The following is a 57,671-nucleotide window of genomic DNA, read 5'->3' on the forward strand; positions in this document are numbered from 1 at the left end:
CGAAAGTGGTGCAGATGTGACCACTGGGTCGCCGGAGATCCGTGGGATCCGAGTATCGCGACACGCCGGTCCGAGGAGGGTGCTTGTAGCGCCGGATGGAGCCCACCTAACTTCGTCGCGTCGACCCAGTTGACATAACACTAAGTCTGTACTTGAGGATGAGGGTCGAGGTCGGGAGCCCCACATGACACCTCCGCACAACTACCTCGCGGTCATCAAGGTCGTCGGCATCGGCGGCGGCGGTGTGAACGCGGTCAACCGGATGATCGAGGTCGGTCTGAAGGGGGTGGAGTTCATCGCCATCAACACCGACGCCCAGGCGCTGTTGATGAGCGACGCCGACGTCAAGCTCGACGTCGGCCGGGAGCTCACCCGCGGCCTCGGCGCCGGCGCCCAGCCCGACGTCGGCCGACAGGCAGCCGAGGACCACCGCGAGGAGATCGAGGAGGTGCTCAAGGGCGCCGACATGGTCTTCGTGACCGCCGGTGAGGGCGGTGGCACCGGTACCGGCGGCGCGCCGGTCGTGGCCTCGATCGCCCGCAAGCTCGGCGCGCTGACCATCGGCGTGGTCACCCGCCCGTTCTCCTTCGAGGGCAAGCGGCGTGCCGTGCAGGCCGAGTCGGGCATCGAGGAGCTGCGCAACGAGTGCGACACGCTCATCGTGATCCCCAACGACCGGCTGCTGCAGCTCGGTGACCGCAACGTCAGCGTGATGGACGCCTTCCGCACCGCCGACCAGGTGCTGCTCTCCGGTGTCCAGGGCATCACCGACCTGATCACCACCCCGGGCCTGATCAACCTCGACTTCGCCGACGTCAAGTCGGTCATGTCCGGTGCGGGCTCCGCGCTCATGGGCATCGGCAGCGCCCGCGGCGACAACCGCGCGCTGCTCGCCGCCGAGCAGGCGATCGCCAGCCCGCTGCTGGAGGCCTCGATGGAGGGCGCCCACGGCGTGCTGCTGTCGATCTCCGGCGGGTCGGACCTGGGCCTGTTCGAGATCAACGAGGCCGCCTCGCTGGTGTCCGACGCGGCCCACGCCGACGCCAACATCATCTTCGGTGCGGTCATCGACGACGCCCTCGGCGACGAGGTGCGCGTGACCGTCATCGCCGCGGGCTTCGACGGCGGCCGCCCGTCGTCGCGCAAGGACGCCGCGGTCGCCGCCGTGCCGGCCGCCGGGCCCACGACCGCCCCGGGCCGCCTGCCCTCGCCGCCGGTGGCCCCGGCGCCGTCCGCGGGCCTGCCGCGGGCGACGGGGGAGCGGCTGGTGGGCGCCGTGCCGCCCGCTCCGGTCGCGCCCGCCCCGGCGGCCCGCCCGACGCCGCCCGGCGGGGGGATCACCGTCCCGCCGCTGCCGCCGGTGACCAACGGTGCCGCCGGTGCCGCCGGACGCCGCCCCCTCGGCAACGAGGACTTCGAGGAGGAGCTCGACATCCCGGAGTTCCTCCGCCAGTGATGGAGGACCCCCCTGCCCCCCACGGCTCGCAGGCTCGCCGCGGGCCTCTGCAGGAGGGCCGTTCCAGCAGGTCGGCCGCCTCTCCGGTGGTGCGCCCCCGACGGGTGGTCACCGACCGGAGGGGCGGCCGCTCGCGTCCGCCCTACGACACGTTCGACCTGGGGGCCCACGTCGGCGACGACCCCGCCGACGTCGCCGCCAACCGCGAGCGCCTCGCCCGCGAGCTCGGGGTGGCCGGTGACCGGCTGGTCTGGATGGACCAGGTGCACGGCACCGGCGTCGCCGTCGTCGAGGGCCCGGCCGAGGCACCGCTGCCGGCCACCGACGCCCTGGTCACCCGCACCCCCGGCCTGGTGCTGTGCGTGCTCGTCGCCGACTGCGTGCCCGTGCTGCTCGCCGACCCCGTCGCCGGCGTGGTCGCCGCCGTCCACGCCGGCCGCGAGGGCGTGCGGCAGGGCGTGGTCCCCGCGACGCTGGCCGCCATGGCCCGGCTGGGCAGCCGCCCCGCCGACACCACCGCGCTCCTCGGCCCGGCGGTCTGCGGCTCCTGCTACGAGGTGCCGCGCGCGATGCAGGCCGAGGTGGCCCGCGTCGCCCCGGCGGCCGCCGTGCGCACCCGGAAGGGCACGCCCGGCCTGGACCTGCGGGCCGGGCTGGCCGAGCTGATGACCCGGGCGGGCCTGGCGCAGGTGGTCCACGACCCGCGCTGCACCGTCGAGGACCGGCGGCTCTACAGCCACCGCCGCGACGGCGTCACCGGCCGCCAGGCCGGCGTGACCTGGCTCGGGTGAGCCGACTCGCCCCCTGCGTGCGCATCCACGGAAGTGCGCGGCCGCCATCGGGGACGATCGGCGCATGACCTCCCCGGCCGACCGCCTGCGGGCCGTCCGCGACCGCATCGCCGCGGCGGCCCGGGCCGCCGGCCGCGACCCGGGGTCGGTGACCCTGCTCGCGATCAGCAAGACCGTGCCGGCCGACGACGTCCGCGCCCTGGCCGCGCTGGGCCAGACGGCGTTCGGCGAGAACCGCGCCCAGGAGCTCACCGCCAAGGTCGCCGCGCTCGCCGACCTGCCGCTCGAGTGGCACTTCGTCGGCCAGCTGCAGCGCAACAAGGCGGCGGCGGTGGCCCGCACCGGCGCCGTCGTCCACTCCCTCGACCGGGCGCCCCTGGCCCGCGCCCTGGCCCGCGCGGGGGAGGATCGTGGCCGCGCCGTCGACGTCTTCGTGCAGGTCGACCTGGGCGGCGCGGCGGGGGAGCTGGCCGAGCGCGGCGGCGCCGCGCCCGACGACGTCCCCCGGCTGGCCGAGGAGGTCGCCGCCCTCCCGGGCCTGCGGCTGCGCGGGCTGATGGCCGTCGCCCCGCGGGACGAGCCGCCGGGCCCGGCCTTCGCCCGGCTGGCCGCCCTCGCCGAGCGCCTGCGCGCCGACCACCCCGCCGCCACCGAGCTGTCGGCCGGCATGAGCGGCGACCTCGAGGAGGCCGTCGCAGCCGGCGCCACGATCGTGCGTGTCGGAACCGCGCTCTTCGGCTCCCGGCCCCTAACCTCGCCCCGAGTCACACGAGTCACAGGGGTCCCACCCGGGTCCCCGGAGGAGGTCTGATGGCCGGGGCCATGCGGAAGATGGGCATCTACCTCGGACTCGTCGAGGACGACGACGCGCGCGCCTACGGGCGCTACGACGCCCGCCCGGCCGACCACCCCGACCGGTACGACGACGGCCGCTACGACGACCGCTACGACGAGGGGCGCTACGACGACCGCCGGGCCGGCCGGTACGAGGGCCGCTACGACGAGCGCTCCGCCGACCGCTACTCCTCCGACGGGCGCGGGGAGGCCGGCTACGGCGGCTACGACTCCCTGACCGGCGACCCCGCCTACGACGACCGCTACGACCGCCGTTACGACGACGAGCGCTTCGACGAGCGCGCCGAGCCGCGTGCGGCCGAGCCGCGGGGCCACGAGTCGCGCGGTGCCGAACCGCGCGGCCACGAGCCCGCGGGCGAGGCCGAGCCGGCCCTGCCGCGCCGCGGCGCCACCCGGCTGGGGCTGGCCACGCCGGTGGCCTCCTCGGGTCCGGTGTCGGCCTCCGCCGAGTCCCGGGTGCCGGGCCCGTCCGGTGCCGCCGGACCGCGGCTGGGCGCCGTCGGCGGCCCGGGCGGCGGCGCGAGCGGTGGCACGGTCGGCGGAGGCGCCGTCGGCGGCTCCGCCCCGGCGGCCGCCGCCGGCCTGGCCGCCCGCGAGCCGGTCGCCGCGGCGGAGCCCGCTCCCGCTCCCGCGAAGCAGCCCTACCGGATCACCACGATGAGCCCCAAGACCTACAACGAGGCGCGGGCCATCGGGGAGGCCTTCCGCGAGGGCAGCCCGGTCATCATGAACCTCACCGAGCTCGACCACGCCGACGCGCGGAGGCTCGTGGACTTCGCAGCAGGACTGATCTTCGGCCTGCGCGGTAGCATCGAGCCCGTCACGGCCAAGGTGTTCCTGCTCAGCCCGAGGGACGTCGACGTGACGGCCGAGGACAAGGCCCGGATCCGCGAAGGCGGGTTCTTCGCCCAGTCCTGAGGTCGTCGGCCGGGGCGCTGGAGCGCAGGCGAACACGGCACCCGCGGGTGCCCCGGGACGAGCGAGGACAGTGGCTCTCTTCTGGCAGATCGTGTCGTCGGTCCTGCTCGTCTTCCTCATCCTGCTGTTCGCGCGTTTCGTCGTGGACTGGGTGATGGTCCTGGCGCGCAGCTGGCGCCCGTCGGGCTTCGTGGCCGCGGGCCTCGAGGTCGTCTACGCGACCACCGACCCCCCGCTGAAGGCCATCCGCAAGGTGATCCCGCCGCTGAACCTGGGGTCGATCCGTCTCGACCTCGCGTTCATGGTCTTATTGATCGCCGTGTACATCCTGCGGAGCATCACGTCTGGTCTCGCCCTCACCGCGTGACCACCGCTCACGCGGTCCGCGCGTGATCGACCCGACCCCGTCCCCGCCGTCCGACCCGAGGTGAGCCCCTTGCCACTCACGCCAGCCGACGTGCACAACGTCGTCTTCAAGAAGCCGCCGATCGGGAAGCGTGGCTACGACGAGGACGAGGTCGACGCGTTCCTCGACGTGGTGGAGGCCGAGCTCGCTCGGCTGATCGAGGAGAACAACGAGCTGCGCTCCGGCTCGAGCACCGGCCGGGTCCCCGCCCAGCAGGCCGCCCCGGAGCCGCCGCCCGCGCCGGCGCCGCCGCCGCAGCCGGTCGCCCGCGAGGACGACACCACCCGCGCCTCGCGGATGCTGGCGCTGGCCTCGGAGACCGCCGACCGCTACGTGAACGAGGCCAAGGCGCAGGCCGACCAGATGGTCTCCAGCGCCAAGGCGACCAGCGACCGGCTGCTGACCGACGCCCGCGCCAAGAGCGAGCAGATGGTCAACGAGGCCAAGCTGCGCGCCGACTCCATGGTCAACGACGCCCGCACCCGCGCCGACACGATGGAGCGCGAGGCCCGGGCCAAGGCCGCTGCCCTCGACCAGGACGCCGAGCGGCGGCACCGCGAGGTCATGGGCGGCCTGGAGGAGAAGCGCGCCAACCTCGAGCGCAAGATCGAGGAGCTGCGCACCTTCGAGCGCGAGTACCGCACGCGGTTCCGCTCCTACCTCGAGTCGCACCTGCGCGACCTCGACAGCCGCGGCTCGGCGGAGCCGTCGTCGGCCAGCCGGCAGACGCAGCACGCGACCGCCTGAGGGCGTACGCGGCCCTCGCCGCCCTGACGACCGGTCCCCGTCCCGCCACCCGGCGGGGCGGGGACCGCTGCGTCGGCTCCCCGTGACGCACCAGCGGCGTTCGCCGTGGCTGGCAGCGGTCGCCGGTGCGGCCGTCGGGCTGCTCGGTGGCCTGGTGGGGCTGGGTGGCGCCGAGTTCCGGCTGCCGCTGTTGCTGGGCCTGTTCGCGTTCGCGGCCCTGCCGGGCGTCATCGTCAACAAGGCGCTGAGCCTGACGGTGGTCGTCGCGGCCATCCCGAGCCGGCTGGGCGCGGTCCCGGTCGACCAGCTGGCCGCGCACGGGATCGTCGCCGCGAGCCTGCTGGCGGGCAGCCTGCCGGGGGCGTGGACGGGAGCGGCCTGGGCCACGCGGATGCGCGCCGCCACCCTGTACCGGGTCCTGGCGCTCCTGCTCGTCGCCATCGCAGCGGTGTTCGCCGCCCACCACCTGGGCCGGCTGCCGCACCCGCACCTGCCGGCCGCCGCCCAGGCCGGCGCCGGTGTCGTCGCCGGGTTCGGCATCGGCGTGGTCGCCGCGCTGATGGGCGTGGCCGGCGGCGAGCTGCTGGTGCCGGTCATCACGGTGCTGTTCGCCGTCGACGTCAAGGTCGCCGGCAGCCTGTCGCTGCTGGTGTCGCTGCCGACGATGCTGGTCGGGTTCGCCCGGTACAGCCGGTCCCAGGCGTTCGCCGTGCTGCGGGACGACGGCCGGTTCGTCGCGGCGATGGCGGCCGGCTCGGTGGCCGGAGCGGTGGCCGGTGGACTGCTGCTCGGCGTCGTGCCGACGGCGGTCCTGGCGCCCGCGGTGGTCGTGCTGCTGCTCGCCAGCGCGGTCGAGGTCTGGCGGCACGCCCGTCCCCCGGGCGCGCGGGTCCCGAGAACGGAACCGGCCCCCTGAGCCCTCCGGGGAGGGCTCAGGGGGCCGGACGCGTCCGAGCGGTGGGGCCTCAGCCCTTGACGCTGCCGGCGAGCAGGCCCCGGACGAAGTAGCGCTGCAGGCTCAGGAACACCAGCAGCGGCAGCACGATGGACACGAAGGCACCGGCGGCCAGCAGGTACCAGTCCGACCCCCGGGTGCCGGCCAGCTCCGCCACCCGCACGGTCAGCGGGACGACGTCGGGGGCCCCGCCGGCGAAGGTCAGCGCCACCAGCAGGTCGTTCCACACCCACAGGAACTGGAAGACGCCGAACGCGGCGATCGCCGGGGTGAGCAGCGGCAGCAGCACCTGGAAGAAGATCTTCACGTGGCCGGCGCCGTCCATGCGGGCGGCCTCCACCAGCGAGGCCGGGATCTCCTTCATGAAGTTGTGCAGCAGGAAGATCGCCAGCGGCAGCGCGAAGATCGAGTGCGACAGCCAGATGGTCCAGAAGGACCCGTTGAGGCCGGTGTCGACGTACAGGCTGAGCAGCGGGATGAGCGTGACCTGGATGGGGACCACCTGCAGCGCGAAGACCGCGATGAACAGGATGTTGCGGCCCGGGAACTTGATCCAGGCGAACGCGTAGGCCGCCAGCAGCGCCAGGCTGATCGGGATGATCACCGCCGGCAGGGTGATGACGAGCGAGTTGAGGAACAGCGTGGCGAAGTTCGTCCCGCCGTAGAGGACCTCGTTGTAGTTGTCGAGGGTGAACTGCGGGTCGGTGAAGAACGTCCACCAGCCCGACCGGCGGATGTCGAGCTCCGGCCGGAAGGAGGTGATGAGCAGGCCGAGCGTCGGGATGGTCCACAGCACCGCGATGACCAGCGCGATGATCGATGCGGCGGGGGAGCTGAGCCGGTTCTTGGCGGCCACCGCGCGGCGCTCGGTGCGGGTGAGCCGGCGCTCGTCCGGGGGGACGGGCGCCATGACCGGGGTGGTCGTGGTCATCGGATCTCCTCCGCGAGGCGCAGCTGACGGACGTTGTAGGCGATGATCGGGATGACCAGCACGAACAGCAGGACCGCCAGTGCCGCGCCGAGCCCGAAGTTGAACTGCCGGAAGGACTGGGCGTAGAACTCGTTGGCCACGACGCTGGTGTTGAAGTTGCCGCCGGTCATCGTCCGCACGATGTCGAAGACCTTCAGCGTCACGATCGCCACCGTCGTCAGCACGACGACCAGGGCCGGGCGGATGCTGGGCACGGTGACGTAGCGGAACATCTGGATCCCGCTGACGCCGTCGAGCCGGGCGGCCTCGACGATGTCGTCGGGGATGGCCTTGATGGCCGCCGACAGCACGGTCATGGCGAAGCCCGCCTGGATCCAGATCATGACCACGATCAGGTACACCGTGTTGGCCGGGGCGTTGAGCAGGAACTGCTGGGGCTCCAGCCCGAACAGCACCAGGATCTGGTTGAGCAGGCCGATCTGGTTCACCCCGGGCTGGTCGGGGCGGTACTCGTAGACGAACTTCCAGATGACGCCGGCACCGACCATGGAGATCGCCATGGGGAGGAACACCAGCGCCTTGGCCAGCGACTCGAACCGGGTGCGGTCGACGAGGTAGGCGTAGACCAGGCCGAGACCGGTGGTCACCAGCGGGACCAGGACCACCCACAGCAGCGTGTTGAGCAGGACGGTCTGGAAGTTGTCCTCGGTGAACACCGTCGCGTAGTTGTCCAGCCCGACGAACTCCGAGCCGTCCCGGTTGTAGAACGACCCACGGACGGTCTCGAGGGCCGGGTAGACGAGACCGACCGCCAGCAGCAGCAGCGTCGGTCCGACGAAGCCGGCCGCCACCACCCAGTTGGGCACCCGCTTGGGCCGGTCGACCGCGAACAGGATCACTCCCATCACGGCCGCGAACAGGAGGATGGCGAACACCATCAGGGCGATCTTGTGCCCCGTGGTGGTCGCGTCCAGGAACCACTGCACCGCAGACGACCTCTCCTCGGCAACGGAACGCCGGGGGGACCGGCGCGGCGCTGTGGGCGCGGCGGTCCCCCCGGCCTCCGGGGGTGGTGGGACGGGCGGTCCCGGTCAGCCGGGGAGGCCGACCGGGACCGTGGTGGTCAGGACGTCGGCCAGGCGTTCTCGACGTCGGTGAGGACCTGCTGGGTCGGCTTGTCGGTCGCGATCCAGTTGGTCAGCTCGGTCCACAGGGCACCGGCGCCGACCTCACCCGGCATCAGGTCCGACCCGTCGAACCGGAAGGTCGCGTTCGGGTCCTGGAACTGCTCGGCCGCGAGCTGGTCGATCGGCGAGGTCAGGTTCTCGACGTCGAGACCGGTGTTGGCGCTGACCCAGCCCGGGCCGGAGACCTGGGCCTTGATGTTGGCCCACTCCGGGGAGGAGAGGTAGGTCTGGAACGCCTGGGTGGCCGGCTCGTCGTTGAACGCCGCGGTGAACTCGCCACCGCCGAGGACCGGGGCGGTGTCACCCTCGATGGGCGGCAGCGGGAAGGCGAAGATGTCGCCCTCCTCGGAGATGTCGGTGCCCTCCGGCCAGTTGGCCTGGTAGAAGGACGCCTGGCGGTGCATGAAGCAGCTGCCGTCGAGGATGGGCAGGCCCGCGTCGGTGAACTCGGTCGTCGCGATCGACTGCACCTCGCCCAGACCGCCGTTGACGTAGTCGGCGTTCTTCAGGATGCCGCCGACGGTGTCGAGCGCCTCGGCGATCTGCGGGTCGTTGAACGGGATCTCGTGGTTGACCCACTGGTCGTAGACGTCGGGGCCGGCGGTGCGCAGGACGACGTCCTCGAGCCAGTCGGTGGCCGGCCAGCCGGTGGCGTCACCGGACCCGATGCCCGCGCACCACGGCTTGGCGCCGGACTCGGCGATCTGGTCGGACAGGGCGATCATCTCGTCCCAGGTCTGCGGGACCTCGTAGCCGGCGTCGGCGAAGGCCGACGGCGAGTACCAGACGAAGGACTTGGCGTTGGCGCCCAGCGGGGCGGCGTAGAACTCGCCGTCGACGCTGCCGTAGTTCTTCCAGCTCTCGTCCCAGTACTCGTCGACGTTGGCCTCGACCTGGCTCGGCGCCGGCACGACCGCACCGGCGGCCACGAGGTTGGCCAGCAGACCCGGCTGCGGGACGAACGCGATGTCCGGGGCGTTGCCGCTCTGGACGCGCACGACGAGCTGGGCCTCGAACTCGCGGGACCCCTCGTACTGGACGTCGACGCCGGTGCACTCCTCGAAGGGGACGTAGGAGTCGATGTGCGGCTGGTCCTCGGGGTCGACGATCGAGGTGTAGACGCTGACCGTCTCGCCCTCCAGGTCGCCGAACTCCTCGTAGGGGGCGCAGTCGATGCTCAGGTCGGAGGCCGCGGCCTCGCCGTCCCCGCCGCCCCCGCTGGTCTCGCTGGCACCGCAGCCGGCGAGCACCAGCGCCACACCCAGGCCGCCGGCCAGCGCCGTGGAGCGCCGGCCTCTCGAGCGCATGCTCATGTACTTCCCTTCGGGTTGCTGCGGCGTCCTCGCCGCACTGCGTCATCGCAGACGGGCATCCCGGCACCAGGGGCCGGTCGCCACGCTCGCCCGGGGACGATATGCGGCGCGGAGGTCGGTTTCGCGCAACAGTGTTGAAACCGTTATGCAACGGCGTCCTGGCTCATCCGGACGGGTCGTTCCGGAATGTCCGCAGGTCGGCGCCGGTGCCCGTGTCCGTGCCCCGGACGGGTAGCGCGAGGGTGCCACCATGGTCCCGGGACGAGCCGCGTGCCAGAGTGGAGTGCTCTGCACCGGCGCAGAACGGAAGTCGAAGGGACCTCATGGCCGCCATCACCTACGACCACGCGACGCTGACCTATCCCGGTGCCACCGCACCGTCGGTGAGCGGGCTGGACCTGGACGTCGCCGACGGGGAGTTCCTGGTCCTGGTCGGCCCCTCGGGCAGTGGCAAGTCCACCGCGCTGCGGATGCTGGCCGGGCTGGAGGAGGTGACCGAGGGGGCGATCCGGATCGGCGACCGGGACGTCACCCATCTGCCGCCCAAGGAACGCGACATCGCGATGGTGTTCCAGAACTACGCGCTGTATCCGCACATGACGGTGGCCGACAACATGGGCTTCGCGCTAAAGATCGCCGGGATGAAGAAGGACCAGATCCGCGAGCGGGTCACCGAGGCGGCCAAGGTGCTCGACCTGACCCCGTATCTGGACCGCAAGCCCAAGGCGCTCTCGGGGGGGCAGCGGCAGCGGGTGGCGATGGGCCGGGCGATCGTGCGCCAGCCGCAGGCGTTCCTGATGGACGAGCCGCTGTCCAACCTCGATGCCAAGCTGCGGGTGCAGACGCGGACGGAGATCGCGGCGCTGCAGCGGCGGCTGGGCATCACCACCGTCTACGTCACCCACGACCAGGTCGAGGCGATGACCATGGGCGATCGGGTGGCGGTGCTCAAGGACGGGCTGCTGCAGCAGGTCGACACCCCGCGCAACCTGTACGACAAGCCGGTCAACGAGTTCGTCGCCGGGTTCATCGGCTCGCCGGCGATGAACCTGGTGACGGTGCAGCTGGCCGAGGGCGGGGCGGTGCTGGGCGGGCACACCGTGCCGCTGCCGCGCACCGCGGTGGGCGCGCTGGCCGCCGAGGGCGCGGCCACGGCCACGCTGGGCTTCCGGCCCGAATCGGTGGAGCTGGTCGGCGCCGGGGAGGGAGTGCCGGTGGAGGTGGCGGTGGTCGAGGAGCTGGGCAGTGATGCCTACGCCTACGGCACGCTGCACGCCGCCGACACCGCCGGCGCGAGCGACAAGCTGCTCACCCTGCGGGTGGACGCGCGCAAGCCGCCGGCCAAGGGCGAGGTGGTGCACGTGGCCATCCGCCCCGGCGAGGCGCACGTGTTCTCCCCCGAGTCGGGCAAGCGCGTCTCCCAGGACGAGCGCTGACCTCCCGGCACTGAGATCCCGACAGGGCCCCCGGACCACCGGTCCGGGGGCCCTGTCGCGTCGGTCCGCCCGAGCAGGTCCCGCCGGGACGTGACCGCCGCTACAGTCCGCGCCGTGGTCCTCGCCGCCGCCCTGCTCGTGCTCGCGGGCCTGGGGCTGTTCGTCCTCGGCGTGACGACCGCCGAGAACGCCTGGTACTGGACCTGCGTGGCCGCCTGCGGCCTGGCCGCGGCGCTGCTCGTCGTCGCCCGGCTCCGCACCCCGGCCGACGACGCCGTCCCCGCCCCGCCGGCCCCGGAGCAGGAGCCGACGCGGTCCGGCCGCGGGTCGGCCCGGCCCGCCGCGCCCGAGTCGGCCCGGCCCGCCGCCGGCGGGTCGACCTCTGCGGAGGACGCCGACGAGGCGGCGGCGGACCGCGCGGGGGACCCCGCCGGGCCGGGGGCCCGCCCGCGGCCCCGGCCGGCCGGGGACCCCGCCGCGCCGGAGGCCCCGGCGAGGGCGCACGGCCGGTTCCGGGGGAGGGCCGCCGGGGCGGGGCCGGCCGAACCGCCGGAGGAGGACGAGGAGGTCACCGACCTGCTCCTGGTCGTCGACCTCGACGACGAGGTGCTCGTCGCCGACGAGCACCCCCGCTACCACCTCGCCGACTGCTCCTCGCTGGCCGGCGGGCAGACCGTCCGGCTGCCGGTGCGCGAGGCGCGCGCCGAGGGGTTCACCCCGTGCGCCCGGTGCGGTCCGGACGCGCACCTGGCGCACCGCGAGCGCGCCCGCCGCGCCGCCCGCCGCGACTGACCCCGCGCGGGCGGCCCGCTACTCCGCCCGCGCCAGCCAGAACCGCGAGCCCGACGGCCCCTCGACCCCGGGCCCCTCGCCGGCCGCCCCGGCGTGCACCCCCGTCGCGAGGACCTCGCCGGCCACCTGCGCGCCGTGCTCGGTCAGCGCCTCGGCCATCGGGCCCTCCGCGGTCCACCACAGCTCGATGCGGTCGCTGACCGACAGGCCCGCGTTCTTGCGCGCCTCCTGCACCAGCCGCACCGCCTCGCGGACCATGCCGGCCCGCTCCAGCTCCGGCGTCATCGTCAGGTCCAGCGCCACCGTGAGCCCGCCTGCGCTGGCCACCGTCCAGCCCTCGCGCGGGGTCTCGGTGACCACGAGGTCGCCGTCCTCGAGCGGCACGGCCTGCCCGTCGACGTCCACCGTCGCGGTCCCGGCCCGGTAGGCGGCCACCAGCGCCGCGGGGTCGGCGGCGGCGACGGCCTTCGCCACCGCCTGCACCTGCCCGCCCAGCCGCCGGCCGACGGCGCGGAAGTCGACCTTGACACGGACGTCGACCAGGTCGCCGCCCACCGCCGACAGCTCGGCGAGCTCGGCCACGTTGAGCTCGTCGGCCACCTCGGCCACCAGGTCGCGGGCCAGCGACCCCCAGCCGGGGGCGGCGACCAGCGCGCGGGCCAGCGGCTGGCGGGTGCGCACCTTCGCCGAGGTCCGCGCCGCGCGGCCGAGCTCCACCAGCCGGCGGACCAGGTCGACCTGCGCGACCAGCTGCGGGTCGCGGGCGTCCTCGTCGACGGCCGGCCAGGACGCCAGGTGCACCGAGTCGGGGGCGCCGTCGCCCAGCCCGGGGCGGACGACCCGCGCCCACACCTCCTCTGTGACGAACGGGGTGAACGGCGCCATGAGCCGGGTCAGCCCGTCCACGACCTCGTGCAGCGTGCACAGCGCCGCGGGGTCGCCGTCCCAGAACCGGCGGCGCGAGCGGCGCACGTACCAGTTGGACAGGTCGTCGACGAACTGCCCGATCAGCCGGCCCGCGCCCTGGGTGTCGAAGGACTCCAGCGCGTCGGTGACCCCCTCGGTGACCGCGGCCAGCTGGGCCAGCGCCCAGCGGTCGAGCAGCGGCCGCTGCTCGCGCGGCGGGGCGGCGGCCCCGTCCGCGCCCGGCCCGGCCCACCCGTTGGTCTCGGCGTAGAGGGTGAGGAAGCTGGCGGTGTTCCAGTAGGTCAGCAGGACCTTGCGGACCACCTCGGACAGCGTCTCGTGACCGACCCGGCGGGCCGCCCACGGCGAGCCGCCGGCCAGCATGAACCAGCGGACGGCGTCGGCGCCGTGCCGGTCCATCAGCGGGATCGGCTCGAGGATGTTGCCCAGGTGCTTGCTCATCTTGCGGCCGTCCTCGGCGAGGATGTGGCCCAGGCACAGCACGTTCTCGTACGAGCTCCGCCCGAACACCAGCGTGCCCACGGCCATGAGCGTGTAGAACCAGCCGCGGGTCTGGTCGATGGCCTCGGCGATGAACTGCGCCGGGTAGGCGGCCTCGAACTCGGCCCGGTTGCGGTGCGGCGCCCCCCACTGGGCGAAGGGCATCGACCCCGAGTCGTACCAGGCGTCGATGACCTGCCGGACCCGCCGGTAGGTGCCCTCCTCGCCGGGGCGGGTGAAGGTCACCTCGTCGATGAAGGGCCGGTGCGGGTCGAGGTCGGAGAGGTCCCGGCCGGTGAGCTCCGAGAGCTCGGCCAGCGAGCCGACGGCGACCATCCGGCTCGGGTCGGCGTCGTTCCGCCAGATCGGCAGCGGGGTGCCCCAGTACCGGTCCCGGGACAGCGCCCAGTCGACGTTGTTGTTCAGCCAGTCGCCGTAGCGGCCCCACTGGATGGTCTCGGGGTGCCAGTGGGTCTTCTCGTTCTCGGCGAGCAGCTGGTCCTTGATCGCGCTGGTGCGGATGTACCAGGACGGCTGCGCGTAGTACATGAGCGGCGTGTGGCAGCGCCAGCAGTGCGGGTAGCTGTGCTCGTAGCTCTGCTCGCGCCAGAGCAGGCCGCGCCGCTGCAGGTCGACGACGAGGGCGTCGTCGGCGGCCTTGAAGAACCGGCCGCCCACCAGCGGGACCTCGGGCAGGAAGTGCCCCGAGGCGTCGATCGGGCTGACCACCGGCAGGCCGTAGACCCGGGAGACGGCGAGGTCGTCAGCGCCGAACGCGGGGGACTGGTGCACCAGCCCGGTGCCGTCGTCGGTGGTGACGTAGTCGGCGAGGACGACGAAGTGGGTGTCCTCGCCCTCGGGGAAGTCGACCAGCTCGAACGGGCGCCGGTAGTGCACCCGCTCCCAGTCGCGGCCGGTCGTGCGGGCCAGCACCTCGACGTCCTCGCCCAGCGCCGCGGTCACCAGCGGCTCGGCGACGACGAGGACGGCGTCGTCCTTGCGGGCCACCACGTACGTGACGTCGGGGTGGACGGCGACGGCGGTGTTGCTCGGCAGCGTCCACGGCGTCGTCGTCCAGACCAGCAGGTCGGCCTTCCCGGCCCACTCGCCGTCGGTGACCGGCAGCCGGACGTACACCGACGGGTCGGTGATCGACTCGTAGCCCTGGGCGACCTCGTGGTCGGAGAGCCCCGTGCCGCACCGCGGGCAGTAGGGCGACACCCGGTGGTCCTCGACGAGCAGGCCCTTCTCGAACACCTGCTTGAGCGACCACCAGACGCTCTCGACGTAGGCGGGGTCCATCGTCCAGTAGGCCGTGGACATGTCCACCCAGTAGCCCATCCGGCGGGTGAGCTCGGTGAAGTCGGCGACGTGGCGCTCGACCGACTCGCGGCAGCGGGCGTTGAACTCCGCGACGCCGTAGCGCTCGATGTCGGGCTTGCCGGCGAAGCCGAGCTCCTGCTCGACGGCGATCTCGACCGGCAGGCCGTGGCAGTCCCAGCCGGCCCGGCGGGGCACGTGCCAGCCCTGCATCGTCTTGAACCGGGGGAAGACGTCCTTGAACGCCCGCGCCTCGATGTGGTGGGTGCCGGGACGGCCGTTCGCCGTCGGCGGGCCCTCGTAGAAGACCCACTGCGGCCGGCCCGCCGTGGCCTCCAGCGACCGGGCGAAGACGTCGGCGTCCTCCCAGCGGCGCAGCACGTCCCGCTCGAGCGCGGGCAGGTCGACCTGGGGTGGCAGCGCGCGGAAGGGAGAGCTCACGCGCGCCATTGTCCCCGAGCCGTCGAGCGCGTCCCGGTGCCGGGGCGGCGGGCGCGGCACGCGCGTACGGGAGACTGCGCCCATGGGGTGCGGGCGGTGAACGAGGCGGTCACCGCCGCCCTCGCCATCGGGGCGGTCGTCGTGCTCGTGGCCGCGGTGGCGCTGCGCCTCGCCGACCGGCTCGGCCTGCCCAGCCTGCTGCTCTACCTGGCGCTGGGCGTGGCGCTCGGGGAGAGCGGCCTGGGCATCGAGTTCGAGGACGCCGAGCTGACCCTCACCCTCGGTTTCGCCGCCCTGGTCGTCATCCTCGCCGAGGGCGGGCTGACGACGCGGTGGTCCGACGTGCGCCGGGCCATCGGGCCCGGCGTCACGCTGGCGACCGTCGGGGTCGTGGTCAGCGTCGGTGCGACGGCCGGGATCGTCGTCTGGTTGCTGGGGTTCGACTGGCCCTTCGCGCTGCTGCTCGCCGCGGTGATCAGCTCGACGGACGCGGCCGCGGTCTTCGCCACGCTCCGCCGGCTGCCGCTGCCGCGCCGGCTGGCAGCGTCGCTCGAGGCGGAGAGCGGCCTGAACGACGCGCCCGTCATCCTCCTCGTGACCATCCTCGCCGAGTACCTCGCCGGGGAGGTCAGCGAGGTCTGGTGGGTGGCGACGCTGATCGTGGCGGGGGAGCTCGCCGGCGGTGCGGTCGTCGGCGTCGGCGTCGGCTTCGGCGGGGCGGCCCTGCTGCGCCGCGTGGCGCTGCCGGTGGCCGGGTTCTACCCGCTGGCGACGCTCGCGCTGTGCGTGCTGGCCTACGCCTCGGGCGTGCTGCTGCACACGTCCGGGTTCGTCGCGGTGTACCTGTGCGGCGTCGTGCTCGGGAACGCCGCGCTGCCGCACCGGACGGCCAGCGTGGGGTTCGCCGAGGGCATGGCCTCGCTGGCGCAGATCGGCCTGTTCGTGATGCTCGGCCTGCTGGTCTCGCCGTCCCGGCTGCCCGAGGCACTGGTGCCCGCCCTCGTGGCCGGGTCCGCGCTGCTGCTGGTCGGCCGACCGGTCTCGGTGCTGGCCAGCCTGGTCTGGTTCCGCTTCCCGTGGGCCCAGCAGGCGTTCATCTCGTGGGCGGGGCTGCGCGGCGCCGTGCCGATCGTCGTGGCCACCATCCCGCTCACCGTGGGGGCACCCGGGGCGCCGCTGGTCTTCGACACCGTGTTCGTGCTCGTCGTCGTCTTCACCCTCGTCCAGGGCTGGTCGCTGCCGTGGGTGGCCCGCCGGCTGGGCATCGCCGCGCCGATCGCCCCCCGCGACGTCGAGGTGGAGTCGGCCCCGCTGGAGGAGCTCGACGCCGAGCTCATGCAGCTGCGGGTGCCCGAGGGGTCCCGGCTGCACGGCGTCTACCTGCCCGAGCTCCGGCTCCCCGACGACGCCGCGGTGGTGCTCATCGTCCGCGACGGCCGCTCGTTCGTCCCCGACGGCCACACCCGGCTCATGCGCGGCGACCAGGCGCTGCTGGTCTCGGCCCGCCGCTCCCGGCCGGAGGCCGAGCGCCGGCTGCGGGCGGTGAGCCGGGCGGGCCGGCTGGCGTCCTGGCGCGGCGAGCAGGGCGGGGCCACGGAGGCCGACTGAGGGACGCCGGGCACTTCCGCGGACGTGCACGCGGACGGTCAGCCGGTGAGCTCCAGGGTCTGCATCGTCTCCGCGCGGACGCGGGCCAGCAGCGCCGGGTCGGCGGACAGCTCGCGGCCGTAGGACGGGATCGCCGCCTCCAGCGCCGCGCGGTTCGCCGCGACCCGGTCGGGGAAGGCCCGCTCGACCAGGGTGAGCATCGCCGAGACCGCCGTCGAGGCGCCGGGGGAGGCACCCAGCAGGCCGGCGATCGAGCCGTCGGAGCCGACGATCAGCTCGGTGCCGAACTGCAGCACCCCCCGACCGGTCGCCGGGTCGCGCTTGATCACCTGCACCCGCTGCCCGGCGGTGATCATGTCCCAGTCGGCCTGCTCGGCCAGCGGGACGAACTCCGTGAGCGTGCGGTGCCGGGCGCTGCGCGACTGCAGCAGCTCGCCGACCAGGTACCTCGTCAGCGCCAGCTCGGTCCGGGCCACACCGAGCATGGACCCGAGGTTGTTCGGCTTGACCGACAGCGGCAGGTCGAACACCGACCCGGCCTTGAGGAACTTCGGCGACCAGCCGGCGTAGGGGCCGAACAGCAGCGAGTACTCGCCGTCGACCAGCCGCAGGTCCAGGTGCGGCACCGACATCGGCGGCGCGCCGACCGCGGCCTGGCCGTAGACCTTGGCCTGGTGCTTGGTGACCAGCTCCGGCGAGCGGGTCCGCAGGAACATGCCGCTGACCGGGAACCCGCCGAAGCCGCGGATCTCGGGGATGCCGGCCTCCTGCAGCAGCGGCAGCGCGCCACCGCCGGCGCCGACGAACACGAAGCGGGTGCGCACCCAGCGCTCCTCGCCGGTCCGCCGGTCGGTGACGGTCACCTTCCAGCGCCCGTCGTCGAGCCGGTCGAGGCCGGTGACCCGCTGGCCGGTGTGCACCTGCACCCCGCGGTCCTCGGCCTGGGTCAACAGCAGCCGGGTCAGCGCGCCGAAGTTCACGTCGGTGCCGGCGGCCGAGCGGGTCGCGGCGACCACCTGCGCGGGGTCGCGGCCGTCCATCACCAGCGGGACCCAGTCGGCCAGCTCGGCGGGGGAGTCGGTGTACTCGAGCCCGGCGAACAGCGGCTCGGCCGACAGCGCCGCGTGGCGGGCGCGCATGTAGGCGCAGCCCTGCTCGCCGGTCACGAAGCCGACGTGCGGGACGGGGGAGATGAACTCCTTGGGCGAGCCGGTCAGCCCGGTCCGCACGAGGTGCGACCAGAACTGCCGCGACACCTGGAACTGCTCGTTGATGGTGCGGGCCTTGGCCGTGTCGACCCGGCCGTCGGGCCCGGCGGGGGTGTAGTTCAGCTCGCAGAGCGCCGCGTGCCCGGTCCCGGCGTTGTTCCACGCGTCCGAGCTCTCCCCGGCGACCTCGGGCGCGGACTCGAAGACGGTGACGGTCCACTCCGGCGCGATGACATCGAGCAGCGACGCGAGGGTCGCGCTCATGACGCCTCCGCCGACGAGGACCACATCGGGGTCGGTGGCTGAACCGAGGTCGGTGGACACGACTGCCTTCCTGCCGGGGGACGTGCGCCACCTCCGACGATCGGCCGAACGGAGCGTGAACACGCACTCGGCGGGGTGTGAGATTCGTCTAACCCCGCCGTCGCAAGCCTCCCGCGGTGGTCCCGGGCGCCCCGACGGCGCCGCGCGGCGGGCCGGAGGGGGCGCCGGCCGCGGCTACCCTCGCGGGGTCGGACCACCGCCCGCCCCGCCCGAGGAGCACCCGCTGAACGACCTGCCCGAGGACGCCGCGCCCGCTCCGCCGCCGGCCCGCCGGCCGCGCACGCGGCTGCTGCTGGTCCTCGCGGCGCTGGTCCTGCTCGCCGACCTGGCCACCAAGCTGCTCGTCGTCGCCACGATCGACCGCGGGGAGAACATCCGCCTGCTCGGCGGGCTGGTCTACCTCACCCACGCCCGCAACACCGGCGCCGCGTTCTCCTTCGCCGAGGGCTTCACGGTGGTCTTCACCCTGATCGCCGTCGCGGTGGCCGTGGTGATCGTCCGGACGGCGCGGCGGCTGTTCTCCACCGGCTGGGCGGTGGCGCTGGGCCTGGTGCTCGGCGGCGCGGTGGGCAACCTCGTCGACCGGGTGTTCCGCGACCCCGGGTTCCTGCGCGGCGGCGTCGTCGACTTCGTGTCGGTGTTCGCGCCCGACGGCGAGGTCTACCCGGTCTTCAACGTCGCCGACTCGGCGATCGTCTGCGGCGGCGTGCTCGGTGCCTGGCTCGCGCTGCGCGGCGTCGAGTTCGACGGCACCCGCGGCCGGGACGACTCCGGCACCGACGCCGTCTCCCGCGGCTGACCCCGCCCACCTGGCACGATGGACCAGTGAGCTCGCCCGGCCTGCACCGCGCGCTGCCGGTGCCCGACGGGCTGGAGGGCCAGCGCGTCGACCAGGGCCTCGCCCGCCTCTTCGGGCTCTCGCGCGCCGTCGCCGCCGACCTCGCCGACGCCGAGCGGGTGTGGGTCGACGGCCGGGTCCGCGGCAAGGGCGACCGGCTCACCGGCGGCAGCTGGCTGGAGGTCGAGCTGCCCCCGCCGCCCGGCGAGGCACCCGCGCCCGAGCCCGTCCCCGGGCTCACCGTCGTCCACGACGACGACGACGTCGTGGTGGTCGACAAGCCGGTCGGCGTCGCCGCGCACCCGAGCCCCGGCTGGGAGGGCCCGACCGTCGTCGGCGGGCTGGCCGCGGCCGGCTACCGGATCTCCACCTCCGGGGCGCCGGAGCGGCAGGGCGTGGTCCACCGGCTCGACGCGGCGACGACGGGGCTGATGGTGGTCGCCAAGAGCGAGCGGGCCTACACGCTGCTCAAGGCGGCGTTCAGGGAGCGCACCGTCGACAAGGGCTACCACGCGCTCGTGCAGGGACACCCCGACCCCTCGCGCGGCACCATCGACGCGCCCATCGACCGCCACCCGCGGCACGACTGGAAGTTCGCCGTGGTCAGTGGCGGGCGGCCCTCGGTCACCCACTACGAGGTGGTCGAGGCGTTCCCGGCCGCCAGCCTGGTCGACGTCCACCTCGAGACCGGACGCACCCACCAGATCCGGGTGCACTTCTCCGCGCTGCGCCACCCCTGCGTCGGGGACACGACCTACGGCGCGGACCCGACGCTGGCCGCGCGGCTGGGCGTGTCCCGCCAGTGGCTGCACGCGGTCCGGCTGGGCTTCGCGCACCCGGCCGACGGCCACTGGGTCGAGTTCACCAGCGACTACCCGGCCGACCTCGCCGGCGCCCTGGCGATCCTGCGCGCCGAGTCCTGAGGCGGCGGCGCCCGCACCGTGACCGACCTGCCCGCCTCCCTCGCCGCGTTCGGCCCCGCCGCGCTGTCGGCCGTCGTCGTCGCGGTGTACCTGGTGGTCGGCGAGCCGCTGGTCGGGCAGGTGCTGCACCGGCGCTTCGAGGGCCGGCTGCGCACCGACCCGGCGGCGCGGCGCTCGTTCTACCTGCGGCTGCTGGTCCTGGAGTGGGGCCTCGCGGTGCTCGCCCTCGTCGTCTGGCTGGCCGCCCCGGGGGTGGACGCCGCCGCCGTCGGCCTGGCCTGGCCCACCGGGCTGCCCGGCCCGGTGACCGCGACGGCGACCGTGCTGGTGCTGCTCGCCTCGCTGCTCTCGGTGCGCGCGCTGCGCTCGGGCGCACTGGCCCGCACGGCGCCGCCGCGGCCGGGTGGGGGCCGGCACGCCGAGCCCACGGCGCACGCGACGCTGGCCCTGCTGCCGCGGTCGCCGGCCGAGCGGCGGCTGTTCTCGGTGGTCGGCGTGACCGCCGGCGTGTGCGAGGAGTGGCTCTACCGCGGGTTCTTCCTCGCCGTCGTCGCCGCGGTCGGCGGGGACCTGCCGCAGCCGGTGCTGGTCGCCGTCGGCGCGGTCGCGTTCGGCCTGGCGCACGCCTACCAGGGCGTGCCCGGCATCGTGCTCACCGGCGTCCTCGGCGGGCTGTTCGCCGCCCTGTACCTCGAGACCGGCTCGCTGCTGCTGCCGGTGCTCCTGCACGCCGTGGTCGACCTGCGCTTCCTGCTGGTGCCGGCCTCGGCGCTGCCCGGCGCCCTGCCGGGGTCACCGCCCGGGCCGCTGCCGGGGCCACCGCCGGCGTCACGGCCCGGGTCGTGGCCGGCCGGGGGAGCGCTCGCGTGACCGGCGGCCCGGTCGCGACGGTGGCGACGGCGGCCGACTGGCCCGAGGTCGTCGCGCTGCGGACCCGCGTGTTCGTCGAGGAGCAGGGCGTGCCGCCTGAGGTCGAGCAGGACGCCGCCGACGCCACCGCCGTCCACGCGGTCGCCCGCGACCCCGGCGGGCGGGTGGTGGCCACCGGCCGGCTGCTCGAGCGCGACGGGCGGGCGCTGGTCGGCCGGATGGCGGTCGACGCGGCCGCCCGCGGCGGCGGGTACGGGGCCGCGGTGCTGGCCGAGCTGCACCGTCAGGCGCTCGCCCGCGGGCTGACCGAGGTGGAGCTGCACGCCCAGGTCACCGCCCGCGGGTTCTACGAGCGGGCCGGCTACACCGCGGTGGGCGGCGAGTACCTGGAGGCCGGCATCGCGCACGTCACGATGCGCCGCCGACTGTGACGGGGTCGTCCTGCCGCGCCGGGACACGTCCTGTCAGACCCTCGGCGTAGACAGTTCCCGGTGCGAGGATCGCAGGCGCCGGCCCGGGCCCGCGTCCCGACGTCCTCCGCGACTCGCACCGCACCGCCCGGTCTTCCCCGCCGGTCGCCCGCCGGAGCACCCGACGGCCGGGCCAGCACGACCCGTGAGGAGCGCCGCACCACCGTGAGCAGCCCAGACCGCCGAGCCGCGGGCAACGACTCGTTCGTGCACCTGCACGTCCACACCGAGTACTCGATGCTCGACGGGGCGGCCAAGCTGCCCGAGGTCACGAAGGCCGCCGCCGAGTACGGCATGCCCGCGCTGGCGATGACCGACCACGGCAACGTGTTCGGCGCCTACGACTTCTACAAGCAGGCCACGGCCGCCGGCGTGAAGCCGATCATCGGCATGGAGGGCTACTACACGCCCGGCTCCCGGTTCGACCGCGCGCCCTTCGACTTCGGCGACAACCTCATCGACGAGGACGGCGAGGGCGGGTCCTCCCGCGGCAAGGCCGCCTACACGCACATGACGCTGCTGGCCCGCACCACCGAGGGGATGCACAACCTCTTCCGCATCTCCTCGCTGGCCAGCCTCGAGGGGCAGTACCGCAAGCCGCGCTTCGACCGCGACCTGCTCGAGCGCTACGGGAAGGGCCTCATCGCGACGACGGGCTGCCCGTCGGGCGAGGTCAACATGTGGCTGCGCGCGGGCAAGTACGACCGCGCCCGGCAGGCCGCGGCCGACTTCCAGGACATCTTCGGCAAGGAGAACTTCTACGCCGAGCTGATGGACCACGGCCTGTCCATCGAGCAGAAGACCCGCCCGCAGCTGATGCAGATCTCGCAGGAACTCGGCATCCCGCTGCTGGCCACCAACGACCTGCACTACACGCACAAGGAGGACGCCGAGGCCCACGACGCCCTGCTGTGCATCCAGACCGGGTCGCGGCTCAACGAGACCAACCGCTTCAAGTTCAACGGCGACGGCTACTACCTCAAGAGCGCCGCCGAGATGCGGGCGCTGTTCACCGGTGACCTCGCCGCGGCGTGCGACAACACGCTGCTGGTCGCCGAGCAGTGCGAGGTCACCTTCACCGAGGGCGCCGACCTCATGCCGCGGTTCCCCCTGCCGCCGGGGGAGGACGAGACCTCCTGGTTCGTCAAGGAGGTCGAGCGGGGCCTGCACAAGCGCTACCCGAACGGCATCCCCGACCACGTGCGCAAGCAGGCCGACTACGAGGTCGGGATCATCACCCAGATGGGCTTCCCGGGGTACTTCCTCGTGGTCGCCGACTTCATCAACTGGGCCAAGGACAACGGCATCCGCGTCGGTCCCGGCCGCGGCTCGGCGGCGGGCTCGCTGGCCGCCTACGCCATGGGCATCACCGACCTCGACCCGTTGCAGCACGGGCTGATCTTCGAGCGCTTCCTCAACCCCGAGCGCGTGTCCATGCCCGACGTCGACATCGACTTCGACGACCGCCGGCGCGGCGAGGTCATCCAGTACGTCTCGCGGAAGTACGGCGAGGAGCGGGTCAGCCAGATCGTCACCTACGGCACCATCAAGGCCAAGGCCGCGATCAAGGACGCCGCGCGGGTGCTCGACCGCCCCTACTCGGTCGGCGACGAGCTGACCAAGCTCATGCCCCCGGACGTCATGGGCAAGGGCATCCCGCTGTCGGGTGTCTTCGACCCGGCCCACCCCCGGTACAAGGAGGCGGCGGAGTTCCGCGCCCGGTACGAGTCCGACCCGGGCGCGGCCGAGGTGGTCGACCAGGCGCGCAAGCTCGAGGGCCTCAAGCGGCAGTGGGGCGTGCACGCGGCCGGCGTCATCATCGGCCGCCACCCGCTGATCGACTCGATCCCGATCATGCGCCGGGAGAACGACGGCGCGATCATCACGCAGTTCGACTACCCGACCTGCGAGACGCTCGGCCTGCTGAAGATGGACTTCCTGGGCCTGCGCAACCTCACGGTCATCGACGACGCGCTGCGCAACATCGTCGCGAACGGCAAGGAGCCGATCGACCTCGACGAGATCAGCCAGGACCTCACCGACAAGGCCACCTACGACCTGCTGGCCCGCGGTGACACCCTCGGCGTCTTCCAGTTCGACGGCGGGCCGATGCGCTCGCTGCTGCGCCTCATGCGGCCGGACAACTTCGAGGACATCTCCGCCGTCGGCGCGCTCTACCGGCCCGGCCCGATGGGTGCGAACTCGCACACCAACTACGCGCTGCGCAAGAACGGCCAGCAGGAGATCACGCCGATCCACCCCGAGCTGGCCGAGCCGCTCGAGGAGATCCTGGGCGGCACCTACGGCCTGATCGTGTACCAGGAGCAGGTCATGGCGATCGCGCAGAAGGTCGCCGGGTACTCCCTCGGCAAGGCCGACCTGCTGCGCCGCGCCATGGGCAAGAAGAAGAAGTCGGTCCTCGACGCGGAGTTCGTCGGGTTCGAGGCCGGCATGAAGGAGCGGGGCTACTCCGACGCGGCGATCAAGACGCTGTGGGACATCCTCGTCCCCTTCGCCGACTACGCGTTCAACAAGGCGCACTCGGCCGCCTACGGCCTGGTCTCGTACTGGACCGCCTACCTCAAGGCCAACTACCCGGCCGAGTACATGGCCGGCCTGCTCACCAGCGTCGGCGACGACAAGGACCGCCGCCCCGTCTACCTGGCCGAGTGCCGGCGGATGGGCATCAAGGTGCTCCCGCCCGACGTCAACGAGTCCTCCTGGGACTTCACCGCCGTCGGCACCGACATCCGCTTCGGGCTCGCCTCGGTGCGCAACGTCGGCCACAACGTCGTCGAGTCGATCGTCCGGGCGCGCGAGGAGAAGGGCGCCTTCAAGGACTTCGCCGACTTCATGCGCAAGATCGACACCGTCGCCTGCAACAAGAAGGTGATCGAGTCGCTGGCCAAGGCCGGCGCGTTCGACTCGATGGGCCACTCCCGCCAGGGGATCGCCGCCATCCACGCCCAGGCCGTCGACGCCGCGATGGCCCTGAAGCGCAAGGAGGCCGAGGGGCAGTTCGACCTGTTCGGCAGCTTCGGCGCCGACGCCGGCGACGACGACCCCTTCGGCGGGGCGCTCGACATCGCCGTCCCGACGGCGGACTGGTCGAAGTCCGAGCGGCTGGTCTTCGAGCGCGACATGCTCGGCCTCTACGTCTCCGACCACCCGCTGCACGGCGTCGAGCACGTCCTCGCGGCCAACGCCGACACCCCGATCGCCGAGATCAACGCCGGCGGCGTGGAGGACGGCGCCAACGTCACCATCGCCGGCATCCTCACCTCGGTCGCCCCGCGGACGAACAAGCAGGGCGCGCCCTGGGCCATCGCGACGCTGGAGGACCTCGAGTCCGGCATCGAGGTGCTGTTCTTCCCGAAGACGTGGGCGGAGGTCTCGGAGAAGGTCGTCCGCGACCAGATCGTCGTGGTCAAGGGCCGGATCAGCCGGCGCGACGACCAGCCCTCGCTGTTCGGCTCCGAGGTGACCATCCCCGAGCTCACCGAGGGCCCGCGCGGGCCGGTGCTGGTGTCGATGGCCGCTGCCCGCTGCACCCCGCCGGTGGTCGAGCGGCTGCGGGAGGTGCTCGGCAGCCACCCGGGCACCACCGAGGTCCACCTCAAGCTGGTCAACGGCGGCCGGGAGACCGTGCTGCGGCTCGACCAGGGGCTGCGGGTGCGGCCGAGCACCGCGCTCATGGGCGACATCAAGGCACTGCTCGGGCCCACCAGCGTCGCGCTGCTGTGAGCCCCGCGGGCAGCGCCCCTGACGGCGGGCAGCCCGGGGCGCGGGGTTCACTGGGAGCCGTGAGCAGCCCCGCCCCGGTCCCCGACGGCCCCCTGCCCGGCCCGGCGGCGGTGCCGGCGACCGTGCCGTCGGTCGTCGGCCGGCCGGCCCGGTCGCTGGCCGGGCAGGTCCTGGCCGAGGTCCGCACCGACCTGCGGGCCGCGACCGCCTGGGGGTGCCTGATCGCGCTGTGCGGGCTGCCCGCCGGCCTGCTGTGGGTGTGGCTGGCCCCGCGCGGCCGCTTCGAGGTGGTCGAGGGCGGCGCGGTCCCGGTCGGCCGCCCGTCGGCGGAGCTGCTGGTGGCCGGCGACTCCGTCCTGGTCCTCGTGCTGGCCGGGCTGGGTCTGCTGGCCGGCGGGCTGGCCTGGGCGATGCGCCGGCGGCGGGGGGTGGCGGTCCTGGTGGCCACCGCCCTGGGTGCCGCCGTCGCCGGGCTGCTCGCCTGGCAGCTGGGTGAGCTGCTCGCGCCCGGCCCGACGGCGGAGCAGCTCGCCGACGTCGGCACCCGGGTCACGTCGGGCCTGCGGCTGTCCTCGCCACCGGCCCTGGCGGTCGGCCCGTTCGCCGCGCTGGCCGTCTACGTCGTCGCCGCGCTGTTCTCCTCCAGGGACGACCTGGGCCGCGGGTGACGTGCTCGAACGGCCATCCCCCAGGGGCCCGCGCCGAGCGGAGCGAGGCGTGGGGGGAGAGGTGGTCCTTCGTCAGTTGAGGCTCAGCGACCCGGCGAACTGCGTCGGCGGCGCCGGCACCGCGCCGACGGTCTCGAGCAGGGTCAGCTCCCGGCGCAGCATCCGGATCTCGGCGGCCAGCCGACGCCGGGTCGCCGACTCCGCGAGCAGCGCCTGCCGGTCCTCGGTGGTCAGCAGCGCCGCCGAGGCGACCAGGTAGGACAGCGCCCGCGGGTCACCGGCCACCGCCTCCAGCAGGGCCGCGGCGCCGGTCGGGTCCTCACCGGCGTCGGGGAGGTCCGCGGCCTGCTCCACCTCGTCGGTGTCCAGACCCGCCTGCAGCCCGGCGACCGCGGTGACGTACCGGGTGAACAGCCCGCCCACGCCGCGCTCGAGCAGGGCCAGCGACCCGCGCGCCACCTCGGCGGCCAGGCCCTCGTCGACCCCTCCGTCCGGCGCCGCGCCCGCGCCGGCCGGCGGGTCGGCGACCGCCTCCTGGTCGCCCGCCGCCTCCTCAGCGGCCTCCTCGTCGGCCAGCCACTCGACCTCGGCCCGCAGGTAGGGCGGGTCGTCCCCGGCGGCGTCCCCGTCCCCGTCGTCCCCCGCCCGGCCGCCGACGACGACGTCGAGCAGCCGGAACCGCTCACCGCCCACGGTGACGACGGCGAAGGTGCCGTCGGGCTGCGGCCGGACCGCCTGCACCAGCGCCGTGCAGCCGACGTCGAACAGCGCCTCGGCCGGCGCCACCCGCTCGACCTCCCAGCCCTGGCGGATCGCGACCACCCCGAAGCGCCGCTCCGCTCCCTCCGGCAGGGCCAGCAGGTCGCGCACCAGCGCCCTGTACCGCGGCTCGAACACCTGCAGCGGCAGCACGATGCCGGGGAACAGCGGCGTCCCCAGCGGGAAGAGCGGGATGAGGTCGCCCACGCCGGGAGCCTACGGGCGGCGGGTGCCCCGGGCGCTCCCGACGGGCGCCTGCCCGGTCACTACCCTGGGGGGTCGACCCCCCCGCGCCACACTCCCGGAGGCCGCCCGTGCTCGCCCGCATCGACCTGCGCGGATCCGCGCTCCCTGGGGTCCGCGACCTGGCCGGCCTGCTGCCGCGGGCGGCCACCGACATCGACTCGGTCCTGGCCACCGTGCGGCCGCTGTGCGAGGACGTCCGCGTCCGCGGCGCCCAGGCCGTCCGCGAGATCACCGCCCGCCTCGACGGCGTCGACGCCGAGGACTTCACCGTCCCGCCGGAGGCCATCCGCGCCGCCCTCGACGGCCTGGCCCCCGACGTGCGGGCCGCGCTCGAGGAGTCCATCGCCCGGGTCCGGAAGGTGCACGCCGACCAGGCGCGCACCGACGTCACCACCCAGGTGGTGCGCGGCGGCACGGTCACCGAGCGGTGGGTGCCGGTGCGCCGCGTCGGCCTGTACGTGCCCGGCGGGCTGGCGCCGCTGCTCTCCAGCGTGGTGATGAACGTCGTCCCCGCGCAGATCGCCGGCGTCGAGTCGATCGCCGTCGCCTCCCCGCCGCAGCGCGACCACGGCGGCCTGCCCGACCCCGGAGTGCTGGCCGCGTGCGCGCTGCTCGGCGTCACCGAGGTGCACGCCGTCGGCGGCGCGCAGGCCATCGCCGTCTTCGGCTACGGCGCGGGCGCCTGCGAGCCGGTGGACATGGTCACCGGGCCGGGCAACGTCTACGTCACCGCTGCCAAGCGGCTGCTGCGCGGGCTGATCGGCATCGACTCCGAGGCCGGCCCCACCGAGGTCGCCATCCTCGCCGACGACACCGCCGACCCCGTGCACGTCGCCGCCGACCTGATCAGCCAGGCCGAGCACGACCCGCTCGCCGGCGCGGTCCTGGTCACCACGAGCGAGGAGCTCGCCGACGCCGTCCTCGACCTGGTCCCCGGGCAGGTCGCGGCCACCAAGCACTCCGAGCGGATCCTCACCGCCCTCGGCGGCAGCCAATCCGGGATCGTGCTGGTCGACGACGTCGACGCCGGCCTCGCGGTGGTCGACGCCTACGCCGCCGAGCACCTGGAGATCCAGACCCGGGACGCCCGCGAGGTCGCGCTGCGGGTGCGCAACGCCGGCGCGGTGTTCGTCGGCGCCTGGTCGCCGGTGTCCCTGGGCGACTACATCGCCGGCTCCAACCACGTGCTGCCCACCGGCGGCTGCGCCCGGCACAGCAGCGGCCTGTCGGTGCAGTCGTTCCTGCGCGGCATCCACGTGGTCGAGTACGACGAGCAGGCCCTCGCCGAGGTGGCCGGGCACGTCGACGCGCTCGCCCACGCCGAGGACCTGCCCGCACACGCGGCCGCCGTCCGGGTGCGGCAGCAGCCGTGACCTCCCTCGACGAGCTCCCGCTGCGGCCGGAGCTGCGCGGCCGCACGCCCTACGGCGCCCCGCAGCTGCAGGTCACCCACCGGCTCAACACCAACGAGAACCCGCACCCGCTGCCGGCCGAGCTGCTCGCCACGCTCGGCGAGGCGCTCGGGCACGCTGCGGTCGACCTCAACCGCTACCCCGACCGGGACGCCGTCGCCCTGCGCGCCGACCTCGCCGCCTACCTGAGCCGCGGCGGGGAGCGCATCGAGCCGGCGCAGGTCTGGGCCGCCAACGGCTCCAACGAGGTCCTCCAGCAGCTGCTGCAGGCCTTCGGCGGTGCCGGCCGGACGGCGCTGGGCTTCACCCCGTCCTACTCGATGCACCCGATCATCGCGGCCGGCACCGGGACGGCGTGGGTCGACGGGCACCGCCGCGAGGACTTCACCATCGACGCCGCGCAGGCCGCCGCGCAGGTGCGCGAGGTCGGTCCCGACGTCGTCTTCGTCACCAGCCCGAACAACCCGACCGGCACCGCCGTCGCGCTGGAGACGATCGCGGAGCTCCACGACGCCACCGAGGGCATGGTCGTGGTCGACGAGGCCTACGCCGAGTTCGCCCGCACCGGCACCCCGTCGGCGCTGAGCCTGCTGCCGGGCCGGCCGCGGCTGGTGGTCAGCCGCACGATGAGCAAGGCGTTCGGCATGGCCGGCCTGCGGCTGGGCTACCTGGCCGCCGACCCCGCCGTCGTCGACGCGCTGCAGCTGGTCCGGCTGCCCTACCACCTGTCCTCGCTGACGCAGGCCGCCGCGCGGGCCGCGCTGGCGCACACCGACGCGCTGCTGGCCACCGTCGACGCGGTCAAGGACCAGCGCGACCGGATCGTGGCCACGCTGCCGTCCCTGCGGCTGACCAGCGTCCCCAGCGACGCCAACTTCGTCCTGTTCGGCCGGTTCGCCGACGCCGCGGCCGCCTGGAAGGCACTGCTCGAGCACGACGTCCTCGTCCGCGACGTCGGCATCCCCGGCTGGCTGCGGGTCACCGCCGGCACGCCCGCCGAGACCGACGCCTTCCTCACCGCGCTGGGTGAGGTCGCCCCCGACCACCGCCTGGGAGACTGAGACCCATGAGCCGTACCGCCCGCGTGGAGCGCACAACCAGCGAGACCAAGCTGGTCGTCGAGCTCGACCTCGACGGCACCGGGAAGAGCTCGATCAGCACCGGCGTCGGCTTCTACGACCACATGCTCACCGCGCTGTCCAAGCACAGCGGCATCGACCTGACCGTCCAGGCCGACGGCGACCTGCACATCGACGCCCACCACACCGTCGAGGACGTCGCCATCGCGCTCGGCCAGGCCTTCGGCGAGGCGCTGGGGGACAAGAAGGGCATCACCCGCTACGGCGACGCCACGGTGCCGATGGACGAGGTGCTCGTGCAGGCCGCCGTCGACCTGTCCGGCCGGCCGTACTTCGTGCACGCCGAGCCCGAGACCATGACGCCGATGATCGGGCCGGACTACCCGACGTCGCTGACCAAGCACGTGCTCGAGTCGTTCGCCTTCAACGCGCGGATCACCCTGCACGTGCGGGTGCTCTACGCCGGCCGCGACGCCCACCACATCGTCGAGGGCCAGTTCAAGGCGCTGGCCCGGGCGCTGCGCACCGCCGTCGCCCTCGACCCGCGGGTCGCCGACGTCCCCTCCACCAAGGGCGCGCTCTAGGTGACCTCCGGCGTCGTCCTCGTCGTCTTCGGCGGCTTCCTGCTCGGCGGGGCGTGGAGCATCTGGCGGGCCGACCACGACACCAAGGGACGCACCGGTCCGCAGGTCTTCTTCGCCGTCGTGCTGCTGGTGGCGGCGCTCCTGGCGACCGTCTCGGGGATCCTGCGGTTGATCTGAGGCTCCTCGGGCGAGATCGAGGCCGCCCGCAGGCAGGCGGTGTGGCCCGAGCTCACCGTGCTGCCGTGGGACGCGAGCCCGCCGCGGTGACCGCACCGGCCGCGATCGCGGCCGGCACCCGACGGCCCCGCGTGGCGTTGCGCACCGCAGCCGCCACCAGCCCCCACACGACGGCGGCCGGATAGCCCCGCGACGACGGGATGCCGCGGGTGACCGCCGAGGCGATCGCGGCGGCGGCGCCGGTCATCGCCACGCCCCCAGGCGTCGGCGGCGCGCGGGCCGGGCCGGACCCCCTCGGCGAGCAGCACCTCGGTGGGCGCGGCCACGGAGGCCAGCGTCAGCCAGCCGGCGAACAGGCCCAGCGGCACGCGCACCGTCCAGCGGTCGGTGGGGCGCGCGGGCCCGCCGCCGGCCCGGGCGTGGGCGAGCGCCGCCGCGGCCATCGTGGCGGCCAACACGGGGACCTGCTGCCGCGGCCGCAGCCGCACCCAGGTGCCCGCCAGCGCGTAGGCCGCCGCGGCGGGCCAGCCGGTCCGGCGCAGCAGCGGGTCCCGGCGGCGGGAGGGGCGGGCGGTCTCGGCGGCGTAGGCCAGCGAGCCGGCGTAGACGGGGAACCAGATCCCGAAGGCCCAGTCCGCCGGCAGCACCCGGCTGTCGCTCGCCTCGGCGTCGCCGTAGTCCCCGGTCGCCCCGCTCACCAGACCGCCCAGGACCCCGGCGACCACGGCGGCCCGGCGCAGGTCGTCGCTGTCCACGCCCGGGCAACGTCCGGGCCCGGGCGGGGGTGCCGGGGAACACGGCCGGTCCCGGGCGTGCTGCTCGGTACCGTGGCAGACGTGAAGAAGGTGGTCGTCCTCGACTACGGCTCGGGCAACCTGCGGTCGGCCGAGCGGGCGCTGACCCGCGTCGGCGCCGACGTCACCGTGACCGCCGACCGGCAGGCCGCGCTCGACGCCGACGGCCTCGTCGTCCCCGGCGTCGGCGCGTTCGCGCACTGCATGCGCGAGCTGCGCGCCGTCGACGGGCCGCGCACCATCGGCCGCCGACTGGCCGGCGGGCGGCCGGTGCTGGGCATCTGCGTGGGCATGCAGGTCCTCTTCGAGCACGGTGTCGAGCACGGCCACGACGCCGAGGGCTGCGGGGAGTGGCCGGGCACGGTGGAGCAGCTGAAGGCGCCGGTGCTCCCGCACATGGGCTGGAACACCGTGGAGACGCCCCGCGACACCGTGCTCTTCAGCGGGCTGGCCGGCGAGCGCTTCTACTTCGTGCACTCCTACGGCGTCCGCGAGTTCACCCTCGGCCAGGACGGCCGCCCGGGTCCGCTGGCGCCGCCGAAGGTGACCTGGGCCGAGCACGGCGATCGCTTCGTCGCCGGGGTGGAGAACGGCGCCCTGTCGGCCACCCAGTTCCACCCGGAGAAGAGCGGTGACGCCGGCGCCCAGCTGCTCACCAACTGGCTCGCCACGCTCTGAGGCGCGCCCCGTCGGTCAGTGCTCCCTGACCGCCTGGATGAGCGCACCGACCCCCGACACCCAGCCGCCGCCCGCGGCCACCCACTGCGCGGTGGCCTTCGTCTCCCGGGTCTGTCGCGCCTGCTCGCAGGCGCCGGCCAGGAGGTCGGCGCCGACCGCGTACGGGCAGTCGGGACCGGCGGGGAGCAGGACGAGCACCCCCAGCCCGACCACGAGCACCGCCAACCCGGTCCACAGGAGCAACCTGCCCATGGCCCACCCTCCTCCGGCGCCGCAGCGGGGTCCTCGGTGCTGAGGACGGCGGGGGAGGGGCGTCTGATACACGCCCGGAGCGGCGGAGTCCCTGCTCACTGCAGCGGGACCGGCGGCTGCGTCCACCACGGCGCGTCGACCACCTCCACCCGCCGCACCCACTTGACCCACCAGTAGCCGCGCCGGCCCGGCGCGACCAGCCGCACCGGTGCGCCATGCCCGGCCGACAGGCGCCGGCCCGCGCAGTGGGTGGCCAGCAGCAGGAACGCCGCGTCGGCCAGCGGCAGCCGCCGCCGGTAGCCGGTCACCGACACGACGTCCACGCTGCCGCCCTCGGGCAGGTCCCGGCCGGCGAGCAGCCGGTCCAGCCGCACCCCGCGCCACTCCTGCTCGGCGTACCAGCCGCCGGTGCAGTCGAGGACGGCGGTGAGGGTGTCGCCGCGGTCCAGGTCGTCCGCGCGCAGCCGGGTGGTGCGGCCACCGGCCACCAGCTCGAGCGCGTCCCCGGCGTCGGCCGGCACGGTGTCGGTGAACCACTGGGTGACCGGCATCGCCGACGGGTCGCCGCTGCCGCGCTCGTGCGAGCCGGTGGCCCGCCGCCGCGCGCCGGGCGCCCCGGTGAGCCGCAGGCCGCCCTCGACCGCGGCCCACAGCGCAATGGCGCCGGCCGCCAGGCCGCCGGCCTGCAGCAGCGCCCGCCGGGAGACGTCGGCACGCCGCGGCCGCTGCCGGCTGCCGACGGCGTGCAGGACCACCAGCAGGCCGGTGCCGACCCCCGCGGCCACGTGCACCTGCAGCACGCCCACCCCGGCCACCGTGGTGCCCGCCGCGCTGTGCAGGACGCCGGTGCCCACGGTGAGCGCCAGGAGCACGGCCAGCGCCCAGGCGACGGCGGGGTCGCGCCGCCCCTGGGTCCGGCGCCTCGCGCGCTGCACGACGACGGTCTTCCACGGCACCAGGAGCAGCAGGCCCAGGCCCGCGGCCCCGTGCGCGGCGGCAACGACGCGGGACGGCAGCGGCGTGCCGACGCCGAAGGCCAGCACGCCGGCGGTGCCCGCGACCACGAGCAGCGCCAGCAGGCCGAGGTTCGTGCGGCGCCCGGCGCGACGGGGGAACGCACCGGCCGGCATCCCCGGAGTGTCCTCCCCGCGCCCCTACGGTGACCCGGTCCCGCACCCGGTCGAGGAGGCCCGTTGCCCGCGTCGCGCCCGTCCGCGCCGGCGCCCGAGGTCCGCGGGCGGCGCCGCGGCGCGCTCGTCGTCCTGGTCCTCCTGGCCGCGCTGGCCGCCTGGAGCGTGCTGGCGCTGCAGCCGCCGGACCCGGCGCCGGCCGACGCGCCGCCGACGTCGTTCAGCGCCGCCCGCGCGGCCGCGCACGTGGAGGCGGTGGCCGGCGAGGTGCACGTGACCGGGAGCCCCGCCCAGGACCGCGTGGTCGACGGGCTGGTCGCGACCCTCGGCGGTCTCGGGCTCGACACCCGCGTGCAGAACGCCGTCGGGACGCGGGTGACCGGACCGGGCGCCGCCGACCTGGCACGGGTGCGCAACGTCGTCGCGGTCCTGCCGGGCACCGACCCCACCGGCCGGCTGGTGCTCACGGCCTCGTCGGACTCCGCGCCCACCGGTCCCGGCGCCGGCTCCGCCGCCGGCGTGGCCGTGGTGGTCGAGACCGTTCGGGCGCTGCGCGCGGGGGAGCCGCTGCGCAACGACGTCGTCGTCGTGGTCACCGACGGCGGGCAGGCCTGCGGGTGCGGTGCCGAGGCGTTCGCGGCCAGCCACCCGCTGGCGACCGGGGACGGGGTGGTGCTCGACCTCGACGTCCGCGGCGCCGGCGGCCCGGCGGTGGTGGTGGCGACGTCGCCGGGTCCGGCCGCGCGCTCGGCGGTCGGCAGCAGCGCCGTCCTCGAGCTGTACCGCGAGCTGCCGGGCGGCACCGGGCGCGGCGTCCTGCCCGCCGCGCCTGGGCTGACCCTCGCCGCCGTCGACGGCGCCGCGGGTTCCGGCACCCCGCAGGACACGCCGTCGCGGCTGGACCGGGGCACCCTGCAGGCGCTCGGCGACGCCACACTGACGCTGGCCCGGGAGCTCGGCGACGCCGACCTGTCCGGCGGGACCCCGCCCGGGGACGCCGGCGCCACGTGGTTCCCGGTGCCGTGGGGATCGGCGGGCTACCCCGGGACGCCGGTGTGGCCGTTGGCGGGCGCCGCGGTGCTGGGGGTGGCGCTGCTCGCGGCGCTGGACCGGCGGCGGGGGTCGCCGCCGTCCCGGACGCTGCTCGGCGCCGCGGCGTCGCTCGTGCCGGTGGTGCTCGCCCCGCTCGCGGTGGCCGGGCTCTGGCAGCTGCTGGTGGTGCTGCGGCCGGGGTACGCCGCCATGGCCGACCCGTGGCGTCCGGGCTGGTTCCGGCTGGCGGCGGTCGCCGTCGTCGCAGTGGTGGTCCTCGGCTGGTACGGGCTGCTGCGCCGGCGCCTGGGCGCGGCCGCGCTGCGGACCGGGGCGCTGGTGGTGCTCGCCGTGCTCGCGGTCGGGCTGGCCGCTCGGGCGCCGGGGGCGTCGTACGCGGCGGCGCTGCCGGCGCTCGCGGCGGTGCTCGCCGGGCTGCTGCCCGACCGCGCGCGGCTCGGAGGCGCCGCCCTGGCCGGCGCCGTCGCGGTCGGGGTGCTCGCCCCGGTGCTGCTGCTGGTGTTCCCGGCGTCGGGGCTCGCGGCCGGTGCCGTGCCGGCCGCGGTCGCCGCCGTCCTCGCGCTGGTGCTCCTGCCGGTGTGGGAGGAGCTGTTCCCGCCCGGCGGGGGCGCCCTGCGGTCGGTCGCCGTGCCCGGGGCGGCGGCGGGGCTCGCCGTGCTGCTGGCCGCCGTCGGGCTGGCCGTGGACCGGTTCGACCAGCAGCACCCCGTGCCCAGCCGGCTGGCGTACGTGCTCGAGGCCGACACCGACGAGGCGTGGTGGGTGAGCACCGAGGAGCGGCCGGGGGAGTACACCGCGCGCCACGTCGGCACGCCGCGGACGCTGCCGCACCACTACCCGTACCTGGGCGGCCCGGTGGCGGCCGCGCCCGCGGAGGTCGCCGACCTGCCGGCGGCGGCCGTGGAGGTGCTCGACGACCGGGTGGCCGACGGCGCCCGGACCGTGACCGTGCGGGTACGCCCGCAGCGCGCCGTCCGGCTGGTCGCCCTTGACCTGGACAGCGGCGGCGGGCGGGTGGTGTCGGCCCGTGCCGGGGCGCGTGACGTCCCGGCCGGGGCGCTGGGGGAGGACCGGCTGCGGCTGACCTTCCACGCGCCGCCGCCCGGCGGGGTGGAGCTGACGGTCACGGTGGAGGACGCCGGGCCGCTGCGGCTGCGGGTGGTCGACGGCAGCGACGGGCTGACCGGGCTGCCGGGTCTCGAGCCGCGCCCGCCGGGGGTGGACGCGGCCGGCGCGCCGGGCTCGGACCTGGTGGTCGTGGGAGCGACGACCGACCTCGGCTAGGCGTCCGCGGGATCTGTGGACGGCCTCCTCACCTGGGGATACGCCTCGCCGAGTGGTCGCGGGTCGGCTATGATCGAACACGTGTACGAAGTGGTGGAGCAGGCGACCGACGGGACGTTCCGGTCCCTCCGCTGCTTCGCCGACGACGGCACACCGGTGTCCCGCGTCGAGCTGTTCGCCGCGATCGGCCCGCTGCCCTCCACCGACGAGTTCATGGCCGCCGCGTGCCCGCCGGGCAGTCCCGAGCGGGCGGCGCTGCCCGACCGGTGGGTCGTCCGGCTGATCCAGCTCGCCGAGCGCCGCGCGGCCGCGCTGGCCGCGGAGCGGGCCGAGCTGGTCGGCCTCCTGGCCGCGCAGCGACCGGCCGAGGGTGCCGTGCCCGAGGTCATGGACGTCAGCGAGTGGCTCCCCTGCGAGCTCGGCCTGGTGCACCCCTACGGCGAGCGCCGGGTCGGCCGGCTGGTCCGGACGTCGCTGGCGCTCACCCGCCGCTTCCCGGCCACTCCGGAGGCGCTGCGCCGCGGCGAGATCGACGAGGAGCGCGCCGAGGCGGTCGTCGACCTGCTCGAGCCGCTGGACCGGGCGTTGGCCGCGCGGGTGGAGTCCGACGTGCTGCCGGGTGCGGCTGGCCAGACGCCGGCCCGGCTCCGCGCCGCCCTCCGCCGCCGGATCGACCGGCTGGACGCCGACGCCCGCGAGCGGCGCCACCGCCGGGCCCGCGCCGCCGCCGACGTCCGCTGGTGGCCGACCGAGGACGGCATGGCCCGGCTGGTGGCCGACCTGCCGCTGGCCGAGGCCGCGGCGTGCGGGACGGCGATCGACGCCTGGGCGCGCCAGCTCCGCGACGGCGGCGACGACCGGCCGGTCGGGCAGTTGCGCACCGAGGTGTTCCGCGACCTCGTCCTGCGGCCCTGGGCCCGGCGTCCGGCGATCAGCGTCGCGCTCGTCGTGCACGCGACCCTGTCCACGCTGGGCGGCGGGGACGAGCCGGCCGAGGTCGACGGGCACCCGGTCAGCGCCGCGCGGTGCCGGGCGCTGCTCGCCGGGGTCGGCGCGCTCGGCCTGGACCGCCCGGACGGCGGCACGCTGGAGTTCGCCGTCCACGACCGGGCCGGTGACCTGGTCGCCGTGGGCACCCGGCGGGCGGTGGAGCGGGGCGCCCGCGGTGAGGGGTTGCGCCGGCCGCCGGACACCCCGCACTACCGTCCCCGCGCCGGCCACCGCCGGTTCGTGGCGGTCCGCGACCGTCGGTGCCGCCATCCGCACTGCAACCGGCGGGTGGGCCGCACCGACCTCGACCACTGCACCCCCTGGCCCGGCCGGCGCCACGGGCTGCGACAACCTCTGCTGCCTGTGCCGCCGGCCCCACCGGCTCAAGACCCACGCCCCCGGCTGGTGCTTCCGGCTGCTGCCCGGCGGCCGGCTCGAGGTGACCACGCCCTCGGGCGTCACCCGGGTCACCGATCCGCCGCGGGTCGTCGACGTCCCGCCGGTCCGGGCCGGCGCACCTCCCGGCGCGACCGCGGGGGCCGATCCGCCGCCCGACACCGCCTGGCTGTTCTGAGACCACGGTCACCGCCGGGCGGGAGGGCACCTCAGTCCTCCGGCCCGGGCCCGTGGCGCCGGACCAGCTCCCCTCCGATGGCGGCCAGCTCGGCGCGCACCGCGGTCGGTTCCACCACCTCGACGGCCGCGCCGAAGCCGGCGAGCTGCTCGGCGACCGAGCGGACGGTGTGGGCGGCGACCCGCAGCTGCACGCACCCGTCGCCGTCCGGTCCGCCCACGACGGCGCAGTGCCGGCCGAACCGGTCGCCGAGCACCGCCGCCAGGTGGGCGGGCGCCCGCACGGTCGCCGTCACCAACGACCGGCGCCGCTCGACCTCACCGGCGACCTCGTCCCAGGCACGGGGCAGGTCGAGGTCCGCCGGCCGCTCGAACGCCGCGCCGGTCACGACCGGCGCGCCGATCCGGTCCACCCGGAAGGTGCGCCGACCGGCGGGGGTCCCCGCCACGAGGTACCAGGTGCCGTCCTTGTCCACGAGCCCCCACGGCTCGGCCCGCCGCCGGGTCGGGGCGGCTCCGCGGCCGGTGTAGTCGAACTCGACCACCCGCCGCCCGACGACGGCGTCCATCAGCAGCGCCACCTCCGGTCGCTCCCGTGCCCGCTCGCCCCAGCCGGCGGGGTCGACGACGACCGCCTCGGCGGCGGCCGCGGCGTCCGTGCGGAACGCGCCGGGCAGGGCCTGCAGCAGCTTGCGGAGCGCGGAACGGGCGGCGGGCGCGGCCGAGGAGGCCGGGCCGAGCAGCAGGAACAGCGCCCGGGCCTCCGGGCCGGTCAGCCCGCTCAGGTCGGTGCGGGCGCCACCGATCAGCCGCCATCCCCCGCCCCGGCCGGCCTGCGGGTAGACCGGGATCCCCGCGGCCGAGAGTGCCTCCAGGTCCCGCCGCGCGGTCGCCACCGAGACCTCCAGCTCCCGGGCGAGCGAGGCCGCGGTGACCCGGCCCCGGGCCTGCAGCAGCAGGAGGGCGGCGACGAGCCGGTCGGCGCGCATGCCGCCGAGGATGCCGCGGGAAGTGCTCAGGAGGTGAGCACTTCTCCCCGGAGCATGGGATCCAGCGGGACGCAGCGAGCGCCCCGACCGACGGAAGGACCCTCCCGTGCTCCGAGGCCTGGCCACCGTGACCCTGACCGCCGACGACGTGCCCGCCGCGGTGCGCTGGTACGCCGACGTGCTCGGCGTCGAGCCCTACTTCGTCCGCCCGGTCGAGGGGCCGCCGGCCTACGTCGAGTTCCGCGTCGGCGACGACGAGGACGAGCTCGGCATCATGGACGCCCGCTACGCGGCCTGGCCCGTGGGCCGGCCGGCCGGCGTCGTCGTCCACTGGCACGTCGACGACCTGCCCGCCGTCGTGCACCGGCTGGAGACCGTCGGCGCCACCGTCGTGCAGCCGCCGACCGTGCGCGGCGAGGGCTGGAGCACCGCCGTCGTCGCCGACCCGTTCGGCAACCTGCTCGGCCTCATCACCAGCCCGCACTGGGCGGCCGCCCACGGCGGCTGACCGGGTCAGCTGCGCAGGTAGGACGCCCCGTTGACGTCGACGATCGTCCCCGTGCTGAACCGCGCCTCCGGCGAGGCCAGCCACACCACCGCCGAGGCCACCTCCTCCGGGCGGGCGACCCGGCCGAACGGCGACTGCGCGCGCACGGCGTCCCCGCCGGGGCCGTCGAGCACCTCCCGCGCCATCTCGGTCTGCACGAAGCCCGGCGCCACGGCGGTGACCGAGATGCCCAGGGGCGCGAGCGCCAGCGCCATCGACTGGGCGAAGGCGTTCAGGCCCGCCTTCGACGCGCCGTAGGCCGGGTTGTCCGGCTCGCCCCGGAAGGCCCCGCGGCTGGACACGTTCACCACGGCACCCCCGCCGGCCGCGCGCAGGTGCGGGACCGCGCGGAAGGTGGCGTGGGCCGCCCCGGCCAGGTTCACCGCGAGCGTCTCGGCCCACACCCGCTGCCACTCCTCGTAGGAGGAGGTCAGCGGCGGGGAGGCGACGAACACGCCGGCGTTGTTCACCAGCACGTCCAGCCCGCCCAGGGCGCCGGCGGCGTCGTCGACCATCGCGCCCACCGCCGCGGCATCGGCCATGTCGGCCTGCACCAGCGCATGGCCGGAGCCGGTCAGCTCGGTGAGGACGGCCTCGGCCCGGTCCCGGGAGGCGCCGAAGTGGACGGCCACCCGGTCGCCGCACTCGGCGAAGGCGCGGGCGATCGCGCGGCCGATGCCGCGGGAGCCACCGGTCACGAGCACGGCACGGGAGGAGGTCACGGGCCGGGAGTCAACCAGCGGCCCCGGTGCACCACCTCGTCGAGCCCGCGCCGGCCGCGCCGCAGCGACGGCGAGCGCCGGTCCTCGGTGCCCGGGTACCCGACCGACACCACCCCGACCGGGCGGTGCGAGGGCGGCACGCCGAACGCGGCCCGGAAGGCGTCCACCCGCTCCGCGGGGACGCCGAACAGGCAGGCGCCGAGCCCCTCGTCGACGGCGGTCAGCAGCATCAGCAGCGCGGCCATCCCGGCGTCGACGTCCCAGTACGGCACCGGCCAGCGGGCAGCGACACTGGCAGGGTCCCGGTCGGTCCAGCCCTTGTCCGGCTCGGCGTAGCGGTCGAGGTAGGCGTCCTTCGACGACAGGGGTACCACCAGCAGCGGCGCCCGCCGCATCCGGGTCAGCCAGCCGTCCGGAGCGCCGGGACCCGCGGTCACCGACCAGAACAGCTCGCGGTCGGCGGCCGACTCGAGCACCAGGAACGCCCAGCCCTGGGTGAACCCGGCCGACGGCGCCCGGGTCGCGTGCTCGAGCAGCCGCTCCCGCACCTCGGGCGGCACCGGCCGGTCGGGGTCGTAGTCGCGCACCATGCGGCGCCTGCGGACGACGTCGGCGAACTCCACCCCCGCAGCCTGCCCCGGGTGGGGCAGGCCACGGCGCGTCGGTCCCTAGGCTGGGAGCGTGCCGACCCTCCAGTTGCTCCCCGCCGTCGACGTCGCCGACGGCCAGGCCGTCCGTCTCGTCCAGGGGGAGGCCGGCAGCGAGACCTCCTACGGCGACCCGCTCGACGCCGCCCTGCAGTGGCAGCGCGACGGCGCGAAGTGGGTGCACCTGGTCGACCTCGACGCCGCCTTCGGCCGGGGCAGCAACCGCGAGTTGCTGGCCCGCGTCGTCGGCGCGCTCGACGTCGACGTCGAGCTCTCCGGCGGCATCCGCGACGACGAGTCGCTGGCCGCGGCCCTGGCCACCGGCTGCCGCCGGGTCAACCTCGGCACCGCCGCGCTGGAGTCGCCCGAGTGGTGCGCCCGCGCCATCGCCGAGCACGGCGACCGCATCGCCGTCGGCCTCGACGTCCGCGGCACCCGGCTCGCCGCCCGCGGCTGGACCCGCGAGGGCGGCGAGCTCTTCGAGACCCTCGCCCGCCTCGACGCCGAGGGCTGCGCCCGGTACGTGGTCACCGACATCACCAAGGACGGCACGCTGCGCGGCCCCAACCTCGACCTGCTCCGCGACGTCTGCGCCGCCACGCCGAGGCCGGTCGTCGCCTCCGGCGGGGTCAGCTCGCTCGACGACGTCCGGGCGCTGGCCGGCCTCACCGCGGTGGGCGTCGAGGGCGCCATCGTCGGCAAGGCCCTCTACGCCGGCGCCTTCACCCTGCCCGAGGCGCTCGCGGTCACCCGGGAGGCCGCGGCGTGACCGTGCGGCGCATCGGCTCCGGCGGGCCCTGGGAGGAGCTCGTCGGCTACAGCCGCGTCGTCGTCGCCGGGCAGCAGGCGTGGGTCAGCGGCTGCACCGCGACCGTCGACGGCGCGGTCGTGCACCCCGGCGACGTGGCCGCGCAGGCCCGGGTCGCCTTCGGCGTGCTGGTCGACGCGCTGGAGAGCGCGGGCTTCACCGCCGCCGACGTCGTCCGCACCCGCATGTACGTCACCGACACCTCCCGCTGGGAGGAGGTCGCGCGGGTGCACGGCGAGGTCTTCGGCGCCGTCCGGCCGGCCAGCGCGATGGTCGGCGTGGCCGCCCTGCTGCACCCCGACATGCTCGTCGAGGTCGAGGCCGACGCGGTGCGGGTCCCGTGAGCCTCGCGGTCCGGGTGATCCCGTGCCTGGACGTCGACGCCGGCCGGGTGGTGAAGGGGGTCAACTTCGTCGGCCTGCGCGACGCCGGCGACCCGGTCGAGATGGCCCGCGTCTACGACGCCGAGGGCGCCGACGAGCTGACCTTCCTCGACATCACCGCGAGCTCCGGCGACCGGGAGACCACCTACGACGTCGTCCGGCGCACCGCGGAGAGCGTCTTCATCCCGCTCACCGTCGGCGGGGGCGTGCGCAGCCCCGACGACGTCGACCGGCTGCTGCGCGCCGGCGCGGACAAGGTCGCGGTCAACACCGCCGCCGTCGCCCGGCCCGAGCTGATCGGCGAGATCGCCGACCGCTTCGGCAACCAGGTGCTCGTGCTCTCCCTCGACGCCCGCCGGGTGCGCGACGGCGCGGTCACCGACTCCGGCTTCGAGATCACCACGCACGGCGGCCGCCGCGGCACCGGCCGGGACGCCGTCGAGTGGGTGGTCCAGGCCGCCGCGCTCGGCGTGGGCGAGGTGCTGCTCAACTCCATGGACGCCGACGGCACCCGCGCCGGCTTCGACACCGAGCTCATCCGCGCGGTGCGCCGCGAGGTGTCCGTGCCGGTCATCGCCAGCGGCGGCGCCGGCGCGGTCGAGCACTTCCCGCCCGCCGTGGAGGCCGGCGCCGACGCGGTGCTCGCCGCGAGCGTCTTCCACTTCGGCACCCTGCGCATCGGCGACGTCAAGGCCGCCCTGGCCGGCGCCGGCGTCCCGGTGCGGACGGCGTCGGACACGCCGCTCAGCTAGCCGGCGCCCCGTCCCGGACGGCGACCCGGGCGACGCCGCGGCGCCCGGCGGCCCACAGCAGCACCTCCAGCGGCTCGCCCTCGACGGTGGTGACCGCCGAGCCGGCGCGGATCCGCTTGCCCGGTCCGGGGACGTCGCTGCGCTGCAGCACCAGCCCGCCGGGGTAGCGCGGCGCGACGGCGCGGGCGAACAGCTGCGCCGCGGTCCACAGCCGGTCGGCGTCGGCCAGCGGGAGCGCCCGCGGCTCCCAGCCCGGCTGGGCGCGGCGCACGTCCTCGTGGTGGATCGCGAACTCGGCGCTGTCCACGAGCGCCGCCACCGGCGCCCAGCTCGTCGGCAGCCAGGCCGGCGGGCCCTGCCGGACGCGGGTCACCAGCTCCGGGTAGGGGGTCGAGGCGCGCAGCCGGTCCTCCAGCCGGGCCGAGTACGCGTGCGCCCGTTCGCCGACCGGGGTGCGCTCCAGCGCGTAGCCGGGCAGGGCGTCGGGCCGCCGGTCGCGGGTGACCAGGTGCGCCGCCAGGTGCGCCGTCGCCCACCCCTCGCAGCAGGTCGGGGCGTCGGGTCCGAGGTCGTCGAGCAGGTCGGCGAGGGCCGCGCGCTCGCGGGCGGCGAACGGGCGGGAAGCATCGGTCACCGCGGCGGGTTACCGACGGTGCGCTCCCCGGAAACCCGGCGGCCCCACCGTCGCCGATCGGTTAGCGTGACTAAGTACGCGGCAGGCCGCCGCCCGATCCCGAGGAGACCCGTGCCCCCCGCTCGAGACGCCGTCGTCCGGCGGGGACTGCGCCACGTCGGCCGCGCGATCGCCGAGCAGCCGGGCATGTTCACCCTCGCCGTCCTGGCCAGCAGCCTCTACGGCGCGATGACCGTGCTGTCGGCCTACGTGATCGGTGAGGTCACCGACCGGGTGGTGCTGCCGGCCTTCGACGAGGGCGACACCACCGCCGGCGCCCTGACCCTCGCGGTCGCGATCGTGCTGGCCGTCGCGCTGCTCAAGATCCTCGGCATCCTCGGCCGCCGGCTGTTCGCCGGGATCATGGCCTACCGGCTGCAGGCCGACTACCGCCGCCGGGTCACCGCCCAGTACCTGCGGCTGCCGCTGTCCTGGCACCAGCGCCACCCGACCGGCCAGCTGCTGTCCAACGCGAACTCCGACGTCGAGGCCGCCTGGTTCTTCGTCTCGCCGCTGCCCTTCGCCTGCGGCGCGCTGGTGATGATCGCCATCACCGTCGTCGCGCTCGTGGTCACCGACCCGCTGCTGGCCCTCGTCGGCCTGGTCGTCTTCCCGCTGGTCTTCGCCGTCAACGTCGTCTACTCGCAGGTGATGAGCCCGCGGATGCGCCGGGCCCAGCAGCTGCGCGCCGAGGTCAGCGAGATCGCGCACGAGAGCTTCGACGCGGGCCTGGTGGTCAAGACTCTCGGCCGCGAGGACGTCGAGAGCGCCCGGTTCACCCAGCGCGCCCTCGAGCTGCGCGACGGGCTGGTCGCCGTCGGCCGGGTGCGCGGGTTGTTCGACCCGCTGATGGAGGCGCTGCCCAACCTCGGCACCCTCGCCGTGCTGCTCGTCGGCGCCGGCCGGGTCGCCGGCGGCGGCACCGACCCCGGCGACCTGGTGAGCATCGCCTACCTGTTCACCCTCCTCGCCCTGCCCATCCGCGCGATCGGCTGGGTGCTCGCCGACCTGCCGCGCGCCCTGGCCGGCTTCGACCGCGTCACCCCGGTCCTCGACGCCACCGGGGAGACGCCGCACGGCGCCGAGACCGCCGTCCGCGGCGACGGCGGCGCGGGCCTGGCACTGCGGGCGGTCGACCACGCCTTCGACGGCGCGTCCCGGCCGGTGCTCTCCGGCGTCACCTTCGACGTCGCGGCCGGCAGCACGGTCGCCGTCGTCGGGCCGACCGGCTCGGGCAAGTCCACGCTGGCCGGGCTGCTCGTCCGGTTGGTCGACCCCGCCGACGGCGAGGTGCTCCTCGACGGGGTCGACCTGCGCCGGCTGCGCGAGGGCGAGGTCAGCGCCCAGGCCGCCTTCGTGCCGCAAGGCACCTTCCTCTTCGACGACACGGTGCGCGGCAACGTCACCCTGGGCGGCGACCAGACCGACGAGGAGGTCCGCGCCGCGCTGCGGGTGGCCGCCGCCGAGGAGTTCGTCGACCGGCTGCCCGAGGGCCTCGACACCCGGGTCGGCGAAAGGGGTGCCACCCTCTCGGGCGGCCAGCGGCAGCGGATCGCGCTGGCCCGCGCCGTCGTCCGCCGGCCCCGGCTGCTCGTCCTCGACGACGCCACCAGCGCCGTCGACCCCGCCGTCGAGGCCCGCATCCTCGACGCGCTGCGCTCGGCCGACCGCCCCTCGACCGTCGTCGTGGTCGCCTACCGGCAGGCCACCATCGCGCTGGCCGACGAGGTCGTCTGGCTCGAGGGCGGGCGGGTCACCGCGCGCGGCAGCCACGAGGAGCTGCTGGCCACCGTGCCCGGCTACGCCGCGCTCGTGCGGGCCTACTCGCAGGCGGAGGTGGCGGCGTGAGCGGGCCGGAGCGCGAGGGCGCCTTCGCCACCCTGGGGCGGGGGCTGCGCGCGATGCCGGAGTTCCGCCGCGGGCTGCCGGCCACCTTCGCCCTGGCGCTGGTCGCCACCGCCGGGCGCGTGGTCGTGCCGATCGCCGTCCAGCAGGTGGTCGACCGCGGCCTGCTCGCTCCCGGCGGGCCCGACCTCGACCTGGTCCGCACGCTGGTGCTCGTCTGCGCCGCCGTCGTGCTGCTCACCGGCGTGGCCGTCTACCGGATGAACGTGCGGCTGTTCCGCACCACCGAGACGGCGCTGGCCGGGCTGCGCTCGCGCGCCTTCCGGCACGTGCACGACCTGTCGGTGCTGCACCAGCAGGGGCAGCGCCGCGGCTCGCTGGTCTCCCGCGTCACCAGCGACGTCGACCAGCTGTCGACGTTCATGCAGTGGGGCGGCGTCCTCGGCGTGGTCAGCCTGGGCCAGCTGATCGTGGCCACCGCGGTCATGTTCGTCTACTCCTGGCAGCTCACCCTGCTGGTGCTGGTCTGCTTCGTGCCGCTGGGCTTCGCCGTCCGCTGGTTCGCCAAGCGGCTGGCCGTGGCCTACGGCGTGGTCCGCGAGCGGGTCGGCGACGTGCTGGCCGCCATCTCGGAGTCCGTCGTCGGCGCCCCGACCGTGCGCGCCTACGGCATCCGCGAGCGCACCGCCGCCCGGCTCGACCGGTCCATCGGCCGGCACTACCGCGCCCAGGTCGACGCCCAGAAGGTCACCGCGGCGGTGTTCGTCAGCGGCGAGTTCATCGCCGCGCTCGCCAACGCCGCGGTCGTGGTCGTCGGCGTGCTGCTCGGCCTGGCCGGCCAGATCAGCGCCGGCACGCTGATCGCCTTCCTGTTCCTCGTCACGCTGTTCGTCGCGCCGGTGCAGATGGCCAGCGAGGTCCTCAACGAGGCGCAGAACGCCCTCGCCGGGTTCCGCCGCGTGCTCGACGTCCTCGACACCGAGCCCGACGTCCGCGACCCCGCCGCCGACGGCACCGCCCTCGACCTGCCGCCCGGGCCGCTGGGCGTGCGGCTGGAGCACGTCGCCTTCCGCTACGCGGAGGGCGCGCGCCCCGCGCTGCAGGACGTCGACCTGACCCTGGCGCCGCGCCGCAGCTACGCCGTCGTCGGCGAGACCGGCTCCGGGAAGACGACGCTGGCCAAGCTGGTCACCCGGCTCATGGACCCCACCGAGGGGCGGGTGCTGCTCGGCTCGGACGCCGCCGGCTGGGTGCCGCTGACCGACGTCGCCTTCGCCTCGCTGCGCCGGCGGGTCGGCATGGTGCCCCAGGACGGCTTCCTGTTCGACGCGACCGTCGCCGACAACGTCCGCTACGGCCGGCCGGGCCTCACCGACGCCGAGGTGACGGCGGCCTTCGACGAGCTGGGCCTGGGCGACTGGCTCGCCGGCCTGCCCGACGGCGTCGCGACCTCGGTGGGCCAGCGCGGCGACTCGCTGTCGGCAGGGGAGCGGCAGCTGGTCGCCATCGCCCGCGCGCACGTCGCCGCGCCCGACCTGCTGGTCCTCGACGAGGCCACCAGCGCCGTCGACCCGGCCACCGAGCGGCGGCTCACCCACGCCCTCGACCGGCTCACCGAGGGACGGACGACGCTGACCATCGCCCACCGGCTCTCCACCGCCGAGCGGGCCGACGAGGTGCTCGTCGTCGACGCCGGACGGGTGGTGCAGCGCGGGTCGCACGCCGACCTGGTCGACGCCGTCGGGCCCTACGCCCGGCTGCACGCCTCGTGGCGCCGGTCCTCCGCCGCGGCGCCCGAGCGCGTCGGCTGATCCCCCGGGCGGGCGACGCTCCCTTCTAGGCTGCGCCGCATGAGGATCCCCGTGCCGGCCGTCGCCGCCGCCGTCCTCGCGGGACTGGGCGTGCTGCCGCTGGCGATCGTGGCGTTCCTGGTCTACGCGCTGGGCGGGCTGCAGGCCGACGCCGGACGCGAGTGGTTCACGCTGGTCCTGCTCGTCGTCCCGCCCTTCCTGCAGCTGTTCGCCCTCACCTGGTTCCTGCTCCGGCGCGGCCGGGTGCCCCTGGTGCTCTCGGCGCTGCTCGCGATCGGGGTGGCGGGGCTGGTCGTGGCCACCGCCCGGTCGGTCGGCGAGTCGGTGGGCGCGGGCCCGTTCGTCCTGGCGCTCTGCCCGGTGCTGGCCGCCGGGCTGGCGATGACCCCGGCCGTGGGCCGCTGGCTGGCCGAGGCGCGCGACGCCCGCCGTCGGCCCGCGGCCTGACCGGCCGGGTCCGCGCGGCATGCCGCCGTCCCCGTCCCGCCGCGCGGCGCCCCGGCGGTCTCCCCGGGCCGCGGCCGCGCCGTCGGCTCCCGCCCGGTCCCCGTCCCGGCCGGCGCGCGTCCGGCCGCTGACCGCGCCGTTCGCCGCGGTCTTCGGACTGCTGGTCGCCGCCGAGGACCTCTACCTCGCCTGGCTGCTGTGGGCGCCCGAACCGGGCTGGGACTGGTTCGTGCTCACCCCGGCCGGGCTGGCACTGCTCGCGGTGGTGGGCGCGGTCCTGGTGCTGCTCGGCCGGGGCCGGGGCTGGCTGGTGCTGACCCTCGCCGCCGTCCCGTCGGTCCTGCTGCTGCTCGGCGTCGCGTTCCTCTTCGGCGTCCTCGGGGACGGCCGGTCGGTCGGCTGGGCGCTGCTGCTCCTCGTCGGCCCGGTGGGCTGCCTGGTGCTCGCGGTGCGCCGCCCGATCCGGGACTGGACCCGCCCCCGGCGGGGGACACCGCCGCCGTCGGCGGCCCGTCCGCGCCGCGCCGGGCCCCGCGGCGGCTAGCGTGCCCGCCGTGGTCGAGACAGACGTCGTCGTGGTGGGGTCCGGGCTGGCCGGGTTGGTGGCGACCGCCGAGCTCGCCGACGCCGGCAAGCGGGTGGTGCTCCTGGAGCAGGAGCCGGAGGCGTCCTTCGGCGGGCAGGCCTGGTGGTCCTTCGGCGGGCTGTTCCTCGTCGACTCGCCCGAGCAGCGCCGGCTGCGGGTCCGCGACTCCCTGGAGCTGGCCCGCCAGGACTGGTTCGGCACCGCCGCCTTCGACCGCGCGGAGGACCACTGGCCGCGCCAGTGGGCCGAGGCCTACCTGCAGTTCGCCGCCGGCGAGAAGCGGGCCTGGCTGCGCGAGCAGGGCGTCGGCTTCTTCCCGATCGTCGGCTGGGCCGAGCGCGGCGGCTACACCGCCACCGGCCACGGCAACTCGGTGCCGCGCTTCCACATCGTCTGGGGCACCGGCCCGGGCATCGTCGAGCCCTTCGCCCGCCGGGTGCGCGCCGCCGCCGACCGCGGCCTGGTCGACCTGCGCTTCCGCCACCGGGTCACCGGGCTGGTCGTCACCGGCGGCGCGGTCACCGGCGTGCGCGGGGAGGTCCTCGAGCCCAGCGACGCCGCCCGCGGCGAGGACAGCTCCCGCACCGCCGTCGGCGACTTCGAGATCGCCGCGCAGGCCGTCGTCGTCACCTCCGGCGGCATCGGCGGCAACCACGACCTCGTGCGGAAGAACTGGCCGGCCCGGCTGGGCCCGGCGCCGCAGCGGCTGCTGTCGGGCGTGCCCGCACACGTCGACGGGCTGATGCTGGAGGCCACCGAGGCGGCCGGCGGCAACGTGGTCAACCGCGACCGGATGTGGCACTACACCGAGGGGATCGCCAACCACTCGCCGGTGTGGAGCCGGCACGGCATCCGCATCCTGCCCGGGCCCTCGTCGCTGTGGCTCGACGCCACCGGCACCCGGCTGCCGGTCCCGCTGTTCCCCGGCTTCGACACCCTGGGCACCCTCGCGCACATCGGGCAGACCGGCCACGAGCACACCTGGTTCATCGCCACCAAGAAGATCGTCGAGAAGGAGTTCGCCCTCTCCGGCTCCGAGCAGAACCCCGACCTGACCGGCAAGGACGTCCGGCTGCTGGTCAACCGCGTGAAGGCCGGCGTCTCCGCCCCGGTGCAGGCCTTCCTCGACCGCGGCGAGGACTTCGTCACCGCGACCACCCTGCCCGACCTGGTCGCCGGGATGAACCGGATCACCGGCGGCACCCCCGAGGTCGACCTGGCCACGGTCGAGCGCGAGGTCCTCGCCCGCGACCGCGCGGTGGCCAACGCCTTCACCAAGGACCTGCAGCTGACCGCGATCCGCGGCGCCCGCAACTACCTCGGCGACAAGCTCATCCGGGTCGCCCCGCCGCACCGGCTGCTCGACCCGCAGGCCGGGCCGCTGATCGCCGTCCGGCTCAACCTGCTGACCCGCAAGACCCTCGGCGGGCTCGAGACCGACCTGTCCGCCCGGGTGCTGCGGGCCGGCGGCGAGGTCTTCCCCGGCCTCTACGCCGCCGGCGAGGTCGCCGGCTTCGGCGGCGGCGGCGTGCACGGGTACCGGTCGCTGGAGGGCACCTTCCTCGGCGGCTGCCTGTTCTCCGGGCGGGTGGCCGGCCGGGCGCTGGCGGCGGCGCTGTGACCGCCCCCGGCAGCCCCTGGGCCGATCCCGCGACCGAGACCGAGCAGATGGTCTACACCGGGCCGCCGTCGTACGCGACCCCGCCGGTGCCCGGCGCCCTGCCACCCGGGTACGGCTGGCCGCCCCCGTCGGTGCCGTACTGGCCGACCCACGGCCTGCTCGCGCCGGCGCGCCCGCGGCGCCCCGGGCAGGTCGTGGCCGCCGCGGTCCTCGCGTTCGTGCAGGCCGCCCTCGTGGCCCTGACGTCGGCCTACCTGCTCCTGCTGGCCAGCACGCTGGGCCTGGTGTCCCCGGGGTTCGGCGGCGACGCGGACGCCGACTCCCTGGTCACCGAGGCCGTCGTCGTCACCGTCGTGCAGCTGCTGTCGGCGGTCGCGCTGGTCGTCGGCGGGGTGCTGGTGCTCAACCGGCGCAGCCGCGGGTCGTGGCTGACGCTGCTCGTCGCGCTCGCCGTCCAGCTCGCCCTCGCCCTGTACTGGCTGGTCCGGCTGGGCACCCTCGACGGCTTCACCGACGAGGTCGGCCCCGGCGCCGTGCTGGTCGCCGGGGTGCTGTTCTACGTCGCGGCTCCCGCGGTGGGCCTGGGCCTGCTGCTGGCCGGCGGCGTGCGCCGCTGGGCCGCCGACCCGGAGCCGGCCGCCGCGGGCGCCCGGTGACGGGCCGGCCCGGGTCGCGGCCCCGCAGGGCCGCGCGGGGCCGCTGACCCGGCCCGTCCCGCGGGCGGGGGAGAATCGCCGGCATGCCCGCCGTCGACTCCGCCCTCGACCCCGCCGTCGCCGCGCTGCTGCGCCGTGACCCCGCCGGGCTGGTGGCCGCCGTCGTCCAGCAGCACGACACCGGTGAGGTGCTCATGCTCGCCTGGATGGACGACGAGGCGCTGCGCCGCACGCTGACCACCGGCCGCGCCACCTACTGGTCGCGCAGCCGCCGGGAGCACTGGGTCAAGGGCGAGACCTCCGGGCACCGGCAGTGGGTCCGCGACGTGCGGCTGGACTGCGACGGCGACGCGCTGCTGGTGCTCGTCGACCAGGAGGGCCCGGCCTGCCACACCGGCACGCGCTCCTGCTTCTCCCGCGACCTGGAGGTGACCCGTGCGGCTCGGTGAGACCACCCCGTCCCGCGAGGACTTCCTCGCCGCCGACCAGCCGGTCGTGCCGGTCACCCGGCGGCTGCTGGCCGACGGCGAGACGGCGGTCGGGGTCTACCGCAAGCTCGCGGGCAACCGGCCGGGCACGGTGCTGCTGGAGTCCGCCGAGCAGGGCAAGCGGTGGTCGCGGTACAGCTTCGTCGGCGTGCGCAGCGCCGGTGTGCTCACCGAGCGCGACGGGCGCACCCTCTGGCTCGGCGACCGGCTGCCCGGCCTCACCGACGACCTGCCCGAGGACCCGCTGGCCGCCGCGCGCACGCTGGCCCGGCGACTGCGCTCGCCGCGCAGCCCCGACCTGCCCCGGCTCACCGGCGGGCTGGTCGGGTACCTCGGCTACGACGTGGTCCGGCGCCTGGAGCGGCTGCCCGCCACCGCCACCGACGACCTCGGCATGCCCGAGCTGGCGCTGACGCTGGTCACCGACCTGGCCGTGCTCGACCACACCGACGGCACGGTGCTGCTCATCGCCGACGCCTTCCGGCAGACCGCGGACGACCCCGCGGCGGCCTGGGACGACGCCGTCGCCCGCCTCGACGCGATGGCCGCCGACCTCACCAAGGCCGTGCCGCCGGGCGTGGCCACCTTCACCCCCGCCGGGCCGCCCCCGGTGCGCAGCACCATGGCGCCGGGGGAGTACGAGGCCGGGGTGGAGGCCGTCCGCGAGCACATCCGCGCCGGCGACGCCTTCCAGGTGGTGCTGGCCCAGCGGTTCGAGACCGACACCGACGTCGACGCGCTCGACCTCTACCGGGTGCTGCGGGCGACCAACCCCTCGCCGTACATGTACCTGCTGCGCTTCGCCGGCCGGGAGACGCCCTTCGACGTCGTCGGCTCCTCACCCGAGGCGCTGGTGACCGTCACCGGCGACCAGGCGGTCGTCCACCCGCCGGCCGGCACCCGCCCGCGCGGGGCCACCGAGGAGGAGGACCTGCGGCTGGCCGAGGGCCTGCTGGCCGACCCCAAGGAGCGCGCCGAGCACGTCATGCTCGTCGACCTGGCCCGCAACGACCTCGGCCGGGTGTGCGTCCCGGGCACGGTCGAGGTGCCCGACTTCATGCGCGTCGAGTACTACAGCCACGTCATGCACCTGGTCTCGACCGTCTCCGGCCAGGTCAGCCCCGACCGCGACGCGCTCGACGTCTTCGACGCGACCTTCCCGGCCGGCACCGTCTCCGGCGCCCCCAAGCCGCGGGCCATGGAGATCATCGAGTCGCTGGAGCCCACCCGGCGCGCGCTCTACGCCGGCACCGTGGGCTACGTCGACGCGAGCGGCGACATGGACATGGCCATCGCCATCCGCACCGCCGTGCTGCACCAGGGCCGGGCCTACGTGCAGGCCGGCGCCGGCATCGTCGCCGACAGCGACCCCGCGACCGAGGAGGCCGAGACCCGGCACAAGGCCCGGGCGGTGCTGTCGGCGATCGCGACCGCGGAGGGCATGCGGGAGGTGCGGTGAACCCGCGGCGGGAGCTCGGGACGGCGCTGGCCGGCTGCGCGCTCGCCGGGGCGCTGGCGCTGTCGGCCGGCGGGCAGACCTGGTCCACGGTCACCGTCACCCGCCGCCCGCCGCTGCCGCCGGTCACCGAGGCGCTGACCGGCGCCGCGCTCGCGCCGCTGGTCCCCGCCGCCGGCCTGCTGCTCCTCGCCGCGGGGGTCGCCGTCCTCGCCGTGCGGGGCGCGGCCCGGGCCGCCGTCGGCGCGCTCGTCGTCCTCGCCGGGGCGGCGCTGGCCTGGTCGGGCCTGCGGGTGCTCACCGGCGCCGCGGACACGGGGACGGCGGCACCGGGGGAGCGGCGCACCGCCGACCTGGCCGCGGCCTGGCCGGTGCTGTGCCTGGTCGCCGCGGCCGTCGCGCTCGCCGCCGGCGGGCTGGTCCTCGCCCGCGGACGGCGCTGGCCCGCGATGGGGCGACGCTACGAGCGCGCGCCGGGCACGGCCGTCCCTGCTCCGGCCCCGGCCCGCACCGACGAGGACCGGGCGCTCGACGCCTGGCGCGCGCTCGACCGCGGCGACGACCCGACCGACGACCCGGCCGACCACCCGGCCGACGACCCGGCGCCCGGCCCGCCGGGCCGTCATCGCTAGGGTGTGACGACCGTTCCGGCGGGGGCCGGGACCCCCGACGACCAGCAGCGAGGAGGCGGTGTGACCGTCCTCGACGACATCGTCGCCGGCGTCCGCGAGGACGTCGCGGCGCGCGAGGCGGCCACCCCCCTGGCCGAGGTGAAGGCCGCCGCCCGCGACGCCCGCCCCGCGCTCGACGCGCTCGCCGCGCTGCGCGAGCCCGGCGTGGGCGTCATTGCCGAGGTCAAGCGGCGCAGCCCCAGCAAGGGCGCGCTCGCGGACATCCCCGACCCCGCGGTGCTCGCCCGGCAGTACGCCGCAGGCGGCGCCCGGGTGATCAGCGTGCTCACCGAGCGGCGCCGCTTCGGCGGCTCGCACGCCGACCTGGCCGCGGTCCGCGCCGCCGTCGACGTGCCGGTGCTGTGCAAGGACTTCGTCGTCAGCAGCTACCAGGTGCACGAGGCCCGGGCCCACGGCGCCGACGTCGTCCTGCTCATCGTCGCCGCGCTCGAGCAGAACGCGCTGCTCGGGCTGCTCGAGCGGGTCGAGTCCCTCGGCATGACGGCGCTGGTCGAGGTGCACACCGAGGCCGAGGCCGACCGCGCGCTGTCCGCCGGCGCCTCGGTGATCGGCGTCAACGCCCGCGACCTCACCACCCTCGAGATCGACCTGGGCACCTTCGAGCGGATCGCGCCCGGGCTGCCCTCGGGCGTGGTCAAGGTCGCCGAGTCCGGCGTGCGCGGCCCGCGCGAGCTCATCGCCTACGCCGCGGCCGGAGCCGACGCCGTGCTGGTCGGCGAGGGCCTGGTCACCGCCGGCGACGCCCGCCAGGCGGTCGCCGACCTGGTCACCGCCGGCTCGCACCCGGCCGTGCCGCGCACGACCCGCTAGACCCCGGCCTCGCTGCAGGGTCCCGCCGCGAGCCTGCGAGGGGCGGGGGGCAGCGAGGTCCTTAGGCTGGGCGCATGACCAGCAGCGCCGTGCACCCGCCCGAGGACCGACTCGCCCCGGCGCGTCCGTCCTGGCCGGATCCCACGGGTCACTTCGGCGTCTTCGGTGGCCGCTTCGTGCCCGAGGCGCTGATCGCCGCGCTCGACGAGCTGACCGAGGCCTACGAGACGATGCGCGTCGACCCGGCCTTCCTCGCCGAGTTCGCCGCCCTCCAGCGCGACTACACCGGCCGGCCCAGCCCGATCACGGAGGTGCCCCGGTTCGCCGAGCACGCCGGCGGCGCTCGGGTCCTGCTCAAGCGCGAGGACCTCAACCACACCGGCTCGCACAAGATCAACAACGTGCTGGGCCAGGCGCTGCTCACCAGGCGGATCGGCAAGCAGCGGGTCATCGCCGAGACCGGCGCCGGCCAGCACGGCGTCGCCACCGCCACGGCCGCGGCGCTCATGGGGCTGTCCTGCACGGTCTACATGGGCGAGGAGGACACCCGCCGCCAGGCGCTCAACGTCGCTCGCATGCGGCTGCTCGGCGCCGAGGTCGTGCCGGTGACCACCGGCTCGCGCACCCTCAAGGACGCCATCAACGAGGCGTTCCGCGACTGGGTGACCAACGTCGAGACCACCAACTACGTCTTCGGCACCGTCGCCGGCCCTCACCCGTTCCCGGCGATGGTCCGCGACTTCCAGCGCGTCATCGGCGACGAGGCCCGGGCGCAGGTGCTCGAGCGGGAGGGCCGGCTGCCCGACGCCGTGCTGGCCTGCGTGGGCGGCGGGTCCAACGCGATCGGCATCTTCACCGCGTTCGTCCCCGACGAGGGGGTCCGCCTGCTCGGGCTGGAGGCCGGCGGCGACGGCGTCGACACCGGCCGGCACGCGGCCACCATCACCGGCGGCTCGCCCGGCGTGCTGCACGGCGCCCGCTCCTACCTGCTGCAGGACGACAACGGGCAGACGATCGAGTCGCACTCGATCAGCGCCGGCCTGGACTACCCGGGCGTGGGCCCCGAGCACAGCTTCCTCCACGACATCGGCCGCGCCGAGTACCGCCCGGTCACCGACGCCGAGGCGATGGAGGCCTTCGCGCTGCTGTGCCGCACCGAGGGCATCATCCCGGCGATCGAGTCCGCGCACGCCCTGGCCGGGGCGCTCGTCCTCGGCCGGGAGCTGGGGCCGGACGCGCTGCTGCTGGTGAACCTCTCCGGCCGCGGCGACAAGGACGTGGAGACGGCGTCGCGCTGGTTCGGCCTCGGCGACCGCGAGCACGTCGAGCCCGGCGCCGGCATGGACACCGACCAGCGGCCCACCGAGGGCGCGGTCAGCAACGACCAGGCCGTCCCCGGCCGGGACGCGGGGGAGTCGGCATGAGCCTGCTCGCCGACCGCATCGCCGCCGCCCGGGCCGAGGGCCGCGCCGCGCTGATCGCCTACCTGCCGGTGGGGTACCCCGACGTCGACACCTCGATCGAGGCGATGGTCGCAGCCGTCGAGGGGGGCGCGGACGCCCTCGAGGTCGGGGTCCCGTACTCCGACCCCGGCATGGAGGGCCCGGTCATCCAGGAGGCCATGGACGTGGCCGTCCGGGCGGGCGTCGGGCTGCGCCACGTGCTGCCGGCCGTGCGGGCGGTCGCCGCGGCCGGCGGGGTGCCCGTGGTGATGAGCTACTGGAACCCCATCGAGCGCTACGGCGTCGACCGGTTCGCCGACAACCTGGCCGCCGCCGGGGGGGCGGGGGCGATCACGCCCGACCTCATCCCCGACGAGGCGGGGCCCTGGCTGGCCGCCACCGACCGCACCGGCCTCGACCGGGTCTTCCTGGTCGCCCCGTCGTCCACCGACGCCCGGCTGGCCGCCACGGTCGCGGCGTCCCGGGGCTTCGTCTACGCCGCCTCCACCATGGGGGTCACGGGCACCCGGGCAACGGTCAGCACGGCCGCCGGCGAACTGGTCGCCCGCACCCGCCCGGTGGCCGGGGACCTGCCGATCTGCGTCGGGCTCGGTGTGTCCAACGGTGACCAGGCCGCCGAGGTGGCCGGCTTCGCCGACGGCGTCATCGTGGGCTCGGCCTACGTCCGCGAGATGCTCGACGGGCGCGGCGCGGAGGGGGTCCGGGCCCTCTCGGCCGAGCTGGCCGAGGGCGTCCGCCGGCGCGCCGGGGTGCCCTCGTGAGCGTCCTCGCGGCGATCCCCAGCCCCGCGCGGGGGACCTGGTACCTCGGCCCGCTCCCGCTGCGGGCCTACGCGCTGTGCATCATCGCCGGCATCGTCGCCGCCTGCTGGATCGCCGAGCGGCGCTGGGTGGCCCGCGGCGGGCGGCCCGGGGAGGTCCTCGACATCGCCATCTGGGCGGTGCCCTTCGGGATCCTCGGGGGCCGGCTCTACCACGTGCTCACCACGCCCCAGCCCTACTTCGGCGAGGGCGGCGACCCGCTTCGGGCGTTCGCCGTCTGGGAGGGCGGCCTCGGCATCTGGGGCGCGATCGCCCTCGGCGGCGTCGGCGCGTGGATCGCCTGCCGCCGCCGCGGCATCCCGCTGCCGGCCTTCGCCGACGCCGCCGCCCCGGGCCTGCTGGTCGCCCAGGCCATCGGCCGCCTCGGCAACTGGTTCAACCAGGAGCTCTTCGGCCGGCCGACGACGCTGCCGTGGGCGCTGGAGATCGACCCGGTCCACCGGCCCGACGGCTACGAGGCGTTCGCCACGTTCCACCCGACGTTCCTCTACGAGCTGCTGTGGAACCTCGCCGCGGCCGCCGTCGTCGTGTGGGCCGACCGCCGCTTCCGGCTCTCCCACGGCCGGGCGTTCGCCCTCTACGTCGCGCTGTACTGCGCCGGCCGGCTGTGGATCGAGATCCTGCGCATCGACGACGCCAACCGGGTCCTCGGCGTCCGGCTCAACGTGGTCACCTGCATCGTGGTCGGCCTGCTCGCCGTCGCCTACATGGTCTGGCAGCGCGGCCGGCCGCGGGAGGTCCTCGACCGGGCAGGGAACACCGACGCCGGGGACGCCGCCGACGCCGGGGACGACGCCCGGGACGAGAGCGCGGACGACGTCGGCGAGGCCCCCACCGGCACCGACGCGCCCGGTGCCCGGCGGTCGGGGGACCGCCCCTCCGGCACGCCGGGGGCACCCTGACCGGACGCGCGCCGGACACCCTCCGGACGCGTGAGCGCCGCGTTACGGCTGTGTACCCTCCTGTGCAGACTCCCAGTGATCCTGGGTCGTCCCACGTGTCGGAACCGGGCCAGCGCTGCCCCGCGGACGACGACCCCGCGGCACCATCCGCGGGGCCGCGAGCTCAGCCGGTCCGGGCACACCGTGTCCGCCGGACGCCGGCTCACCGCAGCCCTCGGCTGCTCTCCGCCCCCCTGACCACCGGCCGTGCCCCCGCGCCGTCCTCGCCACGAGGCCGGCGCGGTAGCCGACGACGGGAGTGACCATGTCCGGGTCCCGCACCCCCGCCCCCCGCACCACCGCCGGCCCGGCCGTGCCGTTCTCGGCCACCCCGCCGGCCACCGGTCTCTACGACCCGGCCAACGACTCGGACGCCTGCGGTGTCGCCTTCGTGGCCGACGCCCGCGGCCGCCGGTCCCGCGCGATCGTGGCCGCCGGCCTGACCGCGCTGCACAACCTCGACCACCGCGGCGCCGCCGGCTCCGAGCCGAACTCCGGGGACGGCGCGGGCATCCTGACCCAGGTGCCCGACGCGCTGCTGCGGGCCGTCGTCGACTTCGACCTGCCGCCGCTGGGGGAGTACTCGGTCGGCATCGCCTTCCTGCCCCTCGACGCCGGCGAGCGGGCCGCCCGCCAGGCCGACGTCGCGCGGATCGCGACCGAGGAGGGCCTGACCGTCCTCGGCTGGCGCGACGTGCCCGTCGACCCCGACGGCGCCGACCTCGGTCCCACCGCCCGGGCGGTCATGCCGCACTTCGCCCAGCTGTTCGTCGCCGAGACGATGGGCGCCCGCGCAGACGCCTCCGCCTTCGGCGGCACGGTGGCCCCGAACGGCGTCACCCGGCTGGAGCGGCGCTCCTTCGTGCTGCGCAAGCGGGCCGAGCGGGAGGCCCGCGAGGCGGGCAGCTCGCTGTACGTGGTCTCGCTGTCCTCGCGCACCCTCACCTACAAGGGCATGCTCACCACCGACCAGCTGCCCGCGTTCTTCCCCGACCTGCGCGACGAGCGCTACGAGTCGGCGATCGCGCTGGTGCACAGCCGGTTCTCCACGAACACCTTCCCGAGCTGGCCGCTGGCCCACCCGTTCCGGTTCATCGCCCACAACGGCGAGATCAACACGATCAAGGGCAACCGGAACCGGATGCGCGCCCGCGAGGCCAAGCTCGAGACCGAGCTGTTCGACGGTCCCGCGGGCCCGGCCGCCGAGCTCGGCCTGGAGCGCGTCTTCCCGGTGACCGCGAGCGACTTCAGCGACTCGGCCACCTTCGACGAGGTGCTCGAGCTGCTGCACCTGTCGGGCCGCTCGCTGCCGCACGCGGTGCTGATGATGATCCCGGAGGCGTGGGAGAACCACGACGAGATGGACCCGGCCCGCCGGGCCTTCTACCGGTTCCACTCCTCGATCATGGAGCCCTGGGACGGGCCGGCCTGCGTCGCGTTCACCGACGGGACGCTGATCGGCGCCGTCCTCGACCGCAACGGCCTGCGCCCGGGCCGCTGGTGGCGCACCCGGGACGACCTCGTCGTCCTGGCCAGCGAGGCCGGCGTGCTCGACATCCCACCCGGCGACGTCGTCGCCAAGGGCCGGCTGCAGCCGGGCCGGATGTTCCTCGTCGACACCGCCTCCGGGCAGCTGGTCTCCGACGAGGAGGTCAAGGGCGCCCTCGCCACCGAGCACCCCTACGAGGACTGGCTGCACGCCGGGCTGGTGCACCTGCCCTCGCTGCCCGAGCGGCGGCGCGCGCGGCCCAGCCACGAGTCGGTCGTCCGCCGCCAGCAGCTGTTCGGCTACACCGAGGAGGAGCTGCGCCTCCTGCTCACCCCGATGGCCGCCAGCGGTGCCGAGCCGATCGGCTCGATGGGTACCGACACCCCGATCGCGGCGCTGTCGGAC

Annotated in this window: 53 protein-coding genes and 1 pseudogene (1 of these 54 only partly in view); 41 read left to right on the forward strand and 13 right to left on the reverse strand. The window is 75.6% G+C overall.

The genetic code is table 11. From position 1 onward, the window contains the following. Positions 1–184: 184 nt before the first annotated feature. From ftsZ to ACI79O_RS10440, 7 genes are all read left to right on the forward strand, one after another. Positions 185–1,456 (forward strand): cell division protein FtsZ, encoded by a 1,272-nt coding sequence (ftsZ, locus tag ACI79O_RS10410; protein WP_456876064.1) that lies wholly within the window; start codon positions 185–187, stop codon positions 1,454–1,456. Between the two features lie 86 nt (positions 1,457–1,542). Beyond that, entirely contained in the window at positions 1,543–2,247 is a 705-nt protein-coding gene (pgeF, locus tag ACI79O_RS10415; protein WP_456876063.1) for a peptidoglycan editing factor PgeF, read from the forward strand. Between the two features lie 64 nt (positions 2,248–2,311). After that, the gene (locus ACI79O_RS10420; RefSeq protein ID WP_456914073.1) at positions 2,312–3,058 is read left to right on the forward strand and encodes a YggS family pyridoxal phosphate-dependent enzyme; all 747 of its coding nucleotides are present in this window, start codon (positions 2,312–2,314) and stop codon (positions 3,056–3,058) included. Further along, positions 3,058–4,020, forward strand: coding sequence for a cell division protein SepF (locus ACI79O_RS10425; RefSeq protein ID WP_456914074.1), 963 nt, complete (start codon positions 3,058–3,060; stop codon positions 4,018–4,020). The genes ACI79O_RS10420 and ACI79O_RS10425 overlap by 1 nt, the downstream gene beginning before the upstream one ends. Positions 4,021–4,090: 70 nt before the next feature. Then, positions 4,091–4,387, forward strand: a complete 297-nt coding sequence (locus ACI79O_RS10430; protein ID WP_456878061.1) for a YggT family protein — start codon at positions 4,091–4,093, stop codon at positions 4,385–4,387. Between the two features lie 60 nt (positions 4,388–4,447). Further along, complete coding sequence (locus ACI79O_RS10435; RefSeq protein ID WP_456914075.1) at positions 4,448–5,173, forward strand: DivIVA domain-containing protein; 726 nt, start codon at positions 4,448–4,450, stop codon at positions 5,171–5,173. 82 nt (positions 5,174–5,255) lie between these two features. Further along, entirely contained in the window at positions 5,256–6,089 is an 834-nt protein-coding gene (locus ACI79O_RS10440; RefSeq protein WP_456914076.1) for a sulfite exporter TauE/SafE family protein, read from the forward strand. 49 nt (positions 6,090–6,138) lie between these two features. Here the strand turns inward: ACI79O_RS10440 and ACI79O_RS10445 are convergent, their stop codons facing one another. The 3 genes from ACI79O_RS10445 to ACI79O_RS10455 all read right to left on the reverse strand — a co-directional run bounded on the left by ACI79O_RS10445 (position 6,139) and on the right by ACI79O_RS10455 (position 9,553). Beyond that, entirely contained in the window at positions 6,139–7,059 is a 921-nt protein-coding gene (locus ACI79O_RS10445; protein ID WP_456878058.1) for a carbohydrate ABC transporter permease, read from the reverse strand. Beyond that, the gene (locus ACI79O_RS10450; protein WP_456878057.1) at positions 7,056–8,045 is read right to left on the reverse strand and encodes a carbohydrate ABC transporter permease; all 990 of its coding nucleotides are present in this window, start codon (positions 8,043–8,045) and stop codon (positions 7,056–7,058) included. Before ACI79O_RS10450 ends, ACI79O_RS10445 begins: the two co-directional genes overlap by 4 nt. Before the next feature lie 137 nt (positions 8,046–8,182). Next, the gene (locus ACI79O_RS10455; RefSeq protein ID WP_456914077.1) at positions 8,183–9,553 is read right to left on the reverse strand and encodes an ABC transporter substrate-binding protein; all 1,371 of its coding nucleotides are present in this window, start codon (positions 9,551–9,553) and stop codon (positions 8,183–8,185) included. A gap of 329 nt (positions 9,554–9,882) precedes the next feature. Here ACI79O_RS10455 and ACI79O_RS10460 point away from each other — a divergent pair, with 329 nt between their 5' ends. Continuing rightward, positions 9,883–10,995 (forward strand): ABC transporter ATP-binding protein, encoded by a 1,113-nt coding sequence (locus ACI79O_RS10460; protein ID WP_456913644.1) that lies wholly within the window; start codon positions 9,883–9,885, stop codon positions 10,993–10,995. 90 nt (positions 10,996–11,085) lie between these two features. Beyond that, positions 11,086–11,787: a hypothetical protein gene (locus tag ACI79O_RS10465; protein WP_456914078.1), complete on the forward strand. Its 702-nt coding sequence runs from the start codon at positions 11,086–11,088 to the stop codon at positions 11,785–11,787. 18 nt (positions 11,788–11,805) lie between these two features. On the opposite strand, the gene ileS is transcribed toward ACI79O_RS10465, so the two are convergent. Continuing rightward, on the reverse strand, positions 11,806–14,964 hold the full coding sequence (gene ileS, locus ACI79O_RS10470; protein ID WP_456888278.1) for an isoleucine--tRNA ligase: 3,159 nt from the start codon (positions 14,962–14,964) through the stop codon (positions 11,806–11,808). Positions 14,965–15,051: 87 nt separating this feature from the next. Between ileS and ACI79O_RS10475 the strand changes: the two genes are divergently transcribed. Beyond that, positions 15,052–16,563: a potassium/proton antiporter gene (locus ACI79O_RS10475; protein WP_456914079.1), complete on the forward strand. Its 1,512-nt coding sequence runs from the start codon at positions 15,052–15,054 to the stop codon at positions 16,561–16,563. 38 nt (positions 16,564–16,601) lie between these two features. Here the strand turns inward: ACI79O_RS10475 and mqo are convergent, their stop codons facing one another. After that, entirely contained in the window at positions 16,602–18,035 is a 1,434-nt protein-coding gene (gene mqo / locus ACI79O_RS10480; protein ID WP_456914080.1) for a malate dehydrogenase (quinone), read from the reverse strand. A gap of 115 nt (positions 18,036–18,150) precedes the next feature. Here mqo and lspA point away from each other — a divergent pair, with 115 nt between their 5' ends. The 6 genes from lspA to ACI79O_RS10510 all read left to right on the forward strand — a co-directional run bounded on the left by lspA (position 18,151) and on the right by ACI79O_RS10510 (position 25,608). Further along, the gene (gene lspA, locus ACI79O_RS10485) at positions 18,151–18,894 is read left to right on the forward strand and encodes a signal peptidase II (RefSeq protein ID WP_456914081.1); all 744 of its coding nucleotides are present in this window, start codon (positions 18,151–18,153) and stop codon (positions 18,892–18,894) included. Positions 18,895–18,920: 26 nt separating this feature from the next. After that, positions 18,921–19,856, forward strand: a complete 936-nt coding sequence (locus ACI79O_RS10490; RefSeq protein WP_456914082.1) for an RluA family pseudouridine synthase — start codon at positions 18,921–18,923, stop codon at positions 19,854–19,856. 18 nt (positions 19,857–19,874) lie between these two features. Next, entirely contained in the window at positions 19,875–20,726 is an 852-nt protein-coding gene (locus tag ACI79O_RS10495; protein WP_456887997.1) for a CPBP family intramembrane glutamic endopeptidase, read from the forward strand. Beyond that, a complete protein-coding gene (locus tag ACI79O_RS10500; RefSeq protein ID WP_456887998.1) occupies positions 20,723–21,157 on the forward strand; it encodes a GNAT family N-acetyltransferase in 435 nt (144 codons plus the stop codon). Before ACI79O_RS10495 ends, ACI79O_RS10500 begins: the two co-directional genes overlap by 4 nt. A gap of 204 nt (positions 21,158–21,361) precedes the next feature. Then, positions 21,362–24,940 (forward strand): DNA polymerase III subunit alpha, encoded by a 3,579-nt coding sequence (dnaE, locus tag ACI79O_RS10505; RefSeq protein ID WP_456914083.1) that lies wholly within the window; start codon positions 21,362–21,364, stop codon positions 24,938–24,940. Between the two features lie 59 nt (positions 24,941–24,999). Further along, entirely contained in the window at positions 25,000–25,608 is a 609-nt protein-coding gene (locus ACI79O_RS10510; RefSeq protein ID WP_456888001.1) for a hypothetical protein, read from the forward strand. 72 nt (positions 25,609–25,680) lie between these two features. Here ACI79O_RS10510 and ACI79O_RS10515 read toward each other — a convergent pair whose 3' ends face one another. Beyond that, positions 25,681–26,574 (reverse strand): LON peptidase substrate-binding domain-containing protein, encoded by an 894-nt coding sequence (locus ACI79O_RS10515; RefSeq protein ID WP_456914084.1) that lies wholly within the window; start codon positions 26,572–26,574, stop codon positions 25,681–25,683. A gap of 107 nt (positions 26,575–26,681) precedes the next feature. Between ACI79O_RS10515 and hisD the strand changes: the two genes are divergently transcribed. From hisD to hisB, 3 genes are read left to right on the forward strand one after another with little or no spacing between them, the layout of a single operon-like run. Continuing rightward, the gene (gene hisD / locus ACI79O_RS10520) at positions 26,682–27,986 is read left to right on the forward strand and encodes a histidinol dehydrogenase (protein WP_456888005.1); all 1,305 of its coding nucleotides are present in this window, start codon (positions 26,682–26,684) and stop codon (positions 27,984–27,986) included. Next, a complete protein-coding gene (locus tag ACI79O_RS10525) occupies positions 27,983–29,086 on the forward strand; it encodes a histidinol-phosphate transaminase (RefSeq protein WP_456914085.1) in 1,104 nt (367 codons plus the stop codon). Before hisD ends, ACI79O_RS10525 begins: the two co-directional genes overlap by 4 nt. A gap of 5 nt (positions 29,087–29,091) precedes the next feature. Next, the gene (hisB, locus tag ACI79O_RS10530; RefSeq protein WP_456888008.1) at positions 29,092–29,688 is read left to right on the forward strand and encodes an imidazoleglycerol-phosphate dehydratase HisB; all 597 of its coding nucleotides are present in this window, start codon (positions 29,092–29,094) and stop codon (positions 29,686–29,688) included. Here the strand turns inward: hisB and ACI79O_RS10535 are convergent. Beyond that, positions 29,685–30,620 (reverse strand): hypothetical protein, encoded by a 936-nt coding sequence (locus tag ACI79O_RS10535; RefSeq protein WP_456914086.1) that lies wholly within the window; start codon positions 30,618–30,620, stop codon positions 29,685–29,687. The two genes, hisB and ACI79O_RS10535, sit on opposite strands and share 4 nt — an antisense overlap. Positions 30,621–30,701: 81 nt before the next feature. Between ACI79O_RS10535 and hisH the strand changes: the two genes are divergently transcribed. Further along, complete coding sequence (gene hisH, locus ACI79O_RS10540) at positions 30,702–31,337, forward strand: imidazole glycerol phosphate synthase subunit HisH (protein WP_456888011.1); 636 nt, start codon at positions 30,702–30,704, stop codon at positions 31,335–31,337. Between the two features lie 15 nt (positions 31,338–31,352). Here hisH and ACI79O_RS10545 read toward each other — a convergent pair whose 3' ends face one another. Together ACI79O_RS10545 and ACI79O_RS10550 are read right to left on the reverse strand one after the other, a co-directional pair. After that, complete coding sequence (locus ACI79O_RS10545) at positions 31,353–31,589, reverse strand: hypothetical protein (RefSeq protein ID WP_456888013.1); 237 nt, start codon at positions 31,587–31,589, stop codon at positions 31,353–31,355. A gap of 95 nt (positions 31,590–31,684) precedes the next feature. Beyond that, positions 31,685–32,719, reverse strand: coding sequence for a molybdopterin-dependent oxidoreductase (locus ACI79O_RS10550; protein WP_456888015.1), 1,035 nt, complete (start codon positions 32,717–32,719; stop codon positions 31,685–31,687). A 63-nt stretch (positions 32,720–32,782) separates the two neighbouring features. On the opposite strand from ACI79O_RS10550, the gene ACI79O_RS10555 reads away from it, so the two are divergent. The 3 genes and pseudogenes from ACI79O_RS10555 (at position 32,783) to ACI79O_RS10565 (ending at position 36,620) form a co-directional block, all read left to right on the forward strand. Continuing rightward, a complete protein-coding gene (locus tag ACI79O_RS10555; RefSeq protein WP_456888016.1) occupies positions 32,783–35,056 on the forward strand; it encodes a M28 family peptidase in 2,274 nt (757 codons plus the stop codon). Positions 35,057–35,443: 387 nt separating this feature from the next. Further along, a pseudogene (locus ACI79O_RS10560) lies at positions 35,444–35,962 on the forward strand (DUF222 domain-containing protein); the annotation flags it as partial. A 523-nt stretch (positions 35,963–36,485) separates the two neighbouring features. Further along, on the forward strand, positions 36,486–36,620 hold the full coding sequence (locus ACI79O_RS10565; RefSeq protein ID WP_456914101.1) for a hypothetical protein: 135 nt from the start codon (positions 36,486–36,488) through the stop codon (positions 36,618–36,620). Between the two features lie 31 nt (positions 36,621–36,651). On the opposite strand, the gene ACI79O_RS10570 is transcribed toward ACI79O_RS10565, so the two are convergent. Then, positions 36,652–37,608 (reverse strand): helix-turn-helix transcriptional regulator, encoded by a 957-nt coding sequence (locus tag ACI79O_RS10570; protein WP_456914087.1) that lies wholly within the window; start codon positions 37,606–37,608, stop codon positions 36,652–36,654. A 106-nt stretch (positions 37,609–37,714) separates the two neighbouring features. On the opposite strand from ACI79O_RS10570, the gene ACI79O_RS10575 reads away from it, so the two are divergent. Continuing rightward, a complete protein-coding gene (locus ACI79O_RS10575) occupies positions 37,715–38,116 on the forward strand; it encodes a VOC family protein (RefSeq protein WP_456888019.1) in 402 nt (133 codons plus the stop codon). Positions 38,117–38,121: 5 nt separating this feature from the next. Here the strand turns inward: ACI79O_RS10575 and ACI79O_RS10580 are convergent, their stop codons facing one another. Both ACI79O_RS10580 and ACI79O_RS10585 read right to left on the reverse strand, forming a co-directional pair. Beyond that, positions 38,122–38,877, reverse strand: a complete 756-nt coding sequence (locus ACI79O_RS10580; RefSeq protein WP_456914088.1) for an SDR family NAD(P)-dependent oxidoreductase — start codon at positions 38,875–38,877, stop codon at positions 38,122–38,124. Beyond that, complete coding sequence (locus tag ACI79O_RS10585) at positions 38,874–39,500, reverse strand: nitroreductase family protein (RefSeq protein WP_456914089.1); 627 nt, start codon at positions 39,498–39,500, stop codon at positions 38,874–38,876. Before ACI79O_RS10585 ends, ACI79O_RS10580 begins: the two co-directional genes overlap by 4 nt. Positions 39,501–39,558: 58 nt before the next feature. Between ACI79O_RS10585 and priA the strand changes: the two genes are divergently transcribed. Genes priA through hisF form a run of 3 tightly spaced genes read left to right on the forward strand, consistent with a single transcriptional unit; the run spans position 39,559 to position 41,467 of the window. After that, a complete protein-coding gene (gene priA / locus ACI79O_RS10590; RefSeq protein ID WP_456914090.1) occupies positions 39,559–40,293 on the forward strand; it encodes a bifunctional 1-(5-phosphoribosyl)-5-((5-phosphoribosylamino)methylideneamino)imidazole-4-carboxamide isomerase/phosphoribosylanthranilate isomerase PriA in 735 nt (244 codons plus the stop codon). Beyond that, positions 40,290–40,676 (forward strand): RidA family protein, encoded by a 387-nt coding sequence (locus ACI79O_RS10595; protein WP_456914091.1) that lies wholly within the window; start codon positions 40,290–40,292, stop codon positions 40,674–40,676. Before priA ends, ACI79O_RS10595 begins: the two co-directional genes overlap by 4 nt. Further along, the gene (gene hisF, locus ACI79O_RS10600) at positions 40,673–41,467 is read left to right on the forward strand and encodes an imidazole glycerol phosphate synthase subunit HisF (RefSeq protein ID WP_456888028.1); all 795 of its coding nucleotides are present in this window, start codon (positions 40,673–40,675) and stop codon (positions 41,465–41,467) included. The genes ACI79O_RS10595 and hisF overlap by 4 nt, the downstream gene beginning before the upstream one ends. Here hisF and ACI79O_RS10605 read toward each other — a convergent pair. Next, entirely contained in the window at positions 41,460–42,101 is a 642-nt protein-coding gene (locus ACI79O_RS10605) for a TIGR03085 family metal-binding protein (RefSeq protein ID WP_456888029.1), read from the reverse strand. The genes hisF and ACI79O_RS10605 overlap by 8 nt on opposite strands. Before the next feature lie 111 nt (positions 42,102–42,212). Here ACI79O_RS10605 and ACI79O_RS10610 point away from each other — a divergent pair, with 111 nt between their 5' ends. The 14 genes from ACI79O_RS10610 to gltB form a co-directional block, all read left to right on the forward strand. Continuing rightward, positions 42,213–43,988 (forward strand): ABC transporter ATP-binding protein, encoded by a 1,776-nt coding sequence (locus ACI79O_RS10610; protein ID WP_456888031.1) that lies wholly within the window; start codon positions 42,213–42,215, stop codon positions 43,986–43,988. Then, positions 43,985–45,796, forward strand: a complete 1,812-nt coding sequence (locus tag ACI79O_RS10615; protein WP_456914092.1) for an ABC transporter ATP-binding protein — start codon at positions 43,985–43,987, stop codon at positions 45,794–45,796. The genes ACI79O_RS10610 and ACI79O_RS10615 overlap by 4 nt, the downstream gene beginning before the upstream one ends. A 39-nt stretch (positions 45,797–45,835) precedes the next feature. Next, entirely contained in the window at positions 45,836–46,243 is a 408-nt protein-coding gene (locus ACI79O_RS10620) for a hypothetical protein (RefSeq protein WP_456888036.1), read from the forward strand. 19 nt (positions 46,244–46,262) lie between these two features. Next, positions 46,263–46,787, forward strand: a complete 525-nt coding sequence (locus tag ACI79O_RS10625; protein WP_456888038.1) for a hypothetical protein — start codon at positions 46,263–46,265, stop codon at positions 46,785–46,787. A 10-nt stretch (positions 46,788–46,797) separates the two neighbouring features. Further along, positions 46,798–48,450, forward strand: a complete 1,653-nt coding sequence (locus tag ACI79O_RS10630) for an FAD-binding dehydrogenase (RefSeq protein WP_456888040.1) — start codon at positions 46,798–46,800, stop codon at positions 48,448–48,450. Then, positions 48,447–49,106 (forward strand): hypothetical protein, encoded by a 660-nt coding sequence (locus ACI79O_RS10635; protein WP_456914093.1) that lies wholly within the window; start codon positions 48,447–48,449, stop codon positions 49,104–49,106. The genes ACI79O_RS10630 and ACI79O_RS10635 overlap by 4 nt, the downstream gene beginning before the upstream one ends. Positions 49,107–49,189: 83 nt before the next feature. Then, a complete protein-coding gene (gene hisI, locus ACI79O_RS10640) occupies positions 49,190–49,555 on the forward strand; it encodes a phosphoribosyl-AMP cyclohydrolase (protein WP_456876024.1) in 366 nt (121 codons plus the stop codon). Next, positions 49,542–51,053, forward strand: coding sequence for an anthranilate synthase component I (locus ACI79O_RS10645; protein ID WP_456888043.1), 1,512 nt, complete (start codon positions 49,542–49,544; stop codon positions 51,051–51,053). Before hisI ends, ACI79O_RS10645 begins: the two co-directional genes overlap by 14 nt. Continuing rightward, a complete protein-coding gene (locus ACI79O_RS10650; RefSeq protein WP_456914094.1) occupies positions 51,050–51,682 on the forward strand; it encodes a Trp biosynthesis-associated membrane protein in 633 nt (210 codons plus the stop codon). Before ACI79O_RS10645 ends, ACI79O_RS10650 begins: the two co-directional genes overlap by 4 nt. A gap of 60 nt (positions 51,683–51,742) precedes the next feature. Continuing rightward, positions 51,743–52,552, forward strand: coding sequence for an indole-3-glycerol phosphate synthase TrpC (gene trpC / locus ACI79O_RS10655; RefSeq protein WP_456876021.1), 810 nt, complete (start codon positions 51,743–51,745; stop codon positions 52,550–52,552). A gap of 74 nt (positions 52,553–52,626) precedes the next feature. Further along, positions 52,627–53,976: a tryptophan synthase subunit beta gene (gene trpB, locus ACI79O_RS10660; RefSeq protein ID WP_456914095.1), complete on the forward strand. Its 1,350-nt coding sequence runs from the start codon at positions 52,627–52,629 to the stop codon at positions 53,974–53,976. Beyond that, positions 53,973–54,776, forward strand: coding sequence for a tryptophan synthase subunit alpha (trpA, locus tag ACI79O_RS10665; RefSeq protein ID WP_456914096.1), 804 nt, complete (start codon positions 53,973–53,975; stop codon positions 54,774–54,776). Before trpB ends, trpA begins: the two co-directional genes overlap by 4 nt. Continuing rightward, positions 54,773–55,738, forward strand: coding sequence for a prolipoprotein diacylglyceryl transferase (lgt, locus tag ACI79O_RS10670; RefSeq protein WP_456914097.1), 966 nt, complete (start codon positions 54,773–54,775; stop codon positions 55,736–55,738). The genes trpA and lgt overlap by 4 nt, the downstream gene beginning before the upstream one ends. Positions 55,739–56,042: 304 nt before the next feature. Then, positions 56,043–57,671, forward strand: the 5' portion of a protein-coding gene (gene gltB, locus ACI79O_RS10675) for a glutamate synthase large subunit (RefSeq protein WP_456888053.1). Its footprint extends 3,036 nt past the window's final position; the window shows 1,629 of its 4,665 coding nt (coding positions 1–1,629); it begins with the start codon at positions 56,043–56,045; its stop codon lies beyond the right edge, outside the window.

It is taken from the genome of Geodermatophilus sp. SYSU D00696 (assembly GCF_054050235.1).

Excerpts from the sequence above, each read along its gene's own strand:
- ftsZ (WP_456876064.1), top strand. The coding sequence starts at position 185 with ATGACACCTCCGCACAACTACCTCGCGGTCATCAAGGTCGTCGGCATC.
- ACI79O_RS10420 (WP_456914073.1), top strand. The coding sequence starts at position 2,312 with ATGACCTCCCCGGCCGACCGCCTGCGGGCCGTCCGCGACCGCATCGCC.
- ACI79O_RS10425 (WP_456914074.1), top strand. The coding sequence starts at position 3,058 with ATGGCCGGGGCCATGCGGAAGATGGGCATCTACCTCGGACTCGTCGAG.
- ACI79O_RS10445 (WP_456878058.1), bottom strand. The coding sequence starts at position 7,059 with ATGACCACGACCACCCCGGTCATGGCGCCCGTCCCCCCGGACGAGCGC.
- ACI79O_RS10455 (WP_456914077.1), bottom strand. The coding sequence starts at position 9,553 with ATGCGCTCGAGAGGCCGGCGCTCCACGGCGCTGGCCGGCGGCCTGGGT.
- ACI79O_RS10460 (WP_456913644.1), top strand. The coding sequence starts at position 9,883 with ATGGCCGCCATCACCTACGACCACGCGACGCTGACCTATCCCGGTGCC.
- ileS (WP_456888278.1), bottom strand. The coding sequence starts at position 14,964 with ATGGCGCGCGTGAGCTCTCCCTTCCGCGCGCTGCCACCCCAGGTCGAC.
- mqo (WP_456914080.1), bottom strand. The coding sequence starts at position 18,035 with ATGAGCGCGACCCTCGCGTCGCTGCTCGATGTCATCGCGCCGGAGTGG.
- hisB (WP_456888008.1), top strand. The coding sequence starts at position 29,092 with ATGAGCCGTACCGCCCGCGTGGAGCGCACAACCAGCGAGACCAAGCTG.
- ACI79O_RS10545 (WP_456888013.1), bottom strand. The coding sequence starts at position 31,589 with ATGGGCAGGTTGCTCCTGTGGACCGGGTTGGCGGTGCTCGTGGTCGGG.
- ACI79O_RS10550 (WP_456888015.1), bottom strand. The coding sequence starts at position 32,719 with ATGCCGGCCGGTGCGTTCCCCCGTCGCGCCGGGCGCCGCACGAACCTC.
- ACI79O_RS10570 (WP_456914087.1), bottom strand. The coding sequence starts at position 37,608 with ATGCGCGCCGACCGGCTCGTCGCCGCCCTCCTGCTGCTGCAGGCCCGG.
- ACI79O_RS10620 (WP_456888036.1), top strand. The coding sequence starts at position 45,836 with ATGAGGATCCCCGTGCCGGCCGTCGCCGCCGCCGTCCTCGCGGGACTG.
- ACI79O_RS10625 (WP_456888038.1), top strand. The coding sequence starts at position 46,263 with ATGCCGCCGTCCCCGTCCCGCCGCGCGGCGCCCCGGCGGTCTCCCCGG.
- hisI (WP_456876024.1), top strand. The coding sequence starts at position 49,190 with ATGCCCGCCGTCGACTCCGCCCTCGACCCCGCCGTCGCCGCGCTGCTG.
- trpB (WP_456914095.1), top strand. The coding sequence starts at position 52,627 with ATGACCAGCAGCGCCGTGCACCCGCCCGAGGACCGACTCGCCCCGGCG.
- trpA (WP_456914096.1), top strand. The coding sequence starts at position 53,973 with ATGAGCCTGCTCGCCGACCGCATCGCCGCCGCCCGGGCCGAGGGCCGC.